General features: G+C 72.4%; 40 protein-coding genes (1 of these 40 only partly in view). 18 read left to right on the top strand and 22 right to left on the bottom strand.

Features of this window, described 5'->3' with window-relative positions:
• Window positions 1-91: 91 nt before the first annotated feature.
• From AB0G17_RS23410 to AB0G17_RS23400, 3 genes are all read right to left on the bottom strand, one after another.
• Window positions 92-1,078: an ABC transporter permease subunit gene (locus AB0G17_RS23410; RefSeq protein ID WP_361386018.1), complete on the bottom strand. Its 987-nt coding sequence runs from the start codon at window positions 1,076-1,078 to the stop codon at window positions 92-94.
• On the bottom strand, window positions 1,075-2,007 hold the full coding sequence (locus AB0G17_RS23405; RefSeq protein ID WP_361386015.1) for an ABC transporter ATP-binding protein: 933 nt from the start codon (window positions 2,005-2,007) through the stop codon (window positions 1,075-1,077). Before AB0G17_RS23405 ends, AB0G17_RS23410 begins: the two co-directional genes overlap by 4 nt.
• Before the next feature lie 107 nt (window positions 2,008-2,114).
• Window positions 2,115-3,158 carry a nitronate monooxygenase gene (locus AB0G17_RS23400; RefSeq protein ID WP_361386012.1) on the bottom strand — a complete coding sequence of 348 codons (1,044 nt, stop codon included), beginning with the start codon at window positions 3,156-3,158 and terminating at the stop codon, window positions 2,115-2,117.
• 231 nt (window positions 3,159-3,389) lie between these two features.
• Between AB0G17_RS23400 and AB0G17_RS23395 the strand changes: the two genes are divergently transcribed.
• The gene (locus tag AB0G17_RS23395; protein ID WP_361386010.1) at window positions 3,390-4,775 is read left to right on the top strand and encodes a helix-turn-helix transcriptional regulator; all 1,386 of its coding nucleotides are present in this window, start codon (window positions 3,390-3,392) and stop codon (window positions 4,773-4,775) included.
• A 207-nt stretch (window positions 4,776-4,982) separates the two neighbouring features.
• Entirely contained in the window at window positions 4,983-5,645 is a 663-nt protein-coding gene (locus AB0G17_RS23390; RefSeq protein ID WP_361386007.1) for a DUF4232 domain-containing protein, read from the top strand.
• A gap of 18 nt (window positions 5,646-5,663) precedes the next feature.
• On the opposite strand, the gene AB0G17_RS23385 is transcribed toward AB0G17_RS23390, so the two are convergent.
• Window positions 5,664-6,782: a sulfite oxidase gene (locus tag AB0G17_RS23385; protein WP_361386004.1), complete on the bottom strand. Its 1,119-nt coding sequence runs from the start codon at window positions 6,780-6,782 to the stop codon at window positions 5,664-5,666.
• Window positions 6,783-7,014: 232 nt separating this feature from the next.
• On the opposite strand from AB0G17_RS23385, the gene AB0G17_RS23380 reads away from it, so the two are divergent.
• The gene (locus AB0G17_RS23380) at window positions 7,015-8,397 is read left to right on the top strand and encodes an FAD-binding oxidoreductase (protein WP_361386001.1); all 1,383 of its coding nucleotides are present in this window, start codon (window positions 7,015-7,017) and stop codon (window positions 8,395-8,397) included.
• Window positions 8,398-8,413: 16 nt separating this feature from the next.
• On the opposite strand, the gene AB0G17_RS23375 is transcribed toward AB0G17_RS23380, so the two are convergent.
• From AB0G17_RS23375 to AB0G17_RS23360, 4 genes are all read right to left on the bottom strand, one after another.
• Window positions 8,414-9,763 (bottom strand): VWA domain-containing protein, encoded by a 1,350-nt coding sequence (locus AB0G17_RS23375; protein ID WP_361385998.1) that lies wholly within the window; start codon window positions 9,761-9,763, stop codon window positions 8,414-8,416.
• Entirely contained in the window at window positions 9,760-10,629 is an 870-nt protein-coding gene (locus AB0G17_RS23370; RefSeq protein ID WP_361385995.1) for a MoxR family ATPase, read from the bottom strand. Before AB0G17_RS23370 ends, AB0G17_RS23375 begins: the two co-directional genes overlap by 4 nt.
• Before the next feature lie 138 nt (window positions 10,630-10,767).
• Complete coding sequence (locus tag AB0G17_RS23365) at window positions 10,768-13,068, bottom strand: SpoIIE family protein phosphatase (RefSeq protein WP_361385992.1); 2,301 nt, start codon at window positions 13,066-13,068, stop codon at window positions 10,768-10,770.
• A 118-nt stretch (window positions 13,069-13,186) separates the two neighbouring features.
• Window positions 13,187-14,170 carry a helix-turn-helix domain-containing protein gene (locus AB0G17_RS23360; protein WP_361385989.1) on the bottom strand — a complete coding sequence of 328 codons (984 nt, stop codon included), beginning with the start codon at window positions 14,168-14,170 and terminating at the stop codon, window positions 13,187-13,189.
• A 71-nt stretch (window positions 14,171-14,241) separates the two neighbouring features.
• Between AB0G17_RS23360 and AB0G17_RS23355 the strand changes: the two genes are divergently transcribed.
• Window positions 14,242-14,568, top strand: a complete 327-nt coding sequence (locus tag AB0G17_RS23355; protein WP_361385986.1) for a cupin domain-containing protein — start codon at window positions 14,242-14,244, stop codon at window positions 14,566-14,568.
• A gap of 101 nt (window positions 14,569-14,669) precedes the next feature.
• Here AB0G17_RS23355 and AB0G17_RS23350 read toward each other — a convergent pair whose 3' ends face one another.
• The 3 genes from AB0G17_RS23350 to AB0G17_RS23340 form a co-directional block, all read right to left on the bottom strand.
• Window positions 14,670-16,061 carry a hypothetical protein gene (locus AB0G17_RS23350; RefSeq protein ID WP_361385983.1) on the bottom strand — a complete coding sequence of 464 codons (1,392 nt, stop codon included), beginning with the start codon at window positions 16,059-16,061 and terminating at the stop codon, window positions 14,670-14,672.
• 242 nt (window positions 16,062-16,303) lie between these two features.
• Window positions 16,304-17,368, bottom strand: a complete 1,065-nt coding sequence (locus AB0G17_RS23345) for an SDR family NAD(P)-dependent oxidoreductase (RefSeq protein ID WP_361385980.1) — start codon at window positions 17,366-17,368, stop codon at window positions 16,304-16,306.
• A 30-nt stretch (window positions 17,369-17,398) separates the two neighbouring features.
• Window positions 17,399-18,811 (bottom strand): amidase, encoded by a 1,413-nt coding sequence (locus AB0G17_RS23340; RefSeq protein WP_361385977.1) that lies wholly within the window; start codon window positions 18,809-18,811, stop codon window positions 17,399-17,401.
• A gap of 288 nt (window positions 18,812-19,099) precedes the next feature.
• Between AB0G17_RS23340 and AB0G17_RS23335 the strand changes: the two genes are divergently transcribed.
• Both AB0G17_RS23335 and AB0G17_RS23330 read left to right on the top strand, forming a co-directional pair.
• The gene (locus AB0G17_RS23335; RefSeq protein ID WP_361385971.1) at window positions 19,100-19,594 is read left to right on the top strand and encodes a hypothetical protein; all 495 of its coding nucleotides are present in this window, start codon (window positions 19,100-19,102) and stop codon (window positions 19,592-19,594) included.
• A 90-nt stretch (window positions 19,595-19,684) separates the two neighbouring features.
• On the top strand, window positions 19,685-21,196 hold the full coding sequence (locus tag AB0G17_RS23330; RefSeq protein ID WP_361385968.1) for an alpha/beta hydrolase: 1,512 nt from the start codon (window positions 19,685-19,687) through the stop codon (window positions 21,194-21,196).
• 33 nt (window positions 21,197-21,229) lie between these two features.
• Here AB0G17_RS23330 and AB0G17_RS23325 read toward each other — a convergent pair whose 3' ends face one another.
• Together AB0G17_RS23325 and AB0G17_RS23320 are read right to left on the bottom strand one after the other, a co-directional pair.
• The gene (locus AB0G17_RS23325; protein ID WP_361385965.1) at window positions 21,230-22,069 is read right to left on the bottom strand and encodes a hypothetical protein; all 840 of its coding nucleotides are present in this window, start codon (window positions 22,067-22,069) and stop codon (window positions 21,230-21,232) included.
• A gap of 542 nt (window positions 22,070-22,611) precedes the next feature.
• Window positions 22,612-23,634: a helix-turn-helix domain-containing protein gene (locus tag AB0G17_RS23320; RefSeq protein WP_361385962.1), complete on the bottom strand. Its 1,023-nt coding sequence runs from the start codon at window positions 23,632-23,634 to the stop codon at window positions 22,612-22,614.
• A 52-nt stretch (window positions 23,635-23,686) separates the two neighbouring features.
• Between AB0G17_RS23320 and AB0G17_RS23315 the strand changes: the two genes are divergently transcribed.
• The 4 genes from AB0G17_RS23315 to AB0G17_RS23300 all read left to right on the top strand — a co-directional run bounded on the left by AB0G17_RS23315 (window position 23,687) and on the right by AB0G17_RS23300 (window position 29,363).
• Window positions 23,687-24,076 (top strand): cupin domain-containing protein, encoded by a 390-nt coding sequence (locus AB0G17_RS23315; RefSeq protein ID WP_361385959.1) that lies wholly within the window; start codon window positions 23,687-23,689, stop codon window positions 24,074-24,076.
• 211 nt (window positions 24,077-24,287) lie between these two features.
• On the top strand, window positions 24,288-26,072 hold the full coding sequence (locus tag AB0G17_RS23310; protein ID WP_361385956.1) for a S8 family serine peptidase: 1,785 nt from the start codon (window positions 24,288-24,290) through the stop codon (window positions 26,070-26,072).
• 336 nt (window positions 26,073-26,408) lie between these two features.
• Window positions 26,409-27,215, top strand: coding sequence for an endonuclease/exonuclease/phosphatase family protein (locus tag AB0G17_RS23305; RefSeq protein WP_361385953.1), 807 nt, complete (start codon window positions 26,409-26,411; stop codon window positions 27,213-27,215).
• A gap of 114 nt (window positions 27,216-27,329) precedes the next feature.
• Window positions 27,330-29,363, top strand: a complete 2,034-nt coding sequence (locus AB0G17_RS23300; RefSeq protein WP_361385950.1) for a glycoside hydrolase — start codon at window positions 27,330-27,332, stop codon at window positions 29,361-29,363.
• A gap of 132 nt (window positions 29,364-29,495) precedes the next feature.
• Here the strand turns inward: AB0G17_RS23300 and AB0G17_RS23295 are convergent, their stop codons facing one another.
• Window positions 29,496-29,663 (bottom strand): hypothetical protein, encoded by a 168-nt coding sequence (locus AB0G17_RS23295; RefSeq protein ID WP_361385947.1) that lies wholly within the window; start codon window positions 29,661-29,663, stop codon window positions 29,496-29,498.
• A 350-nt stretch (window positions 29,664-30,013) separates the two neighbouring features.
• On the opposite strand from AB0G17_RS23295, the gene AB0G17_RS23290 reads away from it, so the two are divergent.
• The 3 genes from AB0G17_RS23290 (at window position 30,014) to AB0G17_RS23280 (ending at window position 32,026) form a co-directional block, all read left to right on the top strand.
• Window positions 30,014-30,931 carry a MurR/RpiR family transcriptional regulator gene (locus AB0G17_RS23290; RefSeq protein ID WP_361385944.1) on the top strand — a complete coding sequence of 306 codons (918 nt, stop codon included), beginning with the start codon at window positions 30,014-30,016 and terminating at the stop codon, window positions 30,929-30,931.
• Window positions 30,932-31,255: 324 nt separating this feature from the next.
• Complete coding sequence (locus tag AB0G17_RS23285; RefSeq protein ID WP_361385941.1) at window positions 31,256-31,645, top strand: hypothetical protein; 390 nt, start codon at window positions 31,256-31,258, stop codon at window positions 31,643-31,645.
• Window positions 31,646-31,759: 114 nt separating this feature from the next.
• Window positions 31,760-32,026 carry a hypothetical protein gene (locus AB0G17_RS23280; protein WP_361385938.1) on the top strand — a complete coding sequence of 89 codons (267 nt, stop codon included), beginning with the start codon at window positions 31,760-31,762 and terminating at the stop codon, window positions 32,024-32,026.
• A gap of 22 nt (window positions 32,027-32,048) precedes the next feature.
• Here AB0G17_RS23280 and AB0G17_RS23275 read toward each other — a convergent pair whose 3' ends face one another.
• Window positions 32,049-33,047 carry a LacI family DNA-binding transcriptional regulator gene (locus AB0G17_RS23275; protein WP_361385935.1) on the bottom strand — a complete coding sequence of 333 codons (999 nt, stop codon included), beginning with the start codon at window positions 33,045-33,047 and terminating at the stop codon, window positions 32,049-32,051.
• A 351-nt stretch (window positions 33,048-33,398) separates the two neighbouring features.
• On the opposite strand from AB0G17_RS23275, the gene AB0G17_RS23270 reads away from it, so the two are divergent.
• Window positions 33,399-36,116: a GH92 family glycosyl hydrolase gene (locus AB0G17_RS23270; RefSeq protein WP_361385932.1), complete on the top strand. Its 2,718-nt coding sequence runs from the start codon at window positions 33,399-33,401 to the stop codon at window positions 36,114-36,116.
• Here AB0G17_RS23270 and AB0G17_RS23265 read toward each other — a convergent pair.
• The 5 genes from AB0G17_RS23265 to AB0G17_RS23245 all read right to left on the bottom strand — a co-directional run bounded on the left by AB0G17_RS23265 (window position 36,089) and on the right by AB0G17_RS23245 (window position 40,990).
• The gene (locus AB0G17_RS23265; RefSeq protein ID WP_361385929.1) at window positions 36,089-36,235 is read right to left on the bottom strand and encodes a hypothetical protein; all 147 of its coding nucleotides are present in this window, start codon (window positions 36,233-36,235) and stop codon (window positions 36,089-36,091) included. The two genes, AB0G17_RS23270 and AB0G17_RS23265, sit on opposite strands and share 28 nt — an antisense overlap.
• A 54-nt stretch (window positions 36,236-36,289) precedes the next feature.
• On the bottom strand, window positions 36,290-37,342 hold the full coding sequence (locus AB0G17_RS23260) for an SIS domain-containing protein (protein WP_361385926.1): 1,053 nt from the start codon (window positions 37,340-37,342) through the stop codon (window positions 36,290-36,292).
• A 328-nt stretch (window positions 37,343-37,670) separates the two neighbouring features.
• A complete protein-coding gene (locus AB0G17_RS23255; RefSeq protein ID WP_361386033.1) occupies window positions 37,671-39,122 on the bottom strand; it encodes an amino acid permease in 1,452 nt (483 codons plus the stop codon).
• Between the two features lie 172 nt (window positions 39,123-39,294).
• Complete coding sequence (locus AB0G17_RS23250; RefSeq protein ID WP_361385923.1) at window positions 39,295-40,251, bottom strand: hypothetical protein; 957 nt, start codon at window positions 40,249-40,251, stop codon at window positions 39,295-39,297.
• Window positions 40,252-40,573: 322 nt separating this feature from the next.
• Window positions 40,574-40,990, bottom strand: a complete 417-nt coding sequence (locus AB0G17_RS23245; protein ID WP_361385920.1) for a hypothetical protein — start codon at window positions 40,988-40,990, stop codon at window positions 40,574-40,576.
• 129 nt (window positions 40,991-41,119) lie between these two features.
• Here AB0G17_RS23245 and AB0G17_RS23240 point away from each other — a divergent pair, with 129 nt between their 5' ends.
• Window positions 41,120-42,061 carry a DUF389 domain-containing protein gene (locus AB0G17_RS23240; RefSeq protein WP_361385917.1) on the top strand — a complete coding sequence of 314 codons (942 nt, stop codon included), beginning with the start codon at window positions 41,120-41,122 and terminating at the stop codon, window positions 42,059-42,061.
• Between the two features lie 66 nt (window positions 42,062-42,127).
• Here the strand turns inward: AB0G17_RS23240 and AB0G17_RS23235 are convergent, their stop codons facing one another.
• Window positions 42,128-42,475, bottom strand: coding sequence for a hypothetical protein (locus AB0G17_RS23235; protein ID WP_361385914.1), 348 nt, complete (start codon window positions 42,473-42,475; stop codon window positions 42,128-42,130).
• Window positions 42,476-42,686: 211 nt separating this feature from the next.
• Here AB0G17_RS23235 and tgmA point away from each other — a divergent pair, with 211 nt between their 5' ends.
• Together tgmA and tgmB are read left to right on the top strand one after the other, a co-directional pair.
• Window positions 42,687-42,878 (top strand): putative ATP-grasp-modified RiPP, encoded by a 192-nt coding sequence (gene tgmA / locus AB0G17_RS23230; protein ID WP_361385911.1) that lies wholly within the window; start codon window positions 42,687-42,689, stop codon window positions 42,876-42,878.
• 15 nt (window positions 42,879-42,893) lie between these two features.
• Window positions 42,894-43,814 carry an ATP-grasp ribosomal peptide maturase gene (gene tgmB, locus AB0G17_RS23225; protein WP_361385908.1) on the top strand — a complete coding sequence of 307 codons (921 nt, stop codon included), beginning with the start codon at window positions 42,894-42,896 and terminating at the stop codon, window positions 43,812-43,814.
• Window positions 43,815-43,839: 25 nt separating this feature from the next.
• On the opposite strand, the gene AB0G17_RS23220 is transcribed toward tgmB, so the two are convergent.
• Complete coding sequence (locus tag AB0G17_RS23220) at window positions 43,840-44,826, bottom strand: LysR family transcriptional regulator (RefSeq protein WP_361385906.1); 987 nt, start codon at window positions 44,824-44,826, stop codon at window positions 43,840-43,842.
• 159 nt (window positions 44,827-44,985) lie between these two features.
• Between AB0G17_RS23220 and AB0G17_RS23215 the strand changes: the two genes are divergently transcribed.
• Window positions 44,986-47,750, top strand: the 5' portion of a protein-coding gene (locus tag AB0G17_RS23215; protein WP_361385904.1) for a M28 family peptidase. It continues 712 nt past the right edge of the window; 2,765 of the gene's 3,477 nt are visible here — the first part of the coding sequence; it begins with the start codon at window positions 44,986-44,988; its stop codon lies off the right edge, out of view.

Below are 47,750 nucleotides of genomic sequence, written 5' to 3'. Positions count from 1 at the left end.
AGTACGAGGGCTCTCGCCCGGCGCGCCGAGAGCACGCACCAGACGCCGCCGGACCGCCCTTCGGGCGACGACGGGAATTTGACGACAGGCCCTAGAACGCCTGGCGGCGGGTGCGCCACACGGCCAGTGCGAGCAGGGCCGCGCTCGCCACGAGCAGCAGGGCGGCCGCGGTCCACTGGAGGGTGGCCATCTGGTCGTAACCGAAGTAGTCCCACACCGAGTTGACGATGCCCTTCCGGGCGCGGCAGCCGTCCGAGTCGGCGTCGCTGACGCACGTGCTCCAGCCGTAGAGCTTGCCGGAGGCGGTGCCGACCCACTGGTCCACCTGCACCGATCCGTTGAGCACCGCCGGGTGGGCGCCATCGAGCGGGAACGCGACCCGCCGGGGTGTGGCGAGGTGCGGCTTGAGGTAGTCGAAGACCACCGAGAACGCGAACGTGCCGAAGAAGGTGAGCGTCATCGCGGTCACCGCGCGCCGCACCAGGGCGCCGATGACGATGCCGAGCGAGGTGGTGAAGAGCGCCGTCGTGAGCAGTACGGGGCCCGTGTTGTCGAAGATCGACGCTTCGAGCCAGTCGATGGAGACGAACGGCCGGGCGGCGTGCCAGTACCAGGTCAGCAGCGCGCCCAGGACCGCGGTGGTCACCGCGACGAGCGCCAGGGCGAAGCCGAGCTTCCACAGCAGCCAGCGGCCGCGGGGCACCGACTGGGTGGTGACCAGCCGTGCCGTGCCGCTCTCGTGGTCCGAGGCGAGGAGCGGGGCGCCGAGGAAGAGGCCGAAGAGCATCGGCAGATACCCCACGTAGGAGGCGACGTCGTTGAACGTGTTCTCCAACCGCATGCGCAGGGCGCCGTCGACCTCGTCCACGGGGGTGGCGGGCAGGCCGGCGGCGTGCGCGTCGTGCAGCAAACCATGGCGCTGGTAGATGATCCAGGCCGAGCCGAACAGGATCGCCGCCGCGCAGGCGAGCAGAACGGCCCGGTGCTGGCGCGCCACGAGCCAGAGCAGTCCGCGCAGCCTCCTGGGCTTGGTGCGCGTCGGCTCTTCGGTGACGGAGGGGCGGGTGAGCGTGCTCATACGGCGTACTCCTCTTGGTGACCGGGAGCGGCGGCCGGGGAAAGCAGCGCGGGCGCCTCGGGGTTGCGGAGGTAGGCGAGCAGTACTTCTTCCATGCTGGGCTCGGCGAGCTGCCAGTCGCCGGTCAGCGGGCCCTCGGTGCGCACCATCGCGGTGAACTGCCGTCCCGAGGTGCGGGATTCGACCACCGTGTGGGTGGCCAGCGCGGTGGGCAGGCCCCGGTCCGTGGTGACCCCGGTGACCAGGGTGTGCATCGGCACCAGCTCGTCGGTCTCACCGGCCATCCGGACCCGGCCGTCGGCGAGGACGAGGAGGTAGTCGCACATGTGCTCAAGCTCGCTGAGCATGTGGGAGGACATCAGGACCGTGGTGCCGCGCTCGACGGCCTCGGACATCAGCAGCGAGCTCAGCTCGTCGCGGGCGACCGGGTCGAGATCGGCCATCGGCTCGTCCAGGAGCAGCAGGTCGGGCCGCTTGCCGAAGGCGAGCGCGAAGGCCACGCGGGTGCGCTGGCCGCCCGAGAGGCTGCCGATCCTGGCATCCAGCGGGATCCGCCCGGCGCGCACGATCCGCTCGGCCGCCGCCTGGTCCCAGCCCGGGTTGAGCTCCTGGCCCAGCCGCAGCGACTCGGCCACGGTGAACCGCTTGAACATCGGCTTGTCCTGGGCGAGATACGCGTACCGGGGCAGGGCGGCGGGCGAGCCGGCCGGGGCGCCGAAGATCCGCAGTTCCCCGGCGCTCGGCTCGACGAGCCGGGTGGCCAGGTTCAGCAGCGTGCTCTTTCCGGCGCCGTTGGGTCCCACGAGGCCGCAGATGCGCCCGGCCGGAATCCGGAAGGTGCAGTCCCGCAGGGCCCAGCCCCGACGGTATTTCCTCCCCAGCCCACGCGCTTCCAGGGCCCACCGGGTGTCGGCGCCAGGAGTGGTCATGTCGCGCACGCGCCTCCCCCCTTTCCATGATTCCACTAGTTGACTAGTGGAATCATGGTGTCCGCGTCGAGGACCTGTCAAACCGCGGGTGAGAGGGGAGCGGGGGGTCAGTCGGTCGCGCGGGCCTGCTCCCACAGGTCGCGGGTGAGGGCGGCGGCCGGTACCGCCCGGGCGAGACGGTGGCGGCTGCCCGCCCACAGATGGAGCCGCTCCGCGTCCCCGCTCCTGGCCGCGGCGGCGCGCAGCCCCTTGGTCAGATGGTGCACCTGCGGATACGCGACGGGGGCACTCGCGTCGTGCGCGTCGATGAACCGGTTGCGCAGGCCCCGCGCGGGCCGCCCGGAGAACGCGCGCGTGACCACCGTCTCGGTGAAGCGCGGGTCGACGAGGGCGTCCTGGTGCGTCCGCGATGCCCCCGACTCGTACGTGCGCAGATATACGGTGCCGAGCTGCGCGGCGACGGCACCGGCCGCCAGCACGGCGGCGACGTCCTGGCCGGTGCCGAGGCCGCCCGCCGCGATCAGGGGGATCCGCACGCGTTCGCGGACGGCCGCGAGCAGGTCGGGCAGCGGCAGGTCCGACGGCTCGGCCGCGGGGTCGTGGGTAGCCCGGTGGCCGCCCGCCTGCGGACCCTGGAGGCAGAGGGCGTCCATCCCGCGAGCCTCGGCCTCCTCGGCCTCGGCGATGGTGGTGGCGGTCCCGATCAGATGGCTGCCCGCCCGGTGCAGCGCCTCGACGGCGGACGCGCCGGGCAGCCCGAAGGTGAAGGACACCACCGGAGCGGGCTCGCGCACCAGGACGTCGACCTTCTCGTCCCACGCGTCGTCGTCGGCCTCGTCGGTGGGCACGGGCAGGGTGAGGCCGTACTCGGCGGCGTCGGCCCGAAGCTCCTCGCGGTAGGCGGCCACCGCCTCGGCGCTCGGCGGGGCTGGGGGACCCGGCACGAAGAGGTTGACCCCGAACGGGCCGCCCGTCAGCTCCCGGGTCCGGACGATCTGCTCCCGCATGTCCTGCGCGGTGCGGTATCCGGCGGCCAGGAAGCCGAGCGCGCCCACTTCGCTCACGGCGGCGGCCAGTTCGGGAGTGGAGGCGCCGCCCGCCATCGGCGCCTGGACGAGCGGAACGGAGAGTCGGTCGGGCTGGAACGGCATGGTCGTCCTCCAGGGTGAGGGGCTTCGGTGTCGTCCCTCCGATCATGCCGGGGAGGTGGGGCGCGGGCAGGGGCGGGCGCCGCCGTTCCGCTTTCTCCGAGGCCAGGGGGGGTCAAGGGGCGCCGGGGCGTGGCTGATTGATCCATATCGGCGGTGGCCGCGCACGGCGTACGATCCGGCCGCCCGGCGGTCGAAATCCGGCCGCGGGGTCACGAGCTCAATGGGGGAGCGATGACGAGCATCGAGAGCGACAGACAGGCGCCGGACGGCGGCGCTCTGCCGGATCCGGGGGCGCTGGCCACGGTGGCGGAGTTCGTCGGGGGGCTGAGGGCCCTCAAGGCGGTGGAGAGCCTGTCCCTGCGCGAGTTGCAGCGGCGCACCGGGCTGCCGCGGACGACCATCGCCCACGCGCTCAACGACGAGCGCCCGTCGCTGCCGCCGTGGGACCGGGTGCAGGCGCTGTTGCGGGCGTTCGGTGTACGGGAGGACGCGCTGGCGAGATGGAAGGACGCGTGGACACGTATCCGGCTGGATTCGGCCAAGAGCGCGAGCGGGGACGGGTGCGGGGAAGCGGACGCGGTGGCGAGCGAGGAGGCTGCCGCGCCCCCGGAAGGAGGGGTTCAAGAAGGAGAGGTTCAGAAGGCACCGGAAGGTGAGGTTCAGGAGGCACCGCAGGGAGAGGTTCGGCAAGCGGGGACGGCCGAGTTCGAGGTGCCGGCCGCACCCCGTGTCCGATTCCTTCCCGGGCGCCGTGTGCTCGTGCACGGCAGCCTGCTGGGGGTGGGCGCCCTGCTCGGGGCGGCGGTTGTGTTCGGGCTGGGCGGCTCGGCGGGCGGTTCGCCGGGAGCGGGCGGTCCGGTGGAGGCCGAGACCTGTCCACCCGCCACCGCGCCGCAGAGCGGGAGCACCGGCCTGCCCACCTCGGCCGACCCCCGGCCGCCTGCCTCCGCCGACCCCGCCCGGTCGCCCTCCAGCGGTTCCCCGGTACGCCTGGTACAGGCACGCCCCGCCTGGGTGGGCCGCCCGGCGTCCGACGCGCAGATCCTCTCCGACGCGGACGTCGACCTTCCGGTGACGTCCCCGGTGACCGGCGGGGACGCGCTGATCGTCAGCGTCATGCTGACCAGCACCTGCCCCGGCCCCGTCACGGTGACCGACACCCAGGGAGACCGGTTCCTCGTCGCGGGCGACGTCACCGACACCCGCAGGCACCGCACCCTGCTCCTGGCGGGCTTCCACGTGCACGCGCTCACCACCGCCGACTCGATCCGGGTGGTGTACCCGCGGGCCAGCAAGTACCACATCGCGGTCGACGAGTTCCGGGGCATCAGCACGGTCGTCGCGCGGGCACACGCCCACGGCGAGGCCGGTGGCACCGCCTTCACCACCAGCCACAGCAGGCTGGAGTGCGCGGCCGGTGACCTGGTGGTGGCCGCCGTGGGCAGCAACAGCGGTACCGCGCCCGCCTACTCGGCCGAGTGGAACGCACTGCCCGTGCTCAGACTGTCGTCCTACCGCCTGTCCAGCGCCTACCGCGTCGCCCCGGCGGAGATGTCGTGCGCGGCGACCGGGACCACCACGGCCCAGTGGGGCGCGGTGGTCGCGGCCTTCCGCTGACACGGGCGCCGCCCTGGCGGGTTCGCCTCCTTCCCCGGCCGCCCGCGCAGCCAGCCGCCGACGTGGCGGATGTGCCGCTTTCGGCACTGATGGACGGTGGTTTGTAACTGTCGTGCCACACCGGCTCGTACGTGCGAACCGTCGCCGCCGCCGAGGTGTGTTGTACGGCGAGTGCCGGGACGTGCCGGCCCTATCCTCGAGGGAATCATGGACTACTCACACATGCGTCGGGCGATGACAGTGGCGGCGACGGCCGTGGTGGCCGGTGTGCTCGTGGTCGGCTGCGAGCCGGGCGGCGGCAAGGGCCCCGACACGGGCGCCGCGTCCCCCGTGATCCCGACCGCCAAGGCCACCCCGCACACCCCCGCACCCGCCGCCTCCTCCGCCCCGGCAGGCGACGGCAGCGCCAAGCCCAAGCACGCGGCCCCCAAGTGCGGGATCAGCGACCTGAAGGTCACCCCGGCCCACCAGCCGGCCAAGCACCCGGAGGGCACCGGCACGGGCGCGGCGGTCGTCGGCTTCGCCAACACCTCCGCGCACTCCTGCACGGTGAAGGGGTTCGTCACGGTCGGCGGCGCGGGCAACGGCTCTCCGGACCACAACGTCCCCCTCGCCGCCACCCACATCGGCACCGCCTCCACGGTCACGCTCGCCCCGGGCGCCCACGCCTGGACGAAGCTCACCTTCGTGCAGGTCCAGGGCGAGGCCGACGGCTACTGCGTGTCCGGCTCCACCCCGCACGCGTACCCGACCCTGGTCCTCGGGGTACCGGGCGCCGGGCACCACCAGACCGCCATGGACGACGGGGTGTTCGCCGAGTGCGACAACACCGTGAAGGTCACCGCGCTCTCCGCCACGAAGCCCTCCTGAACGGCCAGACCTTCCGGCTCAGCCGTCCCGCGGGCAGAACACCTCCACCCGCTGCACCAGGTTGTTGGCGAAGCCGCCCCGGTTCCAGGGCTGGGTCAGCGGCTGGGTGGCGCCCCCGGCGTCGGTGGCGCGGGCGCTCAGGACGTGGCTGCCGGGCGTGGCCGTCCAGGGCGCCCACCAGCGGCGCCAGGCCCACTCGTGGCCGTCCGCCGGGGCGAGTTCGGCCTCGTACCACGTGCGCCCGTCGTCCGTGCTCACCTCGACCCGGACGACCGGCGCCCGCCCCGACCAGGCCCGGCCCTCCAGCAGGACGCGGCCGGGGCGTACGACACGGGTGCGGGACATGAAGTCCGGGAAGCCGGGCGGGACCATCAGCGCGCGCGGAGCGATCCGGGTGACCGGGTCGCCCGGTTCCTGGGCCGACTGCCGGTAGCGGTAGGCCACTTGCTGCTGGAAGCCGCTGAACGGGGTCGCGGTGAGGGTGATGGCGCGCAGCCACTTCACATGAGCCATGCCGTACCACCCCGGGACCACCAGCCGCAGCGGGTGGCCGTGCTGGGGCGGCATCGGGGCGCCGTTCATCGCGTACGCCACCAGCACCTCGGGATCCGGCCCGACGGCGTCCGCCAGCGGCAGACTGCGCTGGTAGTCCTGCTCCACACCGCGCTCGACGCCGTGGTCCGCGCCGGTGAAGACGGCCTCGACGGCATCCGCCTTCACCCCCGCCTCGGCGAGCAGCGTGCGCAGCGGCACCCCGGTCCAGTCGGCGGTTCCCACCCCCTCGACCAGCCACGGCTGGCTGACGGGACGTGGGTCGAGCCGCGCCCGGCCGTTGCCCGCGCACTCCATGGTCACCCGGTGCGTAACGGCGGGGAAGGCGCGGAGGGCCGCCAGGTCCAGGGTGAGCGCGGTGCGCACACGGCCGCCCACGGTGAGTTCCCAGCCGTCCGCGTCGGCGTACGGGATGTCGTAGTGGACCAGGACGTAGTGCAGTCCGGGCGGGGTGACGTCGTAGCGCAGGGCCTCCAGGGGGAGCCCGTGGTTGCGGGCCGCCAGGGCGAGTTCCTCGGGGCTGACGCCCTCCGCCGGGCCGGCGAGACGCCCCGGGGTGCTGATGTCACCGATGCCGCCGTCCATGACCCCATCGTGCGCCGGTGACCGGCCCCGGTCATCTCCTGAGCCGGGCCGGCCGGGGATTGCGAGTCTCCGCTCCCGGCGAGACGCTGGAGGTGTCAGCCCTGTGGCGCCCGTTGACGGCCGAGGCCGGTGGGGACGCCGGGGCACCGGCGCGCACGCACCACCGGCGGCCCAGCAGGGAAAGGGCAGGGCGGGTCCACGGACCGCACCGTGCCGCTGCAAGGAGATCGCCATGGACGGCACGACGCTGGAGGCGATGCGGACCGTACTACGCGGTCCGGTCATCGGCCCGCAGGACCCGGAGTACACCCAGGCCCGCACGATCTACAACGCGATGATCGACCGGCGGCCGGCCGCGGTCGTCCGGTGCGCGGACGCGGGCGACGTCATCGACGCGGTCGACTTCGTCCGCGACCACGGCCTCGAACTCGCCGTCCGGGGCGGCGGCCACAGCGGCGCGGGCCTGTGCCTGGTGGACGACGGCGTCACCCTCGACCTGTCGCCGATGCGCTGGGCGCGCGTCGACCCCTCGGCGGAGATCGCCCAGGTCGGCGGCGGTGCCACGCTTGGCGACCTGGACCACGCGACGCACGCGTTCGGCCTGGCCACCCCCGGCGGCATCATGTCGACGACCGGCGTCGGCGGGCTGACCCTGGGCGGCGGCCACGGCCATCTGACCCGCAAGTACGGCCTGACCATCGACAATCTGCTGGCCGCCGACGTGGTGCTCGCGGACGGCAGCTTCGTCACCACCAACGAGCGCAACCACCCGGACCTGTTCTGGGCGCTGCGCGGCGGCGGCGGGAACTTCGGCGTCGTCACCGCCTTCACCTTCTCGCTGCACCCGGTGCACACCGTGGTGCTGGGCGTCACCGTATGGACGCTGGACCGCATCGGTGACGTGCTGCGGTGGTACCGCGAATTCCTGCCGCAGGCGCCCGAGGACCTCAACGGGTTCTTCGCGGTGCTGGAGATCCCACCGGGGCCGCCGTTCCCGGAGGAGATCCACGGACAGAAGATGTGCGGTGTGGTGTGGTGCTGGACCGGCGACCCCGACCAGGCCGACCAGGTCTTCGAGCCGGTCCGCGAACCCGGCCCGCCCGCCTTCCACTTCACGGCGCCCATGCCGTACCCGATGGTGCAGAGCATGTTCGACGAGCTGATCCCCACCGGGCTGCAGTGGTACTGGCGCGGCGCGTTCTTCGACCGGATCACGGACGGTGCCATCGACGTCCACGCCAAGTACGCCGAGGGCATCCCCACCAGCCTGTCGACGATGCACCTGTACCCGGTCGACGGCGCCGCCCACCGGGTCAAGCCGGGCGACACGGCCTGGGGCTACCGGGACGCGGTCTGGTCCGGGGTCTTCGGCGGCATCGACCCCGACCCGGCCAACGCCGAGACCGTCAAGCAGTGGTGCGTGGACTACTGGCAGGAGCTGCACCCGCACTCCATGGGCGGCAGCTACGTCAACTTCATCGGCGCGGGCGAGGGCCAGGAGCGGGTCAGGGCCACCTACCGCGACCAGTACGACCGCCTCGCCGCGGTCAAACGCTCCTATGACCCGCACAACCTCTTCCACGCCAACCAGAACATCGAGCCCGCGCGGAGTTAGCCCCTCACACCGCCCGTCACACCGGCAGGAGCCGTGCGACCAGGCCGCCGAGCTGGTGCGCGTTGCGGCACACGTGCATCTCGACCAGCTCGGCGTAGGCGAGGGCCGCGGAGTCCCCGGTCGACCACAGGGACGCCGGTTCGGGGTTGAGCCAGTAGACCCGGCGGGCGCGCTCCGCGATGCGGCGCAGCGCGGGCAGGTTCGGGTCGCTCATGTTGGTACGGGCGTCGCCCAGCACGAAGACGGCGGTGCGCGGGCCGACCGCGTCGAGGTAGCGCTCGGCGAACTCCCCGAGCGAGGTGCCGTAGTCGCTGCTGCCGTGCCAGCCGGTCACCGCCGCCTCGCCCGCGATGCGCTCCCCGAGGCCCGCCGGGTCCGCCGCGCCCTTGCGCAGCAGCCCGGTGACCTCGTCCACGCGGTTGACGAAGGCGAACACCCGCACCTTGCTGAACTGGTCGTGGAGCGCCTGGACGAGCAGCATCGTGAAGTTCGCGAACCCCGCGACCGATCCGGACACATCGCAGAGCAGTACCAGCTCAGGACGGACGGGACGGCGTCGGCGCAGGACCGGGCGCATGGGGACCCCGCCGGTCGACAGCGAGCCGCGCAGGGTGCGGCGCAGATCGATCCGCCCGCGGGCCGCGCGGCGCCGGCGCGCGGCGAGGCGGGTGGCCAGTTTGCGCGCCAGCGGATGCACCGACCTGCGCAGCTCGTCGAGTTGGGCGCGGCCCGCCACGAGGAAGTCGACCCGGTCGGCGGTGGGACGCACGGCCCGGCGCGCGATCTCCTCGGCGCCGCGCCGCTCGGCGACCCGGCGGCGCGCCTCGGTGCCCACCCGTTGGCGGAACTCCTCGATGCGGCGACGGATCTCGTCGTCGGTCAGCCGGTCGGTGAAGGCGGCGCCCTGGCCACCCCGGGCGAGCGTCGCCCGTACGCGCGCGAGCAGCGTCTGGGGGCGCAGCCGGTCGAGCGTCTGGTGCGCGGAGAAGCCGTCCGAGCCGGGCGAGGCGCCGTATCCGCCGAGGCTGTCCACCGCCTCGGCCGCCAACTGCCCCAGCGCCGCCGGGTCGTCGGCGGCGAGCGCGGCGGCCAGCCGCTCGCGCAGCTGAGCCACGTCACCGTCCGGCGCGGCCGGTGCGCCGACGCGCAGCGGGAAGTACAGATCGAAGACGGGGTCGAAGACCGACCGCTGTCCTTCGTGGTGGAGCAGGGCAGCGGCCAGCCCCTCGCGCACCCGCTCGCGGTCCTCGAAGCCGAGCACCTCCAGGGCGGCCGCGGCGTCGACGGTCTCGCCCGGGCCGATCCGCAGCCCGTGCGTCCGCAGCGCCCGGACCAGCTCGGTGACCCGGTCGGGGAGCGCGGTCACACGGCGTCCAGGTCGAGTTTGGCGGCGGCCTTCACCATGTCGTCCTGGTGCTTGAGCAGTACGCCGAGGCTGTCGCGCACGACGTTCTCGTCGAGCGTGCCGGCGCCGAGCGCGAGCAGCGTACGGGCCCAGTCGACCGTCTCCGAGACCGACGGCACCTTGCGCAGGTCCATCGCCCGCAGCGCACCGACCACCCGCACCACCGACGCGGCGAGCGCCTCGTCGAGGCCGGGCACCTTCAGCCGCACGATCCGGCGCTCCAACTCCTGCTCGGGGAAGCCGATGTGGAGGAAGAGGCAGCGGCGGCGCAGGGCTTCGGAGAGCTCGCGGCTCGCGTTGGAGGTGAGCACCACGAACGGGCGGCGCGTCGCCGTGATCGTGCCCAGCTCCGGCACGGTGACCTGGAAGTCGCTGAGGACCTCCAGGAGCAGCCCCTCGACCTCCACGTCCGCCTTGTCCATCTCGTCGATCAGCAGGACCTTGGGGTCGCTGCCGCGAATGGCCGTGAGCAGGGGGCGGGAGAGCATGAACTCCTCGCCGAAGATGTCCGTGCGGGTCTCGTCCCACGACTCGTCGCGGCCCGCGGTGATCCGCAGCAGCTGCTTGGCGTGGTTCCACTCATACAGCGCGCGGGACTCGTCGACGCCCTCGTAGCACTGGAGCCTGATGAGTTCGGCGCCCGCGACCTGGGCCACCGCCTTGGCCAGCTCCGTCTTGCCGACGCCCGCCGGGCCCTCGACGAGCAGCGGCTTGCCGAGCCGGTCGGCGAGGAAGACCGTGGTGGCGACGGCCGGGGAGGCCAGATAGCCGGTCTCGGCCAGGCGGGCGGAGACATCGTCCACGGACGTGAAGTACCCGGTCGTCATGGGGCGTTCTCCTGGTCTCCCGCCCGGCGGAGCGGCTTCGCGGCGCTGGTGGGTGATGTCGTGCGTACGTGATGTCGTACGTACTCGATCAGTTCCCCGGGCCGGTCCACAACGGGCGGACACGGTTTGCGGCGAAGGTCACGGCCGGTCCGCGTGGGTGGCGGGGCGCGTGGTCAGCAGGAGCGCGATGTCGTCCGGCCGGTCGGTGGCCTGCCGGGCCTCCTCGATGAGCAGGTCCGCGGTGCCGCCCAGGGACGGGCCGGTGCGGCGGGTGGGGGTGGCGGCGCGGGACAGGGCCGCGCGGAGCCGTTCGACACCCTCGTCGATGTCCGTGCCAGGCCGCTCCACCATCCCGTCGGTGTACAGCGCGAGCACCGCACCCGGCTCCAGCCGCAGGTCCACCACCGGGTACACGGCGTCCGGGGCCACCCCCAGCACCACGCCGCCGGGCAGGTCCAGGACCTCGGTGCGGCCGTCGGGGTGGCGCAGCAGCGGCTGCGGATGTCCGGCGCGGGCGGCCCGGGCGGCGCCGGTGAGCGGGTCGAGCCTGATGTAGCAGCAGCTGGCGAACTGGCCCGGGTCGAGGTCGATGAGCAGCCGGTTGGTACCGCTCATGACCTCCTCGGGCGGATGCCCGCCGAGCGCGAAGGCCCTTACCGCGCTGCGCAGTTGCCCCATGGTGGCCGCGGCCTGCACCCCGTGTCCCTGGACGTCGCCGATGACCAGGGCGAGGCCGTCCCCGGCTTCGACGACGTCGTACCAGTCGCCGCCCACGTCCATGCCCTGGGTGCCGGGCAGATACCGTCCCGCCGTCTCCACCTGGGGATGTACGGGAAGGCGGTGGGGGAGCAGGGCCGCCTGGAGGCCGCGGGCGAGGGCGGCCTCGGTGTCGTAGCGCTGGGCCCGCTCCAGGGCCTGGGCGATGAGCCCGGCGAGCGCGGTGAGGACTGTGCGCTCCTGCGGGCTGAACCCGCGCGGCCGGTCGAAGCCGAGGATGCAGGAGCCGACCGGCCGCCCGGAGGCGATCAGCGGCAGGAAGGCGCGGGCGCCCTCCTCGGCGTCGAGGGGGATGCCGGGGTAGGCCGCCGAGAGCTGCTCCATGGACTCGAAGAAGAGCGGACGGCCGCTGGTGAGCGTCTCGACACCGGGCAGCCGCACGTCCAGCGCGACGCCGTCGAAGGGGTCGAGGAAGCCCTTGGGGAAGCCGCTCTCCCAGGCCAGGTAGAGGTGGCGGTCCTGGAGGAGATAGATGGCCAGGCGCCGGCCGCCGAACGCCGGCAGGAGCTCCTGCATCACCACGGCGGAGACCTGGCGGGCGGTGACCGCCTCGCTCAGCGCCAGGGCGAGGAAGACCGGGGGGTAGAGCGAGTCCGCCCCGCCGGCCCGCGCGGCGGATGCGGCCGGGACGTCCGCGAGCGCCGCCGGGGTCGCCAGCGGGTCGAACGGGGGGTCGTCGCGCTCGTGCCCGTCGTGGTCGGTCCCGCCGGGGAGGGGGGCGGCCTTGGCGGCCTCCGCCTCCCGGCCCAGCGGGACCGCCGTGAACGTCAGCCCGTCGGGGCCCGGGTAGACGGACAGCGAGAACCGGTCGCCGTCGCCGTACCGCTCCCCGGACCCCGGCCCCTCACCGGGTGCCGGCGGGCGTCTGACCTGGAAGTGCACGGGGTCCCTCGACAGCAGCGCGCCGCGCAGATGGTCCTCGTACGTGGGCTGCTCCAGCCACGGCACCGCGTGCCACAGGGACCGCCCGAGCAGTTCGCTGGGCGGGTGGCCGAGGAGCAGGGCGGCGCGCGGGTTGACGTAGCTGAACAGCCCGAGGCGGTCCAGCGTGAACACGCCCTCGGGGAGCAGATCGGCCGCGCCGTCCCCGGGGGTGCCGCGGCCCGCGTGCCGCGGGGAAGCGCCGTTGGCTGGGGGCTGTACGCACAGCGGCTCGCCGTCCCAGAGGACCTCGGGGCCGTCCGCCTCCAGTTCGTGGAGGGCGGCGCCCAGGGCCTGTGCCGCCTCGGTGAGGCGGTCGCGGTCCTGGGGGGCCGAGGTCGGGTCCCAGGCCGCGGGACGCAGCACGGTGAGGACCCCGTACGCCGTGGACGCCCCCACCACGGGCACGTACACCGAGCCGAACCGGAACGGCAGGCCGGCCGCGAGCTGGGGGTAGCGGCGCATGGTCTCGGTGAGGTCGGCGAGCTGGATCTCGACGCCGAGGCGGTGGGCGTCGGCCACCGGGAACGGCCGGTCCACGTGCATCCGCCACCAGGGGCGGAAGAGCGGTCCGGGCAGTCCCGCGAGCACGGCGAGCCGCAGCAGCCCGGGCGTGCTGGAGCGCAGGTACACGCCGCCGACGTGGCCGCTGACGGCGCGCATGGCCTCCGCCACGGCCCCGGTGAGCAGTGCGGTCAGTCTTTCCGGCGCCCAGTGCTGGCTCTCGGCGCTCTCAGTCATCGGTCTGCCCTCGTCCGCGCGCCGCGCGGTAGGTGATACAGCAAGAATGCGCCACGGGGCCGGGGGCCCGCACCTCGTGCGTGGCGCCCGGGTGGCCGGGCCGCCGGAGCCCTGGGGCTCAGGGGGCGGCGCGGGCCGAGGATCCGCCCGGTGCCTCCCCGAACGTACGGCGGTAGGCGCCCGGTGTCGTCCCGAGCGCGGCGCGGAAGCGGCGGCGGAGGTTGACGGCGGAGGCGAGGCCGACGCGCGTGGCGATGGCCTCGACCGGCAGGCCGGTCTCCTCCAGGAGGACCCGCGCCGCGTCGATGCGGCGGCGCAGCAGCCACTGGCCGGGGCTGACGCCGAGCTGGCCGTTGAAGCGCCGGGCCAGGGTGCGGCCGGAGAGCCCCGCGTGTGCGGCGAGCCGGTCGAGGGTGAGCGGGGTGTGCAGGCGTGCGTCGGCCCATTCGAGCAGTGGCGCCAGTGACTCGTCGGCGGCCCGGGCGGGCACGGGCGGGGCCGCGTACTGGAGTTGGCTGCCCTCGCGGTGCGGCGGCAGGACCATGCTGCGGGCGATCCGGCCGGCGTGGGCCGCGCCGTGGTCGGTCCGCACGAGGTGGAGGCACAGATCGATCCCGGCGCCGCTCCCGGCGCTGGTCGCCACGTCGCCGTGGTCGACGTACAGGACGTCCGGGTCCACCTCGACCTCGGGATGCTCGGTGGCGAGCTGGTCGGTGCGGCGCCAGTGGGTGGTGGCGCGGCGGCCGTCGAGCAGCCCGGCGCGGGCGAGGACGAAGGCGCCCGTGCAGATGGACACGATCCGGGCGCCGCGCCGGTGGGCGGCCCGCAGGGCGTCCAGGACGGCCTCCGGCACGGCCCCGTCGACCGGCTGCCAGCCGGGCACGACCACGGTGTCCGCCGTCTCCAGCGCGCAGAGCCCGGCCTCGACGAGCATCGGGCAGCCGACGGTGGTCGGTACCGGCCCGGGCCGCTCGGTGCACACCTCGAAGGTGTACGCGTCGGGGAGATCCGGGCGTACGGCGCCGAAGACCTCGGCGGCGCAGGCGAGTTCGAAGGGCGACTGCGGTGGGTTGATCAGGGCCACGACACGGTGACGGTCCATGGCAGGAATGTACCCGCAGATGTCTTTCTGGACTCTCGGGGAGCGGATCCGATGTGATCCACAGTGGTGCCATGAGCGAGATCACCGGAACAGGACCGCTGAAGACCGTCGTGCGCGTCGAGGAGGTGGAGCCGATCGACGTCGCCCCCGGCATCGTGCGCCGCAGGGTGGGGATCACCGAGCACGCGCGCGGCTGGCTGATCGACTTCGCGCCGGGCAGTGAGTGGCCCGAGATCGACGTCCACGCCACCGAGGAGCGCTACTACGTGCTCAGCGGGGAGGTGATCGAGGGGGAGGAGCGCCACGCCGCCGGTACCTACGTGGTGTTCGCGCCCGGCAGCCGCCACCGGCCGCGCAGCGAGAGCGGCGCGCGGATGCTCGGCATCACGGTGCTCTGACACTCCGCGCGCCCCGGGCGCGTATACGCGTATACACGAGTGGGCCGGAAGGCGACCCGCCTTCCGGCCCACTCACCCCTCTTCGGGGGTGGGGACAGGACCTAGCTCTCCGCGTGCCCGCTCGCCAGCGGCCACTCGCGGTGGAGGGCGCCGAGCGGGATGCGGCGTTCGATGATCGGCGTGCCGAACAGGGACAGCTGGAAGTGGAGCTGGCCGCTCAGGTCGAAGCCGCCGTAGACGGCCCAGGCGCCGGACACGGACACCTTGCCGTCGGTGGACGCGGTCGCCTTGGCGTCGGCCTCGCCGCGCACATAGGGGGCGAAGTCGGCGCTGACACCGACGGCCCCGTACAGACCGACGGACGCCTCGGCACCGAGCGCGCCCTTGACGCGCCCGGCCGCGGCCACGGTGGCCGTCACCGGCGAGCTGTGCACGGCGGAGGTGCTGACCGGGGTCCAGCCCTTGCCGGACGCGTAGCTGCCGCCGACACGGAAGTCGCCCTTGACGTCCTGCTGGACGTCGAGCGTGACGTGGCCGTCGGCCTCGACCTGCACGTAGCAGGTCAGGTCGAGGTTGACGACGACGGGGACCGGGCCGACCTGGATGACGGGCGCGCTGTGCAGCTTGGCGAAGGGGATGCGCTTGGGCGTACCGGTGCTCGCGGCGGCGCGGCCCTTGAGCGCCCACTGCGAGGACCAGTCGCCGCTCATGCCGAGGAACGCGGAGCGCGGCGCGAGGCCGCCCGAGCTGCCGTCGTACGAGAACTCCACCTCGGGGGCGAGCTGGACGAAGCCGGAGACCGAGGCGCCGGCGGAAGCCGGGGCGTCCTTGGCGGTGTCCACCGCGGCGTTCACGTCCAGGCGCAGATTGCCGAGAGGCAGCTTGGCGCCCTTGGGCCCGAAGGTGAGGCCCTTGCCCTTGGCCCAGGAGAAGGTGACGCCCTTCATCAGGGGCTCGACCTTCACCGAGGACGGGTCGACCGGGACCTTGCCGTCGGCCTTGTCGTCCTTGAGGACCGAAGCCAGCGTGGTGGAGGCGGTCTTCACCTCGGTGCCGCGGTCGGTCTTCCCGACGACCTCGGTGACCTTGGCGAGCAGGCCGTTGGGGGCACCCGGCGCCGGAGCGCTGGCGATGACGTCGCCGACCGCGACGGGCTTGTCGGGTGCGGGGGAGTGGCTGGGCGCGCTGCTGTGCCCCTGCGGGGCCGTGGATATGACGGCCCGTCGGCTCGTCTTGTCGTAGGAGGCGACCTTCAGCGAGGACTTCTCCGGCCGGCCCTTGCCCGTACGGGTGCGGGCCACGGCCGTCGGCGCGGACGCCTCCTGCGGCGCCGCGGCCACGTCGAGCTGCTGCGTGTCGTCGGCGGCCGCCGCGGTGGTGGCGGTGCTGCCCGGCTGCGCCGCGCTGCTGTGCCCGGTCGAGGAGCAGCCGGTGGCGGCGAGGGCCAGGGCGGCCAGGCCGGGCACCAGGAGGCGTGTGGTGAACGTGCGCACGTGGATGTGACCTTCGGATGGGAGGAGGGGGGTCGTTACTTGGGAGTAACGCGAAGGCCGATCATGCCATGTGCGCCCGGTGCCAGTCACCTTGACTGCCCGCCAACTCGCCTGTGACACAGGACGGTTGAAGCTTCATTTACGTGGGTGGGAGCGGCATTCACGTGGGGTGGGGGCGGCGCATACGTCGGTGGGGCGGTTCGGGGTGCCGGGAGCAGCCCCCAACCGCCCCCACTCCTGCGTCAGGCGTTCTCGGCGAACGCGTCGACCCCGGTCAGCTCGGCGGAGAGCCGCCACAGCCGTGCGGCCTGTGCGGGGTCCGTCGCGTGCGCGCTGACACCGGTGGTGAGTTCATCGCGCGGCACTTCGCCGTCGGCGGGGCCGTCGTCACCCGGGCCCGCGGGCTCCGCGATGTCGCAGTCCTCGCAGTAGACACCGCCCAGGCCCGCCAGTCGGGGCGAGGTCGCCGCCCAGACCTGGGTGGCCGCACCCTGCTCCGGCGTCTTGAACGAGTCGGCCACGTTGCCCTCCTCGTCGACCCACCCCGCGTCGAGCATCTCCTCGCGCGGGACGTGGCGCGTGAGGGGCGTCAGGATCTCGCCGGGGTGCAGCGCGAACGCCCGCACCCCTGCGTCCCGTCCCAAGGCGTCGAGGTGGACGGCGAAGAGCACGTTGGCCGTCTTGGCCTGCCCGTACGCCAGCCACTTGTCGTAGCCCCGGGCGAAGTGCACGTCGTCCCAGCGGATGCCGGAGAGCTGGTGGCCCCGCGAGGACACCGCCACCACCCGCGCCCCGCCCGCCGCCAGCGCCGGCCAGAGGTGGTTGACCAGCGCGAAGTGGCCGAGGTGGTTGGTCGCGAACTGCGCCTCCCAGCCCGGCCCGACCCGGGTTTCGGGGCAGGCCATCACCCCGGCGTTGTTCACCATGAGGTCGATGCCCCGGCCCGATGCGAGGAAGCGGTCGGCGAAGGCGCGGACGCTGTCGAGGTCGGAGAGGTCCAGGGTGTCGACCTCGACGCCGGGCCCGACACCGCCGTCGGCGCCGGTGAGGCCCGCCAGTGCCTCCTGGGCGGCGGCGCGCCGCCGTGCGGGCACCACCACATGGGCCCCGGCCGCTGCCAGCGCCCGGGTCGTCTCCAGGCCGAGGCCCGAGTAGCCGCCGGTGACGAGGGCGAGCTTCCCCGTGAGGTCGATGCCCTCCAGCACCTCCTGTGCGGTGCTGCGGGGTCCGTGCCCGGATCCGATCCTGTGCTGAGGAGTAGTCGTTCGAGTCGTGTCGGTCGTGTCAGATGTCGTGCGCGTCGTCATGCCGGAGAAGCTACGAATTGGAGTGCGCTCTCAGTCAAGCACGGCCCTGACGGGTGGAGCCGGCGCGGTGCGCGTCCAGGGACGTGCCTGCTCCAACTGCCCCACGACGGCGAGGAGTTGGAGCTCCGAGCCGGGACGGCCAACGAGCTGGACGGAGCCGGGCAGGCCCGTCGGCAGCGAGCCGAACGGCATCGCGAGGGCGGGGTGGCCGGAGAGGTTCCACGGCGGAGTCATCGGCGAACAGGCGGTGTTGACCAGGACGTTGGCCCACCAGCCACGCTCGTGCCAGGCGTCGGCCGCCGGGCCGCGCCGGGCCAGCGCGGGCGTGAGCAGGACGTCGTACTCCTCGAAGAAGGGCGCGAGCCGCTTGTTGAGCGCACCTCGGTGATCCGCGCGCAGCATCCCGAGCCGCCCGGCGGCCCGCCCGATCGCCGCGTGCCGCCGGGTGCGCGGGGTGAGCAGGCGCGGGTCGAGCCCCTCGGCGTCCTGCGCGGTGCCTCCCGTCCAGCGGGCGAGGATGACCGTGCCGAAGGTGAGGGGATAGGGCGGATGGGCGGCCGACACCCGGTGCCCGGCCTCCACCAGCGCCCGGGCCGCCTGGCGGGCGAGCGAGGCGTACGCGCCGCCGACGCGCACTCCGGCGATCGGGCTGCGCGTGGAAACCGCGATCCTGAGGGCGCGCGGCGGATCGGCCGACTCGTCGGCGCCGGGCCGTGTCTCGCCCGCCTCGTCCGTGTCGCCCCTCTCATCCGTCTCGCCCGCGAGCACCGAGAACATCAGCCGTGCGTCTGCCGCCGTCGTCGCCAGCGGGCCGTTCTCCGACATCCCGAACCAGGCACCGCCGAGTCCGGCGGGCACCCGTCCGGTGCCCGGCTTGAGGCCGATCAGACCGCAGTGCGCCGCCGGGATCCGCAGCGAGCCCATGCCGTCGTTGCCGAGCGCGAGCGGCACCAGCCCCGCCGCGACCGCGGCCGCGCTGCCCCCGGAGGAGCCGCCCGCCGTACGCGACGGATCCCAGGGGTTGCGGGCGATCCCGTGGACCCCGTCCGTGGTCCCGAAGACACACAACTCCGGTACGTGCGTGAGCCCCACCACCACCGCGCCCGCCGCCCGCAGCCGGGCGACGGTGACGTGGTCCTCGGCCGCGAGGGTCGCCGGGGTGGCCGCGGAGCCGTTGCGGGTGGACTCTCCCCGTACGGGGAGGTTGTCCTTGACGGCGACGGGAACTCCGGCCAGCGGCAGCCGGGACAGGTCCGTGCGCGCCCCGACCGCGTCCGCCTCCGCCAGGGCGGCCGTGGCGCGCACCACGCGGAACGCGCCGACCCGGCCGTTCTGCGCGGCGATCGCGGCCAGATGGTCGGCGACCACCTCGCGGGGTGTGACCACCTTCTGCCGTACGGCCTCGGCTATCTCGGTGGCGGTCCGGCCTGCCCACTTGGTCACGGCGGCTCCTCGGCGCTGCTGGCTCGGTCACGACGGGCGAGAGGCCACTGTGTACGAACCACGCGTCTCCTGTCGATACCCGTGGATCTTCGCCCCGACCGTCCCCCGGGGCTCTGCCGGGATCGTCACCGCCGTGATGGAGCCGGCGACCAGAGCGTGCGCTGACCCGTCTTCGACGACCCGCCTTCGAGGCCGGTCTTCGACGACCCGTCTTCGACGCCCCTGAGCAGGGCGGGTCGTCGCGAAAGCGGGGTGCGGGCCGCCCCGTCGGCTGCCATAGTCACCCGCGTGACCCTGCTCCCCCTCCTCGTCGACTTCGCCACGACCGGCCGCATCGGGCCGCTCCACTGCGGCATACCCCTCACCGAGGCCGAGGAGCTGCTCGGCCCCGGGCGGCCCCATCCGGTCATCCGGATGAAGGGCCCGGACACCGACGGCTATCCGTACGCCTGGGGCGACCTGGAGCTCGTCGTCACCCGACGCCTGGTCAGTGGCATCTGGATCCGGCTCTGGCCGGGCTCGACGGTCTCGATGCCGCCCCTCGTCCTGCCGGACGCCGGGCCGCACGAGGCGACCGTGCCGCGCGAGGACCTGTTCGCCGCGCTCGACGAGGCGGGCTGCCACCACGAGGTCAACAGCCTCCTGACCTTCGACGAGCAGTCGAGTATCTGGACCCGGCCCGCCGACGTCTGTGCGGTGTTCGGCATGCCGGGCCGGGACAACCGCGTGCCGGACCGCGACCGGTTCTACCTTGAGGCGCTCCACAAACACACCACCGAGTGACGCGGGGGTGTGCGCCCGGGGGGATACCCCCACCCCGGCCGTCGTGCCTGCCGGATGGGATCGCGCGTATCGCTCAACCACCCTTGTCCCATGACCACTTACCGCCACAGAGGCCTCGCGATCGCCCTCTCCCTCGCGGCCGCCACCACGGCCCTGACCGCCACCGCCGTCCCGGCGGCCCAGGCCCGCTCCGGCAGCGCCGAGGCGCCTGTACTCGACTGGAAACCCTGCGCCGACGACACCGCCAGGACCGGTCGGGAGTGTGCCACGCTGCCCGTGCCGCGTGACTACGACGACCCGCACGGCCCGAGCCTCACGCTCGCCGTGTCCCGGCTGCGCAGCGCGAACCCGGAGAAGCGGCGCGGGGCGCTGCTGGTCATCCCCGGCGGGCCGGGAGGGTCCGGGCTGCGACAGCTGGCCGAGCAGGGGGCCGCGCTGCGCGAGGAGACGGGAGGCGCCTACGACCTCGTCAGCTTCGACCCGCGCGGCGTGGGCGCCAGCACCACGGCGAGCTGCGCACTCTCCGACGACGACCGCATGATGGTGAACCTCCGGTCCTGGCCCGGCCCCGGCGGCGACATCAGCGAGAACATCGCCAGGTCCCGCCGCGTCGCCGACGCCTGCCGGCGCAACGGCGGCGCGGTGCTGCGCAGCTTCACCTCCCGCAACGAGGCCCGTGACATCGACCGCTTCCGCCAGGCGCTCGGCGAGCGCAAACTGTCGGCGTACGGCGTCTCGTACGGCACCTACGTGGGAGCGGTGTACGCGCAGCTCTTCCCGCAGCACACGGACCGCTGGGTGCTCGACAGCAACGGCGACCCCGACCCGGGCCGCGTCGAGCGCGGCTGGCTGGCCAACATGGCACCGGCGGCCGACATCCGCTTCCCGGACTTCGCGGCCTGGGCCTCCGACCCGGCCCGGGAGACCAAGGGGCTGCGGCTGGCCGAACACGCCCAGGACGTACGGCCGTTGGTCATCGCGCTGGCGGCGAAGCTGGACGTGGAGCCGAGGAAGACGGCCAAGGAGGGCGTCCCGCTCACCGGCAACCAACTGCGCCAGGCACTCCAGATGGCCCTCTACTCGGACGGCTCCTTCCCCATGCTGGCGCGGCTCATCAAGGCGGCCCAGGACCCCGCCGCGACTCCGGTCCTGCCCGCCCCGCTCGCCGAGCCGATGAGCGACCAGGAGGCCGCGGGCGTCGTGGGGGTGCTCTGCAATGACATGAGCTGGCCGAAGTCGGTCCCCTCGTACGAGCGGGCCGTCGCGGCCGACCGGATCCGCCACCCGCTCACGGCGGGCAGCCCCGTCAACGTTCTGCCCTGCACCTTCATGAAGGACGCGCCGGCCGAGAAGCCTGTCCGGATCACCGACGAGGGCCCGTCCAACATCCTGATGATCCAGGGCCTGCGGGACCCCGCGACGCCGTACTTCGGCGCTCTGAAGATGCGTGCGGCGTGGGGCGACCGGGCCCGCCTGGTCACCGTCGACCACGGCGGCCACGGGATGTACCTGGACAACGGCAACGCGTGCGGCGACCGTGCGGTCACCACGTTCCTCACCGCGGGCGTGCGTCCGGAGCGGGACACGTACTGCGCGAGCTGACCGCCCGCCACGCAAGGCCGTACGGCGGGTGTGTCAGGCGGTGAACCCGATGTGCACGTGGTCGTGGTGGGTGGCGTCGGAGAAGAACTGGTTCGCGGTCGCACCGCCCGACAGCTGGACCGGTCCGCCGACGTTGTACGAGCCCGCCGCGGCCGCGGCGCGCATGAAACCGGTGATCAGCCCACGTGAGGTCGCCGGGTCGACCACCGGGTGCCCGTCGATGCGCCAGACGTCGAAGGCCCGCCCCGGCGGATGGTCGCTGGGGCGGTTCGTACCGAACACGTCGAGTGGGTGCCCCGAGCGGACGACGCTCACCGACAGCCGGTGGTCACCCGCGAGCCGGAGCATCGCCCGCAGCACGCTCTCGTGCACCTTTCCGCTGCGGACGTCGGCGGCGGAGGCGGGCGGCAGCTCGATCCGGGACTGGGCGAGCACCGCCTTCGCCGAGGCGCTGAGGGGACCGGCGGGGCCCGGGTCGGCGGGGTGCAGGGAGGTGACCCGCCAGCCCGACGGGGCACGGCTGAGCCGCACGTCGACGGTGGTTCCGCCATGCTGGACGGACGTGCCGGTCCGCGTGCTCTGTTCGCACACGACGAGCACGCTCGCCGAGTCGGACAGGATCCCGCCGTACTGGGCGTCGATCACCCGGACCACCGCCTCGTCCGCCGAGGGCGTCAACGGCCCTGCCTCGGCGGCGAGTTGGGTCGCCGAGGCGGCGGGGATGCCGAGTGCGGCGGCCCGGTCCGCCGCCCCGCGCGCACCGCCCTGCCCGGCCTGCCAAGTCCCGAGCGCTTCGACGAGACGTACGGCGGCGGTCTTGGCGGCGGGGGTGACCTCGTTGGGACCCGGCCGCCAGGGGACGGGTGAGGGCAAGGCCGCCGTCGTGCCAACCTCCCTGCTGGGGGCTGGAGTTGGCGTGGGTGTGGACGGCTTCCGTACTACGCGGCTCGACGGGGTGCCGGTGGTCTGCGGGGTCTTCGTACCGTCTGAGCAGCCCGTGGCACAGGCGCACCAGGCGGCCGTCCCCAGCAACAGCGCCCGGCGCCCGAGGGGCCCCGGACGCTGCTCCTCGTGGGGTGGGGGATGACGGACCATGACCGCTCCTCTGGGCACACGACGTGCTTGTTGCGGGCCTGCGGACCTGTGGGCCTGCGGGTCGCCTGCGGTGGGGCGCCGAGGCGTGCCTCCACTATCCGTCAAACCCGCCCGGCGGCGGCGAACCCCCGCGGGCGACTACTCCGTATGCGGCCTCATAGCCCTGGGCGGCGCGGTGGCCGCCCTCGCCGCGGGCGTCGTCGTAACGGCGAAGCGGCCGGAGGTGTGGGCCGTATGCCCGCCGTACCCCCGCCGTTCGCCCCCCCCGTACGCCCCTCGTATGTCCCCTGTACGACCCCGGCCGCCGACCGCTCGTGAGGTCAGCGTGGCGCGAGCGCCGGTTCCGGGCTTTCCGGGCTTTCCGGGCCGAAGCGCCGACGGTACGCCGACGGGCTCAGGCCCGTCTCACGGCGCAGCCGGGCGCGCAGATTGGCGGCGGTGCCCAGTCCGCTGCGCCGCGCGACCACGTCGAGCCGCTGCTCACCGCGTTCGATGAGGCGGCAGGCGAGGGCGATCCGCTCGCCGGTGAGCCAGGCCAGCGGTGTGGTGCCCAGCTGGACGCGGAAGCGGCGATGCAGGGTGGCGGGGCTGACGGCCGCGCGGGTGGCGATGTCGGCGACCGTGAGGGGGTCGCCGAGCCGTTCCTGGGCCCAGGCGAGCACCGGCGCGAGCGATTCGTCCGGGGTGTCAGGGACGGGCCGCTCCACGAACTGCCGCTGCCCGCCGTCCCGGTGGGCGGCGAAGACCAGCCGACGGCTCACCGAGTTGGCCACCTCGGCGCCGTGGTCGCGGCGGACCAGGTGCAGTCCGAGGTCGAGGGCGGCGGCGCTGCCGGCCGAGGTGAGGATGTCCCCGTCATCCACGAACAGCACGTCCGGCCGCAGGTCGACCGAGGGGAAGCGGGCCCGGAACGAGTCGGCCCACTGCCAGTGCGCGGTGGCGCGCCGCCCGTCGAGCACCCCCGCCTCGGCCAGGGTGAAGGCACCGCTGCACATCCCCACCAGGCGGGCGCCGCGTGCGTGCGCCCGCCGGACGGCGTCGAGGACGGCGGGGCGCCGGGGCACGTCGGTGTCCGGCCGGTTGGGCACGATCAGGGTGTCGGCGGTGTCGGCCGCGTCCAGCCCGGCGACGCCCGTCAGCGTGAAGAAACCGTCCCGCATCAAGGTGTGCGGATCGGGGGCGCACAGGGCGAAGTCGTAGAGCTCACGGCCGAGTTCGGGCCTGCGCAGCCCGAACACCTCGGTGACACAGCCCAGCTCGAAGGGGTTGGAGTTCTCGTCGACGATCACGACGACCCGGTGGGTGTGTGCTGCGCGGGTCGCGTGCGAGGAATCTTGCGGCATGTGCGATTTCTAGCACTCACGGCCGTGGAACACCACGGCCCAGGATGAGCTCATGAGCAACGACCCCATCGCCCTGAACCAGGCCCTGGCCTCCTTCGACGCCCTCTGGAGCCCCCGCATCGTCACCGGCGTCAACGACTACGACGTACGCGTCGCCAAGGTCGAGGGCGAGCACCTCTGGCACGTCCACGACCACACCGACGAGTTCTTCCTGGTGCTCGACGGGGAGTTGAGCATCGCCCTGCGGGAGGCCGACGGGGAGCGGACCGTGACCCTGGCCACCGGCTCGGTCTTCACCGTGCCGCGCGGCACCGAGCACAAGCCGTCGGCGCCGTCCGGTGCCTCGATCCTCCTCTTCGAGCCCAGTGGCACCCTCACGGTCGGCGACCGCCACGACGAGGTGCCCGCCCATGTGGACGCGACGACCGGGCACACGCTCTGACCGCCGGGTTCCCTCAGCGGCGGTGTCGGCAACGATCATGTTTCCGGCACGTTTCACCCGCCCCGCCGGAACACCCCTACGGTGAAAGGTACTTCCCTCCCCGGCTGATCATCTGACATCTTGCGTCCACCACTCGTTTCGTACGACCCGGCAGGTGCCACCCGTACCTGCCGGGTCATCGGAGGACGCATTGATACCCCCCATACCCCGTATGTCCAGACGCTCCCGACGCCTCCTGGCCGGGGCCGCCGCCCTCGGAGCCGCGCTGACCTTCGCGGCTCCCGCCCTCGCGAGCACCCAGCCGGTCGCCCCGGCCGCCGCCCCGGCCCACGCGGCCGCCAACGCCCCGGCCCGCAGCGCGGCCTGGGCCGCCGGTACCCGCGCCTACCTGGTCATCACCGCTCCCGGTGACACCTCGGCGGTGCGCTCGGCCGTCACCGCCAACGGCGGCACGGTCTTCTCGTACTTCGACGCGATCGGCGTCATCGTCGCCCACTCCGCCTCCAGCACCTTCGCCACCACCATGCGGGGCGTCGGCGGAGTCCAGCAGGTGGGCGCCACCCGCACCGCGGACGTCCCGGCCGACGCCTACGACCCGGCGCTGCCGAACAACCCCGCGCAGTCGACCACCCCGGCCGGCGAGCCGGTCCGCTGGGACATGAGCCAGATCAAGGCCGACCAGGCCTGGGCCGTCTCCACCGGATCCGCCTCGGTGAAGGTGGGCATCCTCGACACCGGCGTGGACGACCAGCACCAGGACCTGGCGGCCAACTTCGACGCCGCCGACTCGGTCTCCTGCGCCTACGGCAAGCCGGACACCCGCACCGGTGCCTGGCGCGACGTGGACAGCCACGGCACGCACGTCGCCGGTACCATCGCCGCCGCCAAGAACGGCAAGGGCGTCGTCGGCGTCGCGCCGGGAGTGAAGGTGGCCTCGGTCCGCCTCGCCGAGCCGGGCTCCACGCTCTTCTACGCCGAGAACACCGTCTGCGGTCTGGTGTGGGCCGGTGACCACGGCTTCAAGGTCACCAACAACAGCTACTACACCGACCCCTGGCAGTTCAACTGCCCGGACAACGTGGACCAGGCCGCCATCATCGAGGGCGTCCGCCGCGCCCAGGAGTACGCGGAGGGCAAGGGCTCCCTCCAGGTGGCCGCCGCGGGCAACTCCAACTACGACCTGGCGAACAAGACGACCGACACCGAGAGCCCCAACGACTCGACCCCGACCACCCGCCGCATCACCAACGCCTGCCTCGACATCCCGACCGAGCTGCCGGGCGTCGTCACCGTCTCGGCGATGGGCAGCGGCAACGTGAAGGCGTCCTACTCCAACTTCGGCAACGGCGTCATCGACGTCGCGGCCCCGGGCGGCGACGGCTCCAACGGTGTCTACTCCACCCTGCCAGGCGGCAAGTACGGCACCAAGAGCGGTACGTCGATGGCGTCGCCGCACGTCGTCGGCGTGGCCGCGCTGCTGGCGAGCACCAACCCGGGCATCACCCCGGCCCAGCTCCGCGACAAGCTGGCCGTCCAGGCCAACGACGTCGCCTGCCCGTCGGACAGCCGGTGCACCGGCACCACCGCGAAGAACGCGTTCTTCGGCGAGGGCCAGGTGGACGCGCTGAAGGCGGTCGGCGCCACCACCCCGCCGGGGAAGTACTTCGAGAACACGGCTGATGTCGCCGTGAACGACAACACCACCGTGGAGAGCCCGTTGACGGTCACCGGCGTGACCGGCAACGCCCCGGCCACCCTCAAGGTGGGCGTGAACATCGTGCACACCTACATCGGTGACCTGAAGGTCGACCTCGTCGCCCCCGACGGCACCGTGTACACCCTGCACAACCACACCGGCGGCAGCGCGGACGACATCCACCAGACGTACACCGTCGACGCCTCCGCACGGGTGGCCAACGGCACCTGGAAGCTGCGCGTGAACGACAACGCGGGCGGCGACACCGGCCGTATCGACAGCTGGAACCTCACGTTCTGAACCTGCTGAACCTGCTGGGCCTTCTGGGCCTTGTGAGCCTCTGAACCTTCTGAGGAGGCTGTTGCGAAAAGCCCGGGCGTCCGCACCCCGCAGGGAGCGGACGCCCGGGCGTCGTTATGTCACCGCACCGGAAGCGGGGGCGCGTCATGTGGGACGAACTTCCATCCAATCGGATGGTTTTTGTCAACTTTGCTCGGTAAGTGGGGAGTTAGACAACAAGCCCCCCAAGCCGGTACCGCAGCCGCAGTCCCCGTCCCCGTCCTCACCGATGTCGCCCGACGGTCCAAGACGTCCTCAGCAGACGTTCGAAGAAGACAGAGGTGTTCAGTGATCCGTGTGTGCGCCAGGTCCGCACTGGCTCTCGTCCTGATGCTCATCTCGATGGCCGCCGCGCCGACGTCGTCGGCGGCCGCACGTCAGACCCTGACCGTGCTGACCTACAACATCCACCACGGCGAGGGCGGCGACGACGCCCTCGCCCTCGACCGGGTGGCCCGCGTCGTGAAGGACAGCGGCGCCGACGTCATCGGCCTCCAGGAGGTCGACCGGCACTACGACGCGCGCAGCGACTTCGTGGACCAGGCGGCCTGGCTCGCCGACCGCCTCGGCATGCACGTGGTCTACGGGGCCAACCTCAACCTCGGCCCGCCGCGGTCCGGGGCGCCACGGCGCGAGTACGGGACCGCGATCCTGTCGCGTTTCCCCGTCGTCGAGGCCCACAACACCCGGCTGCCCCGCCCGCGCGGGGGCGAGCAACGCGGCCTGCTGGAGGCCGACATCAACGTGGACGGCACGGCGGTGCGCGTCCTGACCACCCACCTGGAGCACACCTCGCAGACAGAGCGCCTCGCCCAGGCCGGCGCGATCAACAGCGTCATCGAGGGCTCCAGCCGTCCCACCGTACTGGTGGGCGACCTCAACGCCACTCCGGGCACCCGCGAGGTCCGCGTCCTGACCCGGCACCTCCGCGACGCGTGGCGCGCGGTCGGGCAGGGCGCCGGCTACACCTTCGACGCCCGCAGCCCGCGCAAGCGCATCGACTACGTACTCACCTCGTCCGGCATCGTCGCCCAGCAGGCGGACGTCATCGAGAGCGACGCCTCCGACCACCTGCCGGTGAGCGTCGACGTCACCCTTCCCTAGGGCATGGCCGCCGCGGCGGCGACGAGCCGCTCCAGGGCGCGCGGATCGCTGTCGCCGTGCGGTTTGCACCGGGACTCTTAGAACCCTCTTATGGTTCACGACTATTCACGACGCATGAGATCAATTTCCTCGTCCCAGAGCGGGACGCACAGCCGGACCGACGGCCGGACCCCCGGCCGCACCCGGGGCCGCGCCGCCGTGCACGGCCTCGCCGTCACCCTCGCCCTCGCCGCGCTCGCCGGGTGCACCTCCGCGGCCGGCGCCGAGGCCCCCGCCACCCGTACCGGGAACGGCGAGGTCTCCGTTCCCGTCCGGGGCGGCACCGCCGTCATCGACACCGCGTCACTCGCCGTACGGGCGCGCCCGGCGTCCGGGGGAGAGCTGGAGCTGTCCGCCCCGGCCGCGACCGACCTCGGCCGGCCGGGCCCGGTCACCGAGATCCGCGGGGGAGCCCGCTGGACGTACCCCGCCAAGGAGCTGACGGTCACGGCCGTCGCGGAACACGGGCGGCTGCGCGTGAGCATGGCCGCGCGGCGGGACGGGGAGGTGCGGTGGCCGGTCACCGGCAGCGACGCGTCCGCCTCCGACCTGCAGCTCCCGCGCGGCGAGGGTCTGAACATCCCCGTGCGCGACGCGTTCTGGAGCGCGCCCGAGCGTGGACTCACCGGTGAGCCGATGGACCTGGGCTCCGGCGCCCTCACCATGCCGATGTGGGGCTATACGTACGGCAAGCGCGGCGCGAGCTATCTCGTCCCCACCGACATCGGCACCTCACTCGGGTTCGCCTCCGACCACGGCCGGCTGCGCGGCACGGCCACCCACACCTTCGACGGGGGCGAGGACACCCGTTCGTACACCGTCACCTTCGCCCTCACCGACGGGAACCCGGTCGCCCCCGCCGTCGACTACCGCGACTGGCTCTCCGAGCACGGACGCCTCGGCAGTCTGCGCGACAAGATCAAGGCCAATCCGGCCGACGGCAAACTGCTCGGCGCCTTCCACGCCTATCTGTGGGGCGACGCGCGTACGCCGCAGGGCATGGCGGAGCTGCGCAAGCTGGGCGTGAGCCGGATGTGGCTCGGCTACGACGCCGGAAACGACCCCATGAGCGCCGAGGCCGTGAGCGCCGCCAGGAAGAACGGCTACCTCGTCGGGCCGTACGACTCCTTCGCCAACGGGCAGGACGCCGCCACCGCCGACTCGCCGAGCTCGGCGTGGCCCGGCCGCGTCTACCCCGACTACTGCGTGATCGACGCGAAGGGCAAGCCGGAGACGGGGTTCGGCAACCGGGGCTGCTACCTCAGCTCGCAGGCGTTCGAGCAGGCCGAGCCGCGCGAGCACTACCTCGCCGACCGCACGCGCCGGACGGTCGCCAACGGATCCGACAGCTACTTCCTCGACGTCGACGCGGCCGGAGACCTCTTCCGGGACCACAGCCCCCGGCACCGGATGACCAAGGCCCAGGACCGTGCCCACCGCCTCGCCCGGATGAAGCGCCTCCAGGACGGCGGGCTCGTCCTCGGCTCCGAGTCGGCCGGAGCGTGGGCCAACCAGGTCGTCGCCTTCAACCACGGCTCGGCCACCCCGGTCGGCAACGGCCTGTGGGCGCTGCAGCGCACCAAGGAGGTGTGGGGCGGATACGCACCGGAGAAGGCGCCGAAGACCTTCTTCAAGCCGGTCGACCTGCCCACCGACCTCGCCCGGGAGATGTACGACCCCAAGTACCGCATCCCGCTGTACGAGACCGCCCTGCACGGCTCAGTGGTCAACGTCGAGCGCTGGGAGCTGTCCTTCGGCAAACTGCCGCAGCAGAAGCAGACCCGCGCGATGCTGGCGATGCTCTACAACATCCCGCTGAACTACGTCCTCGACGGGCCGACCCTGAAGCAGGACGGGCCCGAACTGGCAGCCCTGCAGAGGTACTTCGCCCCGCTCCACGAGAAGGCCGGCACGCAGCGGCTGACGTCCTTCCGCTGGCTGACCGCCGACCGCGCCGTGCAGCGCACCGTCTTCGGGGACGGCGTGCTGACCGTCACCGCCAACTTCGGCGCGACCGCGTCCCACGGTGTCCCGGCCGGCTGCGTGAGCGCGAAGCTCAAGGGCGACGGGCAGCCGAGGGTGCTGTGCCCGAAGAAGGTGATCCGCTGACCCTCTGACACACCCTGCGGTATGGCAGCCCATCACAGCGGCAAGTGGCGGACATAAGGTGAGAGTTGATGAGCAATCAGCTCAGGCTCAGGTGGATGAGCGACGAGATCGCCGCTCACTTCGCCGGTTTCGTCAGCGGAAGAACCCGGACGTCGGCGCCGGCAGGCCCGAACGGAACGGCATGATCACCCGTTCCAGGCTCCGCTGGATCTGCTCGGCCTCCCGGCGCACGTCGCCAGGGACGTCACCCCGTTCCCGTATGAGCTGGGCGTAGATCGGTACGTCACTGTCGCTGTTCACCGCGCGCTGTCCCTCCTGGCCGCCGGCGAGTCCCGCCGGCGGCACGATTTTAGGCGGTGCGGAAGGGCGGTTGAGCACCGCGGTCGCTCACACGGCCGCGACGGCGCTCGTCGTGGTGCCCAGCGGGGCCCATTCGGGGCGTGGCCGGTCCACCGGGGGACGGTCGGCCCGTCGGCTGCGTCGCACCGGCCTCCAGAGGTCGCCCCCGGGGTGGGGCCTGCCCCCAGCAAGGCGCCAACCCCCGGGACGCGGTCTCGCATGCGCCCGGCGCCACCGGTGGCACGGGCGCCGGGCCGCCGCGGCGGTGAGCTATGTTTTGAACACACATGGCATGAGAAGGAGGCCCGCCGGTGTCATCGGGGCAGAAGGCACGCGCCCAGGCGGCCGCGATCACGCCGAGCGGGCAGGCATCGGACCACGAGCGCCCCGCGGCGGACCGGGTGCGCGCCCTCTTCGACGGCCACCGCCTCTCCCCGGGGCAGCGGCGCATCGCCCAGTACCTGATCGATCACCTCACCGAGGCCGTGTTCCTCTCGATCACCGAGCTCGCGGAGCGGGCCGGGGTGAGCCAGCCGTCCGTGACCCGCTTCGCCGTCTCCCTCGGGTACAGCGGCTATCCCGCCCTGCGGGACGTGCTCCAGCCGATCGCCCTGAGCGCGGTCGCGGGGTCGCCGGAGACCCGCGAGGAGATCCGGCACAACGAGCTGCAGGCGGCGGTGGACGCCGAGATCGAGAACCTGGAGAACGTGCGCAGGCTGGTCGCCAACACCAACCAGGTGCTGGAGATCGGCCGCGAACTGGCCCACTCGGTGCCGCTGACCGTCCTCGGACTGCGGATCTCCGTCTCCCTCGCGGAGTACTTCGCGTACGCGGCCCGGCGCATCCACCCCGATGTGCGGCTGGTGACGCGCGGCGGCAGCGTCGCCTACGACGCGCTGCTGCAGTCCCGCTCGGCGGGCGGCACCTGGGTGCTGGCCTTCGCCATGCCCCGGCACGCCAAGGAGACCCTGGCCGCGCTGCGGGCGGCCCGCAGTGCGGGGCTGCGCATCGCGCTGATCACGGACACCACGCTGGGGCCGCTGGTCGACGAGGCCGATGTGGCCCTGACCGCGGGCACCGGGTCCCGGCTGGTCTTCGACTCGTACGCGGCACCGAGCATGCTCGCCGCGGCTCTCCTCCAGGCGATGGCGGACGCCGATCCGGAGCGGACACAGGCGCGGCTCGAGGAGTACGAGCAGGCCGCTGACCAGCACGGTTTCTTCCTCTAGGTCCCGATTCGCCCGCCGGGCTCCCCGGGATCTTCACACCTTACGGGTGCATGAATTTTTTCATACCCTTGTTTACTCAACGGTATATATGTTTACTGAGGCGGTGGCGATCCCCCCGATCCCCCAGATGCCAAGGAAGGCGCTTCCCCACGCCCTCCCAGAGCGGACAGCCGACGTGACGCCCCCCTCCTCGCGTCAGCCGGAGGTCCGATCCAGGCTTTCGGATCCGGGCGGACGCCCACGGGCGGCCCTGGCCAACCCCTAGGCCGGGGCCGCCCCCTCCCACCTCTCGATCAGAGTTCGACAACTTCGGAAGCGACGAGAATGCCCCACACGGCCCCCACCATCGCGCTCAGCCCGGACTGGCCCTGTCAGGTCAAGGAACCCGGCACGCGGGACTGGGAACGCACCGCCACCCGCTGGCTGCGCGACCTGCTGCCGGCCCGCTACGCCGGCTACTCCCCGCTGACCCGCCACCACGTCATCCTCGCCCGGCACGCACAGCTCCAGCTCCAGCACGAGATGCGCGCGGTCCGGGTGGCCCTCCAGACCAGCCGCGCCGAGCTGCCCACGCTGGGCGTGGCGGAGGCGGTCATCGAGAACACCATCCGGATGTACGCGACGGAACTGGACCAGCTCGGCCGCCTCGCCCGCGGGGTGCGCCTGGTGACGGACGCGTTGGCGGGCGACCACCCGGCCCACCGCAGGCCGTAGCTCCCGGCCGGGCTCCCGCCCCGGTGGCGTGCGCATGCCCGCACTCCGGGTGGCGTACCCGGGGCACCCCGCCCGCACCCGGCGTTGTCAGTGGTGGATGGCACGCTGGCGGGTATGGACGAGCTGATACGGCGCCGGGTCTACGGGGCCGACCACGACGATCCGGACCCCGGGCCGCGACCGGGGCGTGTCTACCGCGAGTTGGTGGCGGGCCCGCTGGACGGGCTGCTGCTCGACGTCACCGGCTGGACCGACGGGCAGCTGCGCGAAGGCGCCGCGCTCGCCACGGAGATCGGCTCCCACGGTCCGGGCGGCCGCGCCTGGTACGGCCCGAGGCCAGGGGATCCGCGGCACTGGGACTGGGCGGGCGACACGCCCTGACCGCGTGAGGCCCGCCGGGGCGTCAGGAGCCCTGCTGTCCCGGCCCGCGCACGATCAGCCGGGTCAGCAGCACCACGGACCGGGGCGCCGAGCGGTCGCCGTCGATCCGGGAGAACAGCAGATGGGCGGCGGTGGCGCCGAGCGCGACCGGATCCTGGCTGACCACGCTGAGCGGGGGGCTGAGTCGGTCGGCGAGCGGGAAGTCGTCGAAGCCGACGACGGCGACGCGGTCGGCGGGCCCGAGCGTGCCCATCACCCCCATGGTGATCACGTCGTTGGTGGTGAACAGCGCGGTGGGCGGCCGGTCCAGGGCTCGCAGCGCGGCCAGCGCCGCCGCCGCGTCCGCCCGGCTGCGCAGATCGTGCCGTACGAGCGCGGGGTCCTCGGACATGCCGTGCGCGGCCAGCGCGTCGAGGTAGCCGGCGTGGCGCTCGCGCTGGGTCCAGATGCCGAACCGGTCGCCGAGGTAGGCGATACGGGTGTGGCCCTGCGTGAGCAGATGGCGTACGGCCCGCTCCGCGCCCGCGCGGTTGTCGACCGTGACGGTGTCGACGGCCAGGCCCTTGGCGGGCCGGTCCACGCAGACGACGCGCGTGCCGCCCTCCATCGGCTGTTTGAGGAAGCCGTGGCCGCCGATGGTGGGGACCAGCAGGAGGCCGTCCACCTGGCGGGCGGTGAAGGCCGCTATGACCTCGCGTTCGCGGCGCGGCTCGTCGTTGGTGCTGCCGACGAGGACGAGACAGCCGCGCCGGTGCGCCTCGTCCTCCACCGATCGGGCCATCAGCGCGTAGAACGGGTTGGCCAGGTCGTCGACGACGAGCCCGATCGTGGACGTGCCGGGGCTCTTGCGCCGTAGGTTGCGGGCGTTGTCGTTGCGCTGGTATCCCAACTGCCGTACGGCCTGCTCGACTCGGGCGGCCGTCCCGGGGGAGACGCCCGGCTCGCCCGAGACCGCCCGCGACACGGTCATGGGGCTTACCCCGGCGGCGCGGGCCACGTCCTTCATCGTCGGGCGCTTCACGGGCCTCCTCAGCGGCTGATCCCCCTTGGGGGCGGGCACGGCGATACGTCGATGATTGCAGAAGGCGCCGCATGTCAGGCCGGATGAGGGGACCTTGGTGCGGCTGGTGCGGCCTGGGCTTCGGCGCGCGCCCGGCTTGGTAACGTTCCCATCCTCAATGGCCGGATCGGGGCTCGTTCACGTCCCGGGCCCTTGACGAGTCGTCAGGAACACCTCAACAATCCTGAGTTGACTGGTAACGTTCACACGCCCACCCCTCACCCGCACTCCGAGCATCCCCGTCCCCGAGGCAGCCCGCCGGACGGCGAGCGGGCCTCCGCGAGAAGGTGGTCCCCCCTCGTGCTCCGATCCGTGCACCCTTCCAGATCCCCGCTCCGCTCCCGGTACGCGGCGGCGTTGAGCGTCCTCGCCCTGGCCGCCTCGGGCCTCGTCGGCCTCGCCTCGGCGCCTGCCGCCCACGCGGCGGTGCTGCCGCTGACCCAGTACGTCGACCCATTCATCGGCACCGACGACAGCAATGCCCCCAACCCCGTGCCGGGCGGCGCCGGGGGCAGCACCTACCCCGGCGCCGTAGTGCCCTTCGGCGGCGTGCAGTTCGGCCCGGACACCCCCACCGCCTCCCCGTCCGGCTACCGCTACAAGGACGCCTCCGTCGAGGACTTCAGCCTCAGCCACTTCGACGGCGCCGGGTGCGCCAACAACGAGGACCTGCCGCTGCTGCCGGTCACCGGAGCACTCGGCACCTCACCGGGCTCCAACTGGACCGGCTACGCGTCCGGCTACGCCAAGGCGAACGAGGTGGCCCGGCCCGGCTACTACAAGACCCGCCTGGACCGCTACGCCACCGACGTCGAACTGTCCGCGACCACCCGCACCGGAATGGGCAAGCTGACCTACCCCGCCTCCAATGCCTCCCGTCTGCTGGTCGCCACGGGCCGCAGCGCGACCGGCAGCCGCGCCGGAACCGTGCACGTCAGCGGCGACGAGCTGACGGGCAGCGTGACCGCCGGCGGGTTCTGCGGCTCGTCCAAGACGTACCAGATCTACTTCGACATCCGCTTCGACCGGACCCCGACCGGCTTCGGCACCTGGTCGGGCGCCACCGTCACGGACGGCTCGGCGAACGCGTCGGGCACCAACACCGGCGCGTACGTCACCTTCGACACCACCGGCAACACCACGGTCCAGTTCAAGGTGGGCCTGTCGTACGTGAGCGTCGCGGGCGCCCAGGCCAATGTGGCGGCGGAGAACGGCGGCTGGGACTTCGGCGCGGTCCGTACGGCGGCCGACGGCTCCTGGAACCAGATGCTCAACCGGCTCCAGGTCTCCGGCGGCAGCACCGCGGAGCGGCAGAAGTTCTACACCTCGCTCTACCACGTCCTGCAGAGCCCCAACGTCTCCAGCGATGTGAACGGCGACTACCGGGGCTTCGACAACGCCGTGCACCACTCGGCCCGGCCGGTGTACCAGAACTACTCCGGCTGGGACATCTACCGCTCCTGGGCGGCGCTGATAGGGCTGATCGCGCCCACCGAGGCCAGTGACATCGCCAAGTCGATGGTCCTGGACGGACAGCAGGGCGGGCTGCTGCCGAAGTGGTCGCAGCAGACCAACGAGGACTTCGTGATGACGGGCGACCCGGGTCCGATCATCGTCGCCAGTCTGTACGCGTTCGGGGCGCGCGACTTCGACACGAGCGCGGCGCTCGCCCTGATGGAGAAGGCGTCCAACGGCGGCACCGCCCAGGGCAGCGCGATCCGTGGCCGCCAGTCGACGTACACGAACCTGCACTATCTCGACGACCCCTCCGACTCGCTCGAGTACTCCGCGTCCGACTTCGCGGTCGCCCAGTTCGCCAAGGCGCTCGGCAACACCTCCAGTTACACCACCCACATGAGCCGCGCGCAGTGGTGGCGCAACACGTTCAGCCAGGAGTCGTCCTACGTGCAGCAGCGCAGGACCGACGGCTCCTGGACCTGGCCGCTCGACCCGGCGAGCCAGTCCACCTTCACCGAGGGCAACGCCTCCCAGTACACCTGGATGGTCCCGTACGACTTCGCCGACCTGATCAACTCGATGGGTGGCCGGCAGACCGCCGTGCAGCGCCTGGACCACCACTTCACCGAGGTCAACGCCGGTCAGAGCAGGCCCTACTACTACATCGGCAACGAGCCCGAGCACGGTGTGCCGTGGGCGTACAACTACGCCCGCCACCCGGCCGGTGCCTCGGACGCGGTCCGCAAGGTGATGGCCGAGTCCTTCACCACCGGCGCGGGCGGCCTGCCCGGCAACGACGACCTCGGCGCCACCTCCGCCTGGTACGTGTGGGCGGCGCTCGGCATGTATCCGGCCACGCCCGGCGCGGACACGCTCGCGCTGCACGGCCCGCAGTTCCCCTCCGTCCTCATCCAGCGCGCGGCCGGCAACATCACCATCAACACCTCCGGCTCCGGTCCGTATGTGCAGGGGCTCGGTGTCAACGGCAGTCCCACCAGCCACAGCTATCTGCGCTATCCGGACCTCGCGGCCGGTGCCACCCTCACGTACACCATGGGCACGGCCCCCAGCGCCACTTGGGGCACCGGCGCCTTGGACGTGCCGCCCTCCTTCCAGGACGGTGCCACTCCCGTACCGGCCGCGCCCGAGCTCGGCGCCGACCTCGCCCGGGGCGCGGCGGCGACCGGATCGGCGGTGTGCGCCGCGACTGAGTCGCCCGACAAGGCGGTGGACGGCTCGCTCAAGAACAACAGCAAGTGGTGCTCGGCCGCGAGCAGCCCCTCGCTCCGGGTGGATCTCGGATCGGCCAGGACCGTGTCGTCGTTCGTCGTCAAGCACGCCGGTCTCGGCGGTGAGAACACCGGCTGGAACACCGGTGGCTTCCAGATCCAGATCAGCGCCGACGGCTCCTCGTGGACCACGGCGGCCACGGTCACCGGCTCGCGCTCCAGCCGCACCTACCACCCCGTCTCCGCCCGCACGGCCCGCTACGTCCGGCTGATGATCACAAGCCCGGCCAACACGTCGAACAGCGCGGCCCGTATCTACGAGCTGGAGGTGTACGGCACCTGACGCACGGGCCCGGCCCGGGCGGGGAGTTGGCGGGCGGCGGCCGCCGGCACGAGGAGGGCGGCCACGGCCGTGGCCGCCCCGAGCCGGGCACGGGTGGGCGTGTCGTACGCGATCCTCATGACACCGAGGGCAGGGGGATGTCTCGCCCCTCCACCGCCGAAAGCGGAGATGTGTCAGAGGACCGCGACGGGTGCGCCGCGCTCGAAGTCCGCGACGACGACGCCGCCTTCCTTGGTGTCGTCGTTGATGAAGACGATCGACTCGATGGGTACCTTCCGTTCGTCGCTCAGCGCCGCCACCAGCTCCTGTGTCACGACCGTCTCCAGGACGACCCGGGCGCTCGGCGCGGTGTCGGGCAGCCGGACGACGGCGAGGTTCTCGGACTCCTCGACCCGCGCGGTCGTCACCAGCAGGGTCAGATGGCCCGCGGCGGACAGGGAGCGGGCGAGCGCGACCTCGCGGCCGCAGCCGAAGACCAGGTGCAGCGTGTTGCCCGCCGACTCCATTTCGCCGTGCAGGTAGTTGCGGGTGACCGAGGCCGCCGCCGGCATCCGGGGCACCTCGCGCAGCAGCAGCGCCGCCTCCTCGGCGGCGACCCGGGAGGCCCCGGAGGCGACGCAGTCGGCGGCGGCGCACCGCGCGGCGCGGACCCGCAGCGAGGCGACGGCGTGGGCCGCGCGAGTCCGTACGGTCCGGGCCTGTTCGGCGACGCCGTCCCAGGCGTCCCCCGCGCGGCCCGCGATCACCCCGGCGATCAGGTCGAGGGCGACGACCGTACCGGTGAAGCCGACCGTGGAGGCGCAGGAGTCGGGCTCGTTGCCCAGGTCGACGGTGAGCCCGGCGAGGGCGCCGAGGGAGGAGGGGGTGACGTTGAGGACGGCGAGGGTGGGAACGTCGCGCGCCGCGCGGAACGCCGCGATCGTCTCGGAGCTGCGGCCGCTCTGCGACACGCCGATGAGCAGATCGGTCTCGAAGCCGGCCAGGCCGTCCTCGATCTCGCTGGCGAGGACCCGCTGGGCCGGTACACCGTGGCCGCGCAGCACCTCGACGGGCAGGGCGAGGGCCGCGTACGAGGCACCGATGCCGGCGAGGAGCGGGCGCTCGACGCCCCGCAGCCGGTCACCGACGGGACCGTCCAACTGCCGCCGCACATGGGCGATCACGCGCTCCAGAGCCTGCGGCTGGCCGGCCTGGCCGTCGAGGAAGGTGATTCGCGTTCCGGACATGAGGAGTCCTTTCGTGCGCCCCGGCGTGACGGCGGGAGCGCGGAGCGGGGGACAGAAGGCGGACGAACCGGGCGCGTAGGACGTTGAAGGCAGGATCATCCTGCGAAGTGGCGACCGGGGGAATGGCGCCCGGGGAGCGCACGGTGGCGGACGTGTCCGCCGTGACCACAGGCGCCTCATCCGCAACGACGGCGCGCCGGGGTCCACGGCGCTCGGCGCCGTGTGACCGCCGTCCGGCCGGGTGCCAGGTGTCCGCCACGTACACGGGCCGTCCCCCGCTCCGAAGAGGCGGGGGACGGCCCGGAAGGTCAGGCGCGGACGGCCGGCGTCAGATGAGGTCCATCGCGGCCACCTCGTCCGGGCTGCCGTAGCTGACCGGGCCCTGGAAGCGGCGGCGGGCGGTGGCGAACCACCACAGGGTGGCGATGAACAGCACCGCACCCAGCGCGATCGGCGCGTAGTTGAACGAGGTGGTGGTGATCGGCGAGGTCTGCGGCAGCATGAACAGCACGCTGCTGATCACGATCCAGGCCACGGCGATCGCCGCCACGGGCTTGCCCCACCGGCCCAGGTTCCACGGGCCGGGCTCGAAGTCGTCCAGGCGCAGCCGCAGGAAGATGGGCACCCCGTAGGCGAGGTAGAGCCCGACGACGTTGACGCTGACGATGGCGGTGAAGGTGGTGTGCGACCACCAGCCGGGGATGATGAGCACCAGCGAGCAGGCCGCGGCGAGCCACACGGCCTTGACCGGGGTGCGGGTGCGCAGCGAGACCGAATGCCACCAGCGCGAGCCGGGCATCGCCCCGTCGCGCGAGAAGGCGAAGATCTGGCGGGTGTTGCTGGTCATGTTGGCGAGGCCGCAGAAGAGCATGGCGCCGATCACGATCAGCAGGAGCAGCTTGGCGGTGCCCATGCCGAGCGCGTCGACGAGGATCTGCACCGGCGGGGCCGCCGCGCTCGCCTCGCCCGCGTAGTCGCGGATCGCGTACACCAGGGCGAGCATCAGGACCAGTCCGGCGAGCGCCGAGTAGATGATCGCGCGCATGATGCCCTTGGGCGTGTTGACCGTGGCCTTCACGGTCTCCTCGGACATGTGGAAGCTGCCGTCGAAGCCGGTGAACGTCCAGCTGGTCACCAGCAGCCCGAGCATCGCCGCGTACAGGCCGTTGTTGAAGCCGGTGGTGTTGACGAAGTGGTTGGCGAACGACGCGGACTGGTGGTGCGAGGGCTTGAAGGTCAGGGCGGCGACGATGACCACCATGCCGACCAGCAGCCACCACACGGAGATCCGGTTCACCACGGCCACCAGCTGGACGGTGTACGTGTTGGCCAGCGCCTGCACCACCAGGATCACCGCGGCGATGCCGACGGTCTGCTGGGGAGTGGGGTCGTAGGACGGCCACTGCATCGAGACGAACGCCTGGATGAACGTCGCGGCCGCGTAGTTGGTGGCGGCCGTGCCGCCCACCTGGCCGACGAAGTTCAGCCACCCCGTGTACCAGGACCAGGCGCCGCGGTGCCGTTTGGCGAGCTTGCCGGCGGAGAAGTACAGGGCGCCGCTGGTCGGGTAGGCGGAGGCGATCTCGCCCATCGCCGCGCCGACGAACAGCACCATCACCGACACGCCGATCCAGCCGAAGATGAGGATGCGCGGTCCGCCGGCGCCCATTCCGAATCCGAAGGCGGAGAATATGCCGGAGATGATGTTGATGATCGTAAAAGATATCGCGAAATTGTCGAACGCGTGGAATCTGCGGGTGAGTTTCCGCGGGTAGCCCATCGCGTGCAGCGTCGCGTCGTCGTCGAGGGCGACGGGTGCTTCGCGGTGCGGGGCTTTCGAGCGGAGCGGGGACGTGCGCTCGGACACTGTGGCAGCCTTTCCGGGGTGGGGGTGGACAGGACGCGTCGAGTCTCGTACGGATGCCGCGCGGCCGGACGGCCGTTTGGGTGGATCAGGCCGGGCCGGGGGTCGGAAGTCCGCAGGACCGCCTGGCCCTGGTCAGCCGCTCCTCGGGGTCGCCGAACGCGCTCCAGGGCATGCGGGAGGCGTAGGGCCCCATGGCCGTGAGTACTTCCCGGGCCTCGAACTCGCGCTTCGCCATGTACAGCGCGTGCGCCAGATACGCCAGGTCCAGGACCGGGGTGAAGCGGTAACGGGCCGTGTGGGGAAACCAGTTCTGGTAAATGCCCAGCGCCGTCGCCGTCCACTGCGGCTGCAGCCAGGTGCTGTCGGCGAGCAGCGCGGACGGATCGTAGTCCTCGACCAACGCGACCAGTGGCAGCAGTCGTAGCGCCGAGTTGAGCGGGGCGCGGTGGCTGAGGAAGGAGGCGACGTCCCAGCGGGCGCTCGCCGAACCGCCGTGGCGGGTGAAGAAGAAGGCCAGGAACCGGTGGTGGGCCTCGCGGTTCCAGGGGTCCAGCCGCAGGATGTGGGAGAAGAGCTGCCAGGGTCCCGGCGGCGCGGTCAACAGCCCTTTGGGGGCGGGGTCGTGGGAGCGCTCGAAGCGGGCGAGGGCGAGCTGGGCGACCCACGGGGTGGGGTCCTGGGGGAGCAGCTTGGCGGCGCGTCCGCAGGCGGCCGTCGCGATGCGCACCAGTGCGCCGGCTCGGCCGTCCTGGGCGTCGGCCATGCGTAAGGCCCGTACCATCGCGACCCGCGCGGCCAACAGAGCGGCCTCCGCGCTCGGTTCCTCGGCGAGCCAGCGCTCGGCGAGGTCGGAGTCGGCGGCCTCGGACGCGAGCACCAGGGAGCGGTGGGCCCGCACCTCGAATGCGGTGCGTGCGTCCTTGAGGACGTTGTACGCGCTCAGATACCGACCGGCCCTCACGTCCGTGCAGGCTTGCGCCAACTCGCGATCGTCGGCCGCTGGATGCCACACGTACTGCCCCTCGAACGAGCCAGCAGTCACGATCCCCTCTCCATCCCGAAGACGACGCCACCCCGCATGCGCATTCCGGCCATGGCGAATTCGGCCAGGGGATGTAACCCCCTACGCAGGCTCACTGACAGCGAGCCACACCTTACTCATCATTAAGTCGTATCGAAACTCGTCGCCCGGAATATCTGGTTCCTTGTCATTTATGGGCGGGCCGAATGGGGTTGGTCCCGGCCGTGCCGCCGCCTGGTATTTGGTGCTGCGCCGGATCGCGGGTATCCGTACGGCATATTCCTCGCCCGACGACTCCGTTTCGGCCGTGGCCGGATGTCGTTGGCTGGGTTGGCGCGCCGCCTCACGACAGCAGGGAGCGGGTCCGTAACCAGGTCTCCATCTGCTGGAGCGGCTCGTCGATGGTGAGGAAGTTGCTCCGGACGCCCAGCCCGGCCGCCCGGCCGTAGGTGTCGGCCCGCTCCTGTGCCAGCTTCACCAGCCGGATGGGCTCGGCGAATCCGGCCGGATCCTTCGCCTCCATCGCCCCGCGCAGGGCGGCCGCGGCGGCGAGCTTGCGGACCGCCACCTGCCGGCACTCGTCGGCCGTGGTGCACCGGGGGTCCGCCGTGGCCTGGTAGGTCTTGAGCGCCTGGGTGAGGCTCGGCGCCGCGGACGTGGACGGCCTCCCGGGGCCGCCCCCGTTCGCGTCGTCGCACCCGGCCGCCGCCACGGCGAACGCCACAGCCACCGCCAGCGCCGCCCCACGCGTACGTCCCATGCTCTGGAGGATCACACCGGGAGGGGTGTGGAGGGAAGCCGTTGTTCCTGGGAGTTCCGTATCCTGCACGGGAATCAGGGGACCGGCGCCTTGCCGGCCCCGGGGAAACCGATGCCTGGAGTAGGGCTGTTGCTGCATCTGCGTCTGAACGTTCCCGCCGGCCTCACCGACGAGGTGGTGCGGACCCTGGAGGCGACGGTGGGCACCGCCCATCTGGCCGTCGTCCCGGGGGCCTCCCGCAACCCGGCGGGCGATCTGGTGCTGTGCGACGTCGCCCGCGAGGCCGGGGACGAACTCCTCGGCAGCCTGCGCGCCCTCGGCCTCGACCGGTCCGGGGCGATCGCCGTCGAGAACATCGACCTGTCGCTGTCCAAGCGCGCCGAGAAGGCGGAGGCGGAGGCGCCGGGCGAGGGCGTGGACGCGGTGCTGTGGGAACAACTGACGGACGCCACCCACGAGGAGTCGACGCTCACGGTCACCTATGTGGCGTTCCTGGCGATCGCCACGATGCTCGCGGCGTGCGGTGTGATGCTCGACAACGCCATTCTGATCGTGGGCGCGATGGCGGTCGGTCCCGAGTTCGGGCCGCTGGCCGGAATCTCCACGGCGCTCGTCCAGCGCGCGCCCGGCCTGGTGTGGCGGTCGCTGACCGCGCTGGTGGTGGGCTTCGCCGCGGCCATGGTGCTGACGGCCGGGTTCGGCTGGCTCCTGGACCAGGTGGGGCTCTTCGACAAGGCCATGCTGGAGGCGGGCCGTCCGAACACCGCCTTCATCTGGAAGCCGGACTGGATGTCCTTCGTCGTCGCCTTCCTGGCGGGCGTCGCCGGAACCCTCTCGCTCACCTCGGCCAAGTCCGGGGCGCTGATCGGGGTGGCCATCTCGGTGACCACGGTCCCGGCGGCGGCCAACGCCGCCATGGCGTTCAGCTACGAGGAGTACGCCCAGACGTGGGGCTCGACCGAACAGCTCCTCGCCAACCTGGGCGGGATCGTCCTCGCGGGCGTCCTCACCCTGCTCACCCAGAAGTCACTCCTGGCGAGCCTGCGCCGGCGCCGTGGGGCCGCGCGCTGAGGGGCGCCGTGTGGCGCGGGGCGGGGGCCAACCCGTCGCTCCCGCGCCACACGCGACCGGGTCCGGTCAGTTGGTGTCGTTGTGGCCCTTCTTGTCGCCCTTCTCGCCATGGCCGCTGCCGTGCTCACGGTCGTCGTCATGGCCGTAGCAGCGGTCACGGTCGTGGCTGTAGCCGTGGTCGCGGCTGTGCTCGCGGTTGTCGTCACGACCGTGCTCGCGGTTGTCGTCACGACTGTGCTCGCGGTTGTCGTCACGGCCGTGCTCGCGGCCGTGCTCGCGGTCGTCGTCGCGGCCGTAGCCGTAGCCGTGGTTGCGGCCGTGGTCGTCGTCGTCGTGGGCCAGCGCGGTCGCCGCGCCGCCGAAGACGATGCCGACGGCGAGGACGCTCGCGGTGAATGTGGTGCGCAAACGCATGGATGCTCCTGTGGGGGTAGGAGGCGGATCATGACGTCCTGAGCGATCACCGTTACGGGCGGTGGCGAAACCTCCCTTCACCCGACTGCCGGTGCGCGACGTCCGTGTGACGTCCTTCACGTCGATGTGGCGGTACGTGATGAATTCCTTACAGGGGCATTCCGTACAGGTGTGCACAAGGTTCGGGTGTCGTCGCTGCGGGAGGTTCCTCATGAGGCCGTTCACATTGCGCTATACGGTGCCGCATGAGCCGGAGGACCGGGCGGTCGCCTACCGCTTCGACGCGTCACGGCAACTGAACGTGCTGCCCGACGGGCGCCCGGCCGTCGCCGACCGCGCGGTGCTCAGGGCGGCCGGCACCACCGCGTCCACCGCCGGTTCCCAGACGCACTTCGACGACTGACGGCCCGGCAGTCGGATGACGGTTCTCATCCTCACCTGCGAGCAGGACGTCACCACCGACATGGTGGTGACCCATCTGCACCAGCAGGGCGTCCCGCTGGTCCGTCTCGACCCCGCCGATCTGCCCGGCAGGGCGGTGCTGTCCGCCGAGTACGCCCACGGGGACTTCGCCGGGCACCTGTCGGTCGACGGGTTCCTGGTGAGCATGTCGGGGCTGCGTTCGGTCTGGGTGCGCCGGCCGGGGCAGCCCGCCACCCACGCGCCGGAGCCCTCCCAGTGGCTCACCGCCGAGGTCCGGCAGGCGCTGTTCGGCATGCTGTACTCGGCGTCGGCGCGCTGGATGAACCATCCGCGCGACGCCGAACAGGCCCGCCTCAAGCCCTGGCAGCTACGGGTCGCCCACGCCAGCGGGTTCGCCGTGCCGCCGACGGTCGTCACGACGGTTCCGCGGGTGGCGCACCAGTTCGCGCAGGAGTACCGGGACGTGGTGGTCAAGAGCGCCGCCGGGCCGCCGCCGGACGAGCCGCTGATGGCGCTGCCGACCACGCTGATCGGGCCCGACGCGGACTTCTCCAGCGTCCGGGCCGGGCCGGTGCTGCTCCAGCGCTACATACCCAAGAAGGCGGACATTCGGCTGACCTGTGTGGGGGCAGAGCTGTTCGCCGCGCGGAAGGTCTGCGATCCCGACCAGGTGGACGGGCGCTACGACGACAGCGGTCGCCGCTGGGAGCCCACCGGGGTGCCCGGCCGCATCGCCGAGTCGGTGCACGCGTACACCCACCGCACCGGGCTCGCCTACGCGGCGTTCGACTTCGCCGAGGACGCGGACGGGGTGTGGTGGTTCCTGGAGGGCAACCAGGGCGGCCAGTTCGGCTTCGTCGAGCTCGACACGGGCCAGCCGATAGCCGCGGCGGTCGCCGACTGGCTGGCTCAGTGAACCGCGGCGGGGCACGGCCGCGCCCTCAGGTGTCCGAGGACTGGAGCTCGTGCCGCTCGTACGGCGGGTGCAGCTCCGGGTGGGTGTCCCACCAGGCGCGGTGGAAGGCGTTGTTGTCCACATTGGACAGATACGCGCAGACCGCCGCGCGGTAGAGCAGCTCTGCCTGCCGGGCCGGGACGGCCGAGCCGTTCCAGGCCAGCCGGATGCGTCCGGTGAGCGGGGCGCCGACGAGGGGGCGTATCACGGTTCCCTCCGCCCCCGGCGCGGTCGGCTGGCTCAGGGCGACGGCGCGGCCCCCGGCGATCAACGCGTACTGCATCTTGCGGTCCGCGATCCGGTGCCGCAGCCGGGGCGCGAACCCGGCGCGCGCGCACGCCTCGGCGAAGGCCTCCGGGCCGCCGTCGTCGTCCTCCACGAGGCTCATCCACGCCTCGTCGGCCAGGTCGGCCAGCTCGATGCACTCCCGCCCGGCCAGCGGGTGGTGGGCGGGCATCCGGACGGAGAACGGTTCCTCCGGGATCAGCGTCCTGGCCAGGACCCCTTCGGGGAGCGGGACTTCGTGGTCGTTCACCTCCCCGTACACGATGGCGTCATAGCGTCCGGCGCCGAGCATCCGGGTCAGCGCGGTCACCGAGTGCTCCAGGTCCACGGTGATCTCCTGACCGGAGAGCGAGAGGCCGGTCTGCTCCAGCAGCCCGTCCACCAGGACCAGCAGGATGCAGCCGAGCCGCAGCGGGGCGTCGGTGGCGACCGCGCGCGCCCGGGTGCCCAGCGCGTCCATCTCACTGAGCACCCGGCGCGCCCTGGCCAGGACGAACCGGCCCAGCGGGGTCGGCTCCGTGCCGGTGCGGCTGCGGACGAACAGATCGCCCCCGGTGACCCGCTCGATGCGGCGCAACTGGGCGGAGAGCGAGGGCTGGGAGACCCCGAGCCGGCGGGCGGCGCGGCCCAGACTGCCGGCTTCCGCGATCTGGCAGACGGCCTGTAAGTGCCTCAGCTCCAGCTGCATAGCGCCGAGCGTACGCAGGGTCCCCCCGACGCACCATAACCCGCGTCCTATGCGCGACTGGTATGTACCTGCTTTGCCATGTCCACGCCCATACTGCGCCCAGGAACAGGCCCCCCACGATCGGAGTGGACGTTGCGCCCCTTCAGATTGACGGCCGCCGTGGCAGCACTCGCACTGACCACGGGCCTGACCGGCGCTGTGGCCGGTACGGCATCGGCCGCACCCCATTCGCAGACAGGGCCGGACCAGCGGCCCACCCCTCTCGCGCGCGCCGTCGCCGCCGCCGACCAGGCGGTCCGCAGCGGACTCGACACCTTGGTCAACTCCCCGCAGGAGCAGTACGAACGGCGCATGGTCACCCCCTGGGTGAAGAACCTCTACTCCGTCGCCTACGAGCGCAGCTACCGCGGGCTGCCGGTCGTCGGCGGTGACGCGGTCGTGCTCGCGGACGGCGACGGCGACATCCGCGCCGTGCAGTCCGCCTCGGCCGTACGGATCGACGTGGCGACCACCCCGTCGGTCACCGCGAAGACGGCCGAATCCACCTCGCGAGGCAGACTGGCCAAGGTCGACAAGGTCGTCGACAGCCGCCTCGTCATCCGGCTCGCGGACGGCAGGCCCGCCCTCGCCTGGGAGACCGTGCTCGCCGGACGTACCAAGACGGCGCCCAGCAGGCTTCACGTCTTCGTGGACGCGCGGACCGGCAAGGTCCTCGGCACGCACGACGACGTCGAGGCGGGCACCGCCAACAGCAAGTGGAACGGCCCCGGTCCGCTCACCATCGACACCACGAACTCGGGCGGCAGCTACTCGCTGCGCGACCCCAACCGGCCGGGCCTGAGCTGCGCCGACTACAGCTCGGGCTCCGTCTTCACCAAGTCCTCGGACTCCTGGGGCACGGGCAACCCCACCAGCAAGGAGACCGGCTGCGCGGACCTGATGTTCGCCGCGCAGAAGCAGTGGGACATGCTGGGCCAGTGGCTCGGCCGCAACGGTGTCAGCGGCAACGGCCGCAGCTTCCCCGGCAAGGTCGGCCTGGGCGACCTCAACGCCTACTGGGACGGCAGTTCGGTCACCATCGGCCACAACAGCGCCAACGAGTGGATCGCCGGAATCGACGTGGTGGCCCACGAGTACGGGCACGCCATCGACAGCAACACCCCCGGCGGCACCAGCGGTCAGGAGGCCGGACTCGGCGAGGGCACCGGTGACATCTTCGGTGCGCTGACCGAGGCGTACGTCAACGAGCCCTCCCCGTACGACACTCCGGACTACACGGTCGGCGAGATGATCAACCTCCAGGGCCGGGGCCCGATCCGGAACATGTACAACCCGCCCGCCGTCAACAACGACCCCGCCTGCTACAGCTCCGCGATACCCGGCACCGAGGTGCACGCTGCCGCGGGCCCCCTCAACCACTGGTTCTATCTGCTGGCCGAGGGCAGCAGCCCCGGCGGCGGCAAGCCCAACAGCCCCACCTGTAACCAGAGCACGGTGACCGGTGTGGGCGTCCAGAACGCCGGCAAGATCTTCTACGGCGGCATGCTGCTCAAGACCAGCAGCATGTCGTACAAGAAGTACCGTACGGCGACGCTGAGTTCGGCCAAGTCGCTCGACTCGACGTGCAACCTCTTCAACCGGACCAAGGCCGCGTGGGACGCCATCAGCGTGCCCGCGCAGAGCGGTGACCCCACCTGCCAGCCCAGCGGCCAGAGCGATTTCTCGCTCGCCCTGAACCCGGCGTCCGGCACCGTCCAGCAGGGCGGCTCGGTCACCACCACCGTGGCCACCAGCACCACCACGGGCTCGGCCCAGTCGGTGACGCTCACCGCCTCCGGCCTGCCGTCCGGCGTGACCGCCTCCTTCAACCCGGCCACCGTGCAGTCCGGCCAGTCCTCGGTGCTCACGCTCTCCGCCACCACCAACGCCGCTCCCGGCCCCTCCACCGTCACGGTCAAGGGCCAGGGCACCACGCTCTCCCACACCGTCGACTACGCGCTCAACGTCGGCGGCACCCCGCCCGGCACCGATCCGCCCAACATCGACGTCGCCAACATCCAGGCGCACCTGTCGCAACTGGGCACCATCGCGAGCCAGAACGGCGGCAACCGCCGTGCGGGCAGCGGCGGATACACCGAGTCGCTGGCCTACATCAAGGGCAAGCTGCAGGCCGCCGGGTACACGGTGGCCGAGCAGAACTGCACCAGCTGCACCTACCCGTCGAACAACCTGATCGCCGACTGGCCCGGCGGCCCCGCCGACCAGACCGTCATGTTCGGGGCACACCTCGACAGCGTGTCGGCCGGACCCGGCATCAACGACAACGGCTCGGGCTCCTCGACCCTGCTGGAGAACGCGCTGGTCCTGGCCCAGAAGAACCCCACCATGACGAAGCACGTGCGATTCGCCTGGTGGACCGACGAGGAACAGGGCCTCAACGGCTCCAAGTTCTACGTCAACCAGCTCTCCAGCGCCCAGCGCGCGGCCATCAAGGGCTACTACAACTTCGACATGGTCGGCTCGCCCAACGGCGGCTACTTCATCAACAACCTCAACTCCACCACCGCCGCGCCCCTCAAGGCGTACTGGGCCTCGCTCAACCTCGCTCCCGAGGAGAACGTCGAGGGCCAGGGCCGCAGTGACGACGCGTCCTTCCAAGCGGCCGGCATCGCCACCTCCGGCTACGCCGCCGGAGCCAGCGACCGCAAGACCTCGGCGCAGGCGGCCAAGTGGGGCGGCACAGCCAACGCCGCCTACGACTCCTGCTACCACAGTGCCTGCGACACCCCGAGCAACATCAGCGCCACGGTCCTGGACCGCAGCGCCGACGGCGTGGCGTACGCGATCTGGAAGCAGGCCGTCGGCGGAACCACCCCGGCGCAGGACTTCTCCCTCGCCACCGACCCGCCCTCCGGCAGCGCCAA

It is taken from the genome of Streptomyces sp. NPDC023838 (assembly GCF_040639555.1).
In the GTDB taxonomy this organism is placed as follows: Bacteria; Actinomycetota; Actinomycetes; order Streptomycetales; family Streptomycetaceae; genus Streptomyces.
Note: the sequence above shows the minus strand (reverse complement) of the source record. Positions and strands in the feature narration are given on the sequence as shown.

Excerpts from the sequence above, each read along its gene's own strand:
- AB0G17_RS23410 (WP_361386018.1), bottom strand. The coding sequence starts at position 1,078 with ATGAGCACGCTCACCCGCCCCTCCGTCACCGAAGAGCCGACGCGCACC.
- AB0G17_RS23405 (WP_361386015.1), bottom strand. The coding sequence starts at position 2,007 with ATGACCACTCCTGGCGCCGACACCCGGTGGGCCCTGGAAGCGCGTGGG.
- AB0G17_RS23400 (WP_361386012.1), bottom strand. The coding sequence starts at position 3,158 with ATGCCGTTCCAGCCCGACCGACTCTCCGTTCCGCTCGTCCAGGCGCCG.
- AB0G17_RS23395 (WP_361386010.1), top strand. The coding sequence starts at position 3,390 with ATGACGAGCATCGAGAGCGACAGACAGGCGCCGGACGGCGGCGCTCTG.
- AB0G17_RS23390 (WP_361386007.1), top strand. The coding sequence starts at position 4,983 with ATGGACTACTCACACATGCGTCGGGCGATGACAGTGGCGGCGACGGCC.
- AB0G17_RS23385 (WP_361386004.1), bottom strand. The coding sequence starts at position 6,782 with ATGGACGGCGGCATCGGTGACATCAGCACCCCGGGGCGTCTCGCCGGC.
- AB0G17_RS23380 (WP_361386001.1), top strand. The coding sequence starts at position 7,015 with ATGGACGGCACGACGCTGGAGGCGATGCGGACCGTACTACGCGGTCCG.
- AB0G17_RS23370 (WP_361385995.1), bottom strand. The coding sequence starts at position 10,629 with ATGACGACCGGGTACTTCACGTCCGTGGACGATGTCTCCGCCCGCCTG.
- AB0G17_RS23365 (WP_361385992.1), bottom strand. The coding sequence starts at position 13,068 with ATGACTGAGAGCGCCGAGAGCCAGCACTGGGCGCCGGAAAGACTGACC.
- AB0G17_RS23360 (WP_361385989.1), bottom strand. The coding sequence starts at position 14,170 with ATGGACCGTCACCGTGTCGTGGCCCTGATCAACCCACCGCAGTCGCCC.
- AB0G17_RS23355 (WP_361385986.1), top strand. The coding sequence starts at position 14,242 with ATGAGCGAGATCACCGGAACAGGACCGCTGAAGACCGTCGTGCGCGTC.
- AB0G17_RS23345 (WP_361385980.1), bottom strand. The coding sequence starts at position 17,368 with ATGACGACGCGCACGACATCTGACACGACCGACACGACTCGAACGACT.
- AB0G17_RS23330 (WP_361385968.1), top strand. The coding sequence starts at position 19,685 with ATGACCACTTACCGCCACAGAGGCCTCGCGATCGCCCTCTCCCTCGCG.
- AB0G17_RS23320 (WP_361385962.1), bottom strand. The coding sequence starts at position 23,634 with ATGCCGCAAGATTCCTCGCACGCGACCCGCGCAGCACACACCCACCGG.
- AB0G17_RS23315 (WP_361385959.1), top strand. The coding sequence starts at position 23,687 with ATGAGCAACGACCCCATCGCCCTGAACCAGGCCCTGGCCTCCTTCGAC.
- AB0G17_RS23310 (WP_361385956.1), top strand. The coding sequence starts at position 24,288 with ATGTCCAGACGCTCCCGACGCCTCCTGGCCGGGGCCGCCGCCCTCGGA.
- AB0G17_RS23300 (WP_361385950.1), top strand. The coding sequence starts at position 27,330 with ATGAGATCAATTTCCTCGTCCCAGAGCGGGACGCACAGCCGGACCGAC.
- AB0G17_RS23285 (WP_361385941.1), top strand. The coding sequence starts at position 31,256 with ATGCCCCACACGGCCCCCACCATCGCGCTCAGCCCGGACTGGCCCTGT.
- AB0G17_RS23280 (WP_361385938.1), top strand. The coding sequence starts at position 31,760 with ATGGACGAGCTGATACGGCGCCGGGTCTACGGGGCCGACCACGACGAT.
- AB0G17_RS23265 (WP_361385929.1), bottom strand. The coding sequence starts at position 36,235 with ATGAGGATCGCGTACGACACGCCCACCCGTGCCCGGCTCGGGGCGGCC.
- AB0G17_RS23260 (WP_361385926.1), bottom strand. The coding sequence starts at position 37,342 with ATGTCCGGAACGCGAATCACCTTCCTCGACGGCCAGGCCGGCCAGCCG.
- AB0G17_RS23255 (WP_361386033.1), bottom strand. The coding sequence starts at position 39,122 with ATGGGCTACCCGCGGAAACTCACCCGCAGATTCCACGCGTTCGACAAT.
- AB0G17_RS23245 (WP_361385920.1), bottom strand. The coding sequence starts at position 40,990 with ATGGGACGTACGCGTGGGGCGGCGCTGGCGGTGGCTGTGGCGTTCGCC.
- AB0G17_RS23235 (WP_361385914.1), bottom strand. The coding sequence starts at position 42,475 with ATGCGTTTGCGCACCACATTCACCGCGAGCGTCCTCGCCGTCGGCATC.
- tgmA (WP_361385911.1), top strand. The coding sequence starts at position 42,687 with ATGAGGCCGTTCACATTGCGCTATACGGTGCCGCATGAGCCGGAGGAC.
- tgmB (WP_361385908.1), top strand. The coding sequence starts at position 42,894 with ATGACGGTTCTCATCCTCACCTGCGAGCAGGACGTCACCACCGACATG.
- AB0G17_RS23220 (WP_361385906.1), bottom strand. The coding sequence starts at position 44,826 with ATGCAGCTGGAGCTGAGGCACTTACAGGCCGTCTGCCAGATCGCGGAA.